Raw genomic sequence first — 47445 nt, 5'->3', positions numbered from 1 at the left:
CTCGCTCCCACAGGGGAATGTATTTCAACTGTGGGAGCGAGCCTGCTCGCGAAGGTGTCGACCCGGGCTCAGAGCTGCCCGCGCAAGCCGAACCGCTTCATCAACGCCGACTCCAGCAAGCCCTTGGGCAACAACCCTGCCATCAACGGCAATGCCCGGCTGCCATTGCCCAATCGAAGCAGGCGCGGTGGCTTGCTCTGCTGCACGGCCTTGAGCAATCCGGCGGCAAACGCACTGGCCGGTGTCGGGTTGTCCTGGGAGGCCTTGGCCCGTGCCCGGATGCCTTCGCGCAACGGGAACCACGGCGATTGTTCGCTGATCAACTGCTCAGCTTCGTGGCCGGCATTCTTGGCGAAACTGGAGGCGATGGCACCGGGCTGGACTTCCATCACCCGCACCCCAAAGGGCGCCAGTTCCATGCGCAAGGCATCGCTCAGGGCATGCACCGCGGCTTTGGACGCGCAGTAAGCACCTGCAAACGGCGTGACCAGAATTCCCGAAACGCTGCCGATGTTCACCACGATGCCTTTGGCCCGTCGCAACACGGGAAACAACGCACGGGTCACGCCAACGATGGCGAACACGTTGGTTTCGAACTGACGTTGCATCGCCTGCACACCGCCATCGAGCAACGGCCCCATGGCGCCGTAGCCGGCGTTGTTGACCAGCACATCGAGGCCGCCATGTTGCTGGTTGATGCGTTCGCTCAACTGTTCGAGTGCCTGGCCATCGTTGACGTCCAGTTGCACGGCGATAAAACCGGCCGCGGTCAGCGCTGCGACATCTTCAGCCTTGCGGGCGCTGGCCCAGACTTCGTAGCCAGCAGCCTTGAACGCATCGGCGAGGGCGCGGCCGATGCCGCTGGAACATCCGGTAATCAACGCAACGGGCATGGCGCGGTCCTTGTGCGGAAAGGTAAGGTGAGGTCAGTCCGAGAAACTACCCTGCAAACGCTCGGCGCGAAACTCCAAAGTTTCCGGGCGATAGCCGGGCCGCAGGGGCGGCAGCGGCAAGCAGTCTTCCCAGTTGCCACCGGCCTGCAATTCGCCAGGTCCGCGGTAGCGTGGGGCGGTGTACTGATTGTCGGCGAGATTGACCGTGTCGCCCGGTGCATAAGCGGCAACACGCCAGCGCAATTCGGTCAGCGGTACATCGTTGCCGTTGTTCAGGGTCAGTTGCAGCGGTCGGTCTGCCGGGCAGTGTTGCGGTGCGTAGCTGATGCGCAATTCCAGGCGCTCCAGTTGCTTGAGCTCGCGGTGGTCCATCCAGATGACCCAGGTAGCGACGATGCCCAGTCCCAAGGCAGCCACCATGGACACCGGCAAGGCCTTGGCCGGATAGCGCAGCAACAGGATCAACCAGGTGATGACCAACAGGACACCGATGAACATGATGCGCAAACCTCGGGGGGATAGAGGGTCATCCTACCTAAGCGTGGGGGAGGTTGGCGATGGGTGAGATTTGCGGTGGATGTGCTGGCCCCTTCGCGAGCAGGCTCGCTCCCACAGTGGACCGGAGTTGACCACAAAGTTTGTGACCGACTCAAAACCCTGTGGGAGCGAGCCTGCTCGCGAAGGGGCCAGGTCTGACAACACAAAACCCCGGAAAAAAAAGCCCCCGCCCAACTCACTGCGGATAGGGGACGCAGTGAACCGGGCGGGGGCTTTTATTTCAGCGCTCGCTTACTGCGCGATGGTCTTTACCGAAACGCCACTCTCGATCGGCGCGGTGCGACCGTAGATATCTTCAAAGCGCTGGATATCGTCTTCGCCCAGATAGCTGCCCGATTGCACTTCGATGATCTCAAGCGGAATCTTGCCCGGGTTGCGCAAACGGTGAACCGAAGCGATCGGAATGTAGGTCGACTGGTTTTCGGTCAACAGGAACACATTCTCATCGCAGGTCACTTCAGCCGTGCCGCTGACAACGATCCAGTGCTCGGCGCGGTGGTGGTGCATCTGCAGCGACAGGCACGCGCCCGGCTTGACCGAGATGTGCTTGACCTGGAAGCGCCCGCCCATGTCCACCGAGTCGTAGGAGCCCCATGGACGATAGACTTCGCAGTGGTTCTGGGTTTCGCTGCGGCCCTGTTCGTTGAGGGTGTTGACCATCTGCTTGACGCCCTGGACCTTGTCCTTGTGGACAATCATCATGGCGTCCTTGGTCTCGACCACGACGATGTTTTCCAGGCCGATCACCGAGACCAGCTTGCCGTTGCCGTGGATCATGCAATTCTTGCTGTCCTGGATCACCACGTCGCCTTTGGTGACGTTGCCATTGGCATCTTTTGCGTTCACTTCCCACAACGACGACCAGCAGCCGACATCACTCCAGCCTGCAGTCAATGGCACGACGCAGGCGCGCTGGGTCTTTTCCATCACCGAATAGTCGATGGAATTGTCCGGGCAGCAGGCGAACGTGGCTTCGTCGATGCTGACGGTGTCGGCGTCTTGAGCGCTGCGCTCCAGGGTCAACAGGCAGGTGTCATAGATATCCGGGTCGTGTTTCTTCAGCTCTTCGAGGAAGCGGCTGGCGCGGAACAGGAACATGCCGCTGTTCCAGAAGTAACCGCCGGACTGGACATATTCGGTGGCGCGTTTGACGTCCGGTTTTTCGACGAAGTGCGAAACGCGGCTGACGCCTTCGGGCAGCAGCGAATCGTTGGTCGACTTGATGTAGCCATAACCGGTTTCCGGTTTGGTGGCCGGTACGCCGAACAGCACCATTTCGCCGTTTTCGGCGGCGACGGTGGCCAACGCCAGGGCGCGTTGCAGGGCTTTCTGGTCTTCCAGCACGTGGTCGGCCGGCAGTACCAGCATCAGCTCGTCGCGACCTTCGTTGACCAGCATCATCGCGGTCAGGGCCACGGCCGGCGCAGTGTTGCGGCCGAACGGTTCCATCAGGATGCGCTGGGTTTCCAGTTTGCGAGCGGCCAGTTGCTCGTTGACGATGAAGCGATGGTCCTTGTTGCAGACCACGATCGGTGTGTCCATACCGTCGAACACCAGGCGTTCCAGGGTTTGCTGGAACAGGGTGTGCTCGCCGGTCAGGGCCAGGAACTGTTTCGGGAATTGCTTACGGGAAAGCGGCCAAAGACGTGAGCCACTACCACCTGACAAGATCACCGGAATCATGTTTGTTACTCCTTGAAAATCGTTTGGTTAGAGCTACGAACGCTGTGTCGTTTCACTCTTGTTCTTGTTCCGTGTCCAAAGGCTGACTGTCCTGGGTAGGAGCTGCCGAAGGCTGCGATCTTTTGATCTTTGACGTTCTTGAAAATCATTGAAGATCAAAAGATCGCAGCCTGCGGCAGCTCCTACAGGGGACTGTGTTTCATCCTCTGGAAAAAATGATTAGCGCGTCGATACCGGGCGTTTTACCCAGACCGGCGACAGGCTGCTGCCGCTGCCGGTGACGTACAGCACCGCGGCTTCACCGCGTTCCAGGGCGACTGGCTTCACGTCGCCAACTTTCGTTGCGCCATCGTATAGCGCCAGGCTGACCTTCACCGGGTTGATTTCACGCTCGCCACGGCCCTTGGCGGCCACGTTCGGGACCACGTCGGTCTTGCCGTCGGCGGTTTTCAGGGTCAGCGCCTTGTCGCTGAGGTTCTGCACGCGTACCAGGGATTTCTGCTTGTTCCGGAACGGCGGCTCTTCGATCAGTTGCGGGGCGCCGCTGGCGTTGTTGACCAGGGTGTAATAGTGGTCGCCGGCCAGTTTCACCGGCAGCGTCTGGCTGCCGACCTTGGCGCTGTAGTCACCGCCCGGCATGAAGCTGAAGTCGCTGCTGGACAGTGGCGCGACATCGCTCAGGTTGGTGCTGCCGACGGTGGCGCTGACTTCGGCGTTACTGGCGTTGTAGATGCGCACGAAGGACGAGCCTTTCGGTGCGGTCGGGCCGTACAGCGCGGCGTCGCCAGCGGCGAACGCTTGCATCGAAAGCACGCTCATACCAGCAACCAGAGCAAAAGTCTTGGCGAGACGGCGAGGAGTAGTCTTGAAAGTCATGGTAGTACCTCTCTCTTTCAGTTTTGCGCCCGGTCGGGCGTCTCGGATTTAGTGTTTGCGGCTACGTTTTGTTGGCGGGCACCGGCTTGTTTAAGCTCTGCGACCCACTGCGGGTCGGCGTCGCCGATTTCGTTGTTCACAGGCAGATAACGTTCAGGAAACTCCCAGATCAGCACTTGTGGCGGGCTGTTCTTGAATGCGTCGCTCTTGAGGTAGCTGAGCATCGGCAGGATCGGGCCGTGGCCGTCTTCGGCGTAACTGACCACGTCGCTGCGCAGGGCTTGTTTCAGCGCGCCGACGAAGTTCCAGTTCGGGTTGGCGCTGTAGCTGGTGCCGATCAGCGCAACCGGTACTTCGGTGTTGGCGAACAGGGCATCGTCACCAGCCGGCTGGTCTTGCGCGGCAACGGTGTTGCGCTTCTGCAAAGGCTCTTGCGCCGGCATCAGGTTTTCGAACAGTGGGTCCAGCGGCAGGAACAGGCGCAGGTCGCCCTTGTGGGTGATTTTCTCCGCGGGTTCAGTGACGAAGTCTTGCGGTTCGCCGCTCAGCGGGTACTTGTCGGCAATGGTCTTGGCCAGGCGATCGGCGGCAACCTCGGCGCCTTCCGGGGTCCAGTGGGTGTCGGTGCGCAGGAACACTTGCTTGCCGTCGTTTTTGGCCGCTTGCAAGGGGCCCAGCAAATCAGGGGCAAGGATGCGGTTAGCGGCCAGGCGCTTGTGGAAGTCCTGGTAAAGGTTGGCGTGGATGCTGGCCGGTTTCGCCTCACCCAGGTGTTCCGGGTACAGGCGCACCTTGGCCGGAACCACCGCCATCACCAGTTTCACGCCTTTGTCCTTCAGGGTTTGACGCACGCCTTCGACCAGCGCGTAGTTGCCTTGCAGGTTCAGCTCTTCGTTGACGACCGGATGGAATTCTTCATCGCTGTACAGCCACTGGTCGCGACCGAGCACAACGCCAGGACGACCTTCGTTGAACAGTTTGAAATCCAGCGCGGCCCAGAGGTTGGTGCCCAGGCGCTTGATCGGGAATTCCTCGTCGTAGTGCGTCTCCACGGCCTTGGTCCAGCGGCCGTTGAGCACTGTCGCATCGGCGTTGGTGCTGAAGCCGAGGAAGCTGCGGACCGACCACAGGCCCAGGGCCAGCAGCGTCACCAGGAACAGGGCGATGTAGAAGATGCGTAATGAGCGGGTCATGGTCAGATCCCTCAGAACTGGAAGTAAAGGAACGGCGAGAAGCTTTGCGCCGAGAGTTTGAGAATCGAGGCGATGAACAGCAGCAGCACCAGGGCACGCATTGCGTAGCGTGACCAGTCAGCAGTCCAGTAGGCCGGTTGCACCTGGGCTTCGACGCCGACGGTGTAGCCAGGCTGGTGGATGCTCGCCGGGTTATCCCCAGGCACGGCTTTGATCGTGCCGGCTGTTGCGGCGGCCGGACCGTCTGCATCGACGTTCACCGCAGGCTTGGTCTTGACCGGTGGCTGATTGCTGTAGAAATCACGCAGGCCGAAGAACGCCAGGGTTACGTAGGCCACGATCAGGGTTGCGATCTGCAAGCCGGTGAGGCTGGCCTGGTTGAGTTCCGACAGCGACCATTCGCCGAAGCTGAACATGGCGCCGTACATGCGACCGGCCACGTGCAGGTTTTCCGCACGGAAGATCACCCAGCCCATCACCACCAGCAGGAAGGTCAGTGCCCAGCGGATCGGGTTGAAGCTGCGCGGCGAAGTGTTCAGGCCGATGGCTTTCTCGATCGCCAGCCACATGCCGTGCCACGCACCCCAGACGATGTAGGTGATGTTCGCACCGTGCCAAAGGCCACCGAGCAGCATGGTCAGGAACAGGTTGCGATAGGTGGTCAGCGTGCCTTTGCGGTTACCGCCCAGGGTGATGTACAGGTAGTCACGCAGCCAGGTCGACAGGCTGATGTGCCAGCGGCGCCAGAACTCGGTGATTGACTGGCTGATGTACGGCTGCTTGAAGTTTTCCATGAAGCGGAAACCCATCATCAAGCCCAGGCCGATGGCCATGTCGCTGTAGCCGGAGAAGTCGAAGTACAACTGCGCGGTGTAGGCGAGGGCGCCGAGCCAGGCATCACCCGTGGTCGGGTTTTGCAGGGCGAAGCAATGGTCAGCCACCACCGCGAGGGTGTCGGCGATGAAGACCTTCTTGATGAAACCCTGCATGAACCGCGTGCAGCCCTCGGAGAACTTGTCGAGGGTATGGGTGCGGTTGTTGAACTGGTCGGCCAGGTCGCGAAAACGCAACACGGGACCGGCGATCAGGTGCGGGAAGATCGCCACGAACGCTGCGAAGTCGATCAGGTTGCGAGTCGCCGGGGTATCACCACGGTAGACGTCGATGATGTAGCTGATGGACTCGAAGATGTAGAACGAGATACCGATCGGCAGCAGCACGTGGGTCAGGATGAATGGCTCAAGACCGACCGAGGTCATCATGGCGTTGATGCTGTCGACGCCGAAGTTGGCGTACTTGAAGTAGCCGAGGATACACAGGTCGACGGCAACGCCCAGCAGCAGCCAGCGCTGCGCCGGTTTGGTCCTGACGCCGGCGGCACCGACTTTCAGGCCGATCCAGTAGTTCCACAGCGTGACCGCCGCGAACAGTGCGAGGAAGTCCACACGCCACCAGGCGTAGAACATATAGCTGGCAATCAGCAGCAGCAAATTGCGATAGCGTTGCCCGCTCAAGTAGTACAAGCCGAGAAAGATCGGCAAGAACAAAAACAGGAACACGTTGGATGAAAACACCATCCCGATCTCTCCTTGTCTGAAACTACATTCAAGGGCCAACGGCCCCCCCAACCCCCCCGCAAAATCCGGAGAGATACATGATCGTTCCCACGCTCTGCGTGGGAATGCCTCAATGGACGCTCTGCGTCCGCTTCGGCATGTGACGCGGAGCGTCACGGGCTGCATTCCCACGCAGAGCGTGGGAACGATCAGCGTTGACTCAACTGCCTTTGTTACCCTTCTCGTTCGCCGGGTCATAGACCTTGGTCAGGTCACCGCCGAGGCGGAAGGTCTTGAACGGTTGCATCTTGTGCTTCTTCTCCAGCACATCCGGCGAGCAGGTGTAGAGCGTGCAGAACGGTTCGAGCCAGGCGAATTTCGAGTCGACCTTCAGGTCGGTCATGTCCTGTTCCTTGCCGTTCTTTTCTTCGAACTCGTCAGGATCTTTCACCCCGGCCAGCACGCGATCACCCAGGCGCTTGAGCGCGCTGTTGTTTTCCTGGCGCAGATCCACGCCATTGACCTGGGCGAAACTGGCGATCATCGCCAGCGGCGGCAGGGCGTAGTTGTGATAGGCCAGCGCCCGTTGCTGGCGCTTGAGTTCGTTGGGCAAGAATCCCTGGGCGTCGACCTGATTGACGCCGACCTTGTATTCCTTGACGGCCCAGTCGAACAGGTCGCGGCGGTTGGTGGCGACGGACGTTGCCATCACCGACCAGGCTGCCCAGTACGAGTGGTTGTTGGTTTTTTCCAGCGGCAGGTTGTCCCAGTCGCTGACCACCTGATCGGCCATCTTGCTGAACCAGGCCTCAATCAGCTGCGACTCCTGCTGATGGTTGGCCAGCGGACGGGAGTCGGAGAATTTCAGGCGGATGTACGAAGACGCCATGCTGCCCAATGCCCATTTGCGCATCGACTTGCCGGTGTGGTTGAAGTCCTTGGACATCAAGGCATCCGCCTTGGCCCATGCAGTCAACCAGTTCAACGTGCATTCCAGCTGTTCCGGACGACCATCGCGCATGAACTGCATGACGCGCTTGCTGGTACCGCGCTCGATCTTGGTGATGTCGGCGGTGCTGTCACGAAAGGCTTTTTCCGATTGCACGTTCAGCGTTGAACGCGCTTTGTCCGAGCCTTCGTACTTGCTGCGAAATTGCAGCGAGCCGGTGTACGGTGTCGGCATCGCATCACAGTCTTCGCTCTTGTCGCCGGCTTTGACTTTCTCGATGGGCGCGAAGTAACCCTGCGGCGGACGCAATGGCGCCGCGGCTTGAGTTGCGCCGGCGAACATCGCCAGGCTCAAAAGCGTCGGCGCCAACAGTTTTTTCAAGTTCGGATTTCGCATAGCAGACCTCATTGCCCGGCTGAAGCGGTACGTTGCCCAGCGTCCGGGAATACGTTGCGTTTGCAGACTTTCGCTTCGACTTTCTGTGGCGCGGCGCCTGCTTTTTCAGGCCCCTGGATTTCGACGGCCAGCAGATTCTGCGAGGCCCAGTCTTCGTCCGTGCGCAACTCGAAGGCGAAACGCCCGTCGGTGTCGGAAGTTTCCGGTTTTTCGATCTTGATGTCCTCGTGGCGCCCGTTCATGTACCAGAGGGTGGCTTGCAGGGTTTTCACCGAGGTGTCGGCGAAGCGGATGTCGACCTGGTGACTGCTGTTTTGCAGATTCAGGTTTTTGCTGTTGACCATCAGTTCGTTCTTGCCAGGTTTCAGGGTGGTGCTGCCGGACAACTGTGCAGCCTTGCCTTCGCAACCGTTGTCCAGCAGCGCCATCATCTGGCGGTAGATGGTTTCCTGGTCCAGGCGATAGAGCGGCGAGAATTCCCAGATGAGAATTTTCGGTGGAGTCTTCTGGAACTCGTCGCTGCCCAGGTACTGCAGCATCGAACCTTCCAGGCCGCCGCCGGGGAAGGCTACGTTGAGCACATCGGCGCCGATGGCCTCTTCGAGGAAACCGGAGAAGTTGTAGTTCTTGCCGCTGTGACTGGTGCCGACCAGGGTGATCTGCGGATTGCCGGATTCACCGAACAGATCGCCATCACCTGCCTCACCCTTGGGTTCGGTGGTGAATTGATCCATGTACTGGACCGCATAGCTGGTGCCACAGAGTTGACCGGCCATGTTATGCAACGTTCCGTTCTTGCCCATGCGACCCGACTTGTGGGTCTCGAATTCACGCTTGGGAATGTCGGCGAAGGCCGGAATCTGCTTGACCTTCTCGGCCACGATTTTCGCCGTGCGCTGCGCGCCATAAGGCGTCCAGTGCTGGTCGCCCCGGAAGTAGAAGTCGTGGGCGGGCAGGGTCTCGGGCAGCTGTTCGTTGGTCAGCGGCGACAGGTCCGGCACCACGTAACCCATCTGCGCGAAGCGGCCGAGCATGGTCTTGTAGTTCTTCAATGCCTTGTCGAAGTCGAAGCTGGCTTTCTCTGCCGGGTTCAACTTGTTGCGGTTCACCAGGCCACGGGTGGGTTGATAAACCACCACGAGTTCCACGCCTTTGCTCTTGAACGCATCGTGCAGTTGCTTCATGCGCTTGTAGCCGGCGGGCGTGGTGTCGAATTCGGTGCGCAAGTCTTCCTGGGTACGAAACAACCAGTCGCCTTGAGCCTGCACCAGGGTGGTGAAGTTCTGCTGGTAGCGCGTGGTGTAGTTCTTCGGATCGTGGGCCGCGGGGCACAGGCTGCAGCACGGTTCGGCGCTGAATTTCGGTGGACTTACGTTACCGGCAGCATCGTCTGCTCGCACACCGCCGCTGGCGGCGAGAATGCCGGCGGTCAGGGCCGACAGGCTGAGTAATTTGATCAAGTGTGGGTGCATAAAATTATCCTCAGTCCTGCATTTCGGTCTGGCGTTCGACAGGGTCGATCAGCACGGCTTTCTGCTGGCGCACCAGCAGGTCGAGAATTTCATCCTGGCGCTCGCCGAGGATCCCCGTGAAGCTGATGCCGCTGGTTTTGGTCGGTGCGAGCATGGACACGCGATACAACTCGACGCTCAACGGCGAGTCGATGGACAGCGGGCCACTGCCGTTGGCCGCCAGTTCACCGCCGACCACGATCAGCGACACCTGGGCGTCGAACGGGTCGAGCTTGATGTCACGGTCGGTGTCGCTCAGGTCCTTGATGTGCCCGTAGACGCCGGTCAGGCCGTTGGCCATGGCGATGTTTTCGTAGAGGCGGATGTTCACGCTGTTACGAACGCGGATGCCATGGCGCCGGTTGCTGATCACCTTGTTGCCCCACAGCAGGTTGTCGCCACTCTCGTAGAGAGTGATGCCGTCGGTGTGGTTCTGGTAGATCTCGTTGTAGGCGATCAGGTTGTTGATGCTGTTACGGTCGATCACGATGCCCGACAACTTGTTGTCGTAGCTGCGGTTGTTGAAGATGAAGCTGTCGTTGACCTCACGGGAAATGATGATCCCGTGCTTCTTCTTCGTGCCATGCACCGTGTTGTCGGCAATGATCAGGCCATGGGAACGGTCATGCGGGTCAATGCCGTAGACGATGTTGTCCTTGTAGGTGTTGCCCTTGACCACGAAATCGCGGGTTTCGTAGCAGTAGAAGCCGTACCACATGTCCGAGAATTCGGAACCGATGATCCAGCCGGTCGGTTCAGGACGCTTGAGCACCTTCGCCATGTTCGGCGTGTACTGGGAAATACTCACACCGTAGGACTTACTGTTGGCGTAGCCGAAACTGGCCATCTTGCTGTTGGCGATGTAGGTCTCGGTGCCACCCCAGGCCAGCAGGAACGGGCGGAATTCCTTGGGCGACTTGAAGGCCGCCGGGCCGTTCGCCTTCTCGCTCCAGCCAGTGACCTTGGTATCACGCACGAACAACTGTCCGTCGTTGACCAGGAACGAACCGGCCTCCTGGGACAGGCGCAGTTCCTGGGTCTGTTGGTCGATTTCCAGGATGCCTTTCTCACCCACGACGATCGGCAATCTGGCCAGGAATACGCCCGGCGAAGTTTCGCTGAAGTACTGCTTGGGTAGCTTCTTGGCCAGGTCCTTGAGGTTCATGTAGCCGTCGTCGACGAAGATCGCCTGTGGGATGCCGTGCTGACGCACCACCCACTCGGCCATCTTGTTGTCGCCACCGATGAAGTCCTTCAGGGCGTTCTCTTGCATCATCCGGCGCACGCTGATCTTGCCGGCCTTTGTGCGCACGATTTTCGCGGCGATCGCCTCGGCGGTGTAGCCCGAGGTGTCCGGCAGTTTCGGCTTGGCCAACTCCAGCGGCGCGACCGGCGCGCTGCTGACGGTGTAGGTCCTGGCGTGTTGCAGTCCCTTGGCCATGGTGACCGGCTTGGTTGCTTGAGGCGCCGCCGACTCCACATTGGCCTGCGCTGCGTTGGCGAAGCTGGCCGCGCTGGCCAGTAGCAACGCGCTGGCCAACAGGCTGATCGAGCCTTTCATGGCTTGATGATTCATCTGGGAGACTCCCTTCGCAATGTGCATCAGAAGCGCCAGACCACGTCGACGAACGCGCGGTGCATGTACGAATCGACTTCTTTGCCATAGGCATCGCCCGGTTTGAACACACCGCCGCGGAAGCGCACCAGGGCCGAAGGTTCATCGATCTTCTGGCTCAACGCCGCCGGCAACAGGCCTTGCTTGAAGTACTTGGTGACTACCAGATCCATTTCCTGGCCGAGGTCTTTGTCGCCATCGTTGAGCGGCAGGGAGGTGCTGGACAGTACGGCGCCGGTAACGTCGTCGGTGTTGTTCTGCACCGCGTCAATGCCGTCGCTGGTGATCGGCTTGTTACCGTCGACACGCCAGAATTTGTGGTAGATCAGGCTGGCGTCGTATTCGTCGTTAAGCATCCATGAACCGAACAGCGTGGCCGATTGCATGTTGTTCATTTCGCCACGGAAGGCTTCGCCGAAACGGTGCACCCGCGAGCGGGTACCGGTGTAGTTCGAGCGGTTGCTTTCCAGGCCGTTCTGTTCGTAATCGGCGCTGGCACGGGCGTAGGCGGCACCGACCTGCCATTGCGGATCCAGGCGCAGGCGTACACCGAGGTCGGTAGCCCAGCCATCGACATTGCCGCTGCTCTTGGGTTGCGCGGGGGCGGTTCCATCGGCGTTCAGCGGGTTGACCGTATCGCGGTCGCCACTCATGCCGGTGATGCTGCCCCAGTAGTTGAAGGTGTTGGTGTTGCGCCAGTTATAGGCGTCGCTGTTGGCCTGCAGGCCCAGCCAACTGATGTCGCCGTTCTGTTTCTTGTCCAGCGAATCACTGGCAACCCCTGGCTGCGCGTAGTCCAGCTTGCCGTCATCGTGGGTGTGATGACCGCGGATGCCGGCCCAATGACCTGGTGTCCACTGGTATTCGGCATCGGCGTAGGCGTGCAGGCGGTCCTTGTCCTTGGGTGCCAGTTCCTTGAGATCGGTGCGGTACTCGCTGAAGCGTTCGGCGATACCGGCGTTGGCGCGCAACAGCGTGGTGTCGAAGGTCCAGTTCAGGGCTTCGATGTTGGTGTCACGCCATTGACCGTCATCGTTGTTCAGACGCTGGCGACCGAGTTTGAGGATCTCGCCGGGGTAGGGCGTGAAGCCGCTGTAGCCGACCCAGAACTCGCGCATCGCCAGGTAGTTCTTCTTGGTTTTGCGGTCGCTGTTGTCGGTATTCTGCGTGCCATCGCTGGCGGATTCCTGCAAGGTGTCGGTCTCGATGATGTCCGTTGACGTCACGGCCTGGCCCATGGCATACGCGCTCCACGCGCCGCTCTCGCCATACACCCAAGGGCGCAAGTCCAGGCCCAGGCCGTTGACGTCGCCGCCACTCTGGGTGCCGAGGTCACGGTCGTCCTCGGACTGGCCGGTGATTTTCACGTCCAGGCCGTAGTTCTTGGTTTCTTCTGTCATCGCCGCCAGTGTCGGGCAGGACCAGATCAGCGCGAACGTCAGGCCGATACCGGCCTTCATGAATGGATTCAACTTCATAGGGATTCCTCGCCGTCTTCTTCTTGCAGGGCGTGCAGTTGCAGCGTGTTCTGGCTCAAGTTGCCGCGAACGGCCTGTTCCTGTTTCAACAGGCGTTGGGCCTGGGCCAGCTGCGCAGGTGGCAGTTGGGCTTCAAGTGTTTGCGCAAGCTCGGTGGCTTGTGGGGTGTTCTGGGCCTTGGCGAGCTGGCTGAACACGTACGCATTGAGTGGGTCAGGCTTGGTGCCTTTGCCTTGGGAAAACAGTTGGGCGATGGCGAAGTCGGCACTGTTCTGGCCATTGCGCGCAGCGGTCAGCAGGTGGTCGAGGGCCTTCTGCGGGTAGACCTTGCCCAGGTAGCCACGGCGATAGATCTGGCCGAGGTAGTAATCGGCGGCGATTTCGCGGCCGACTGCTTTCTGGAAGTGTTCCTCGGCGACCTTGGCGTCGGCCGGGACCATCTTGCCTTCATAGTAGAGCTTGCCCAGCAGCAGCTCGGCGCGCGGTTGGTCAGCGGCGCGGCCGTTGTCCAGGTACTTCATCATCTGGTCGACATCGCCAAGTTCCGGGAAGTCATAGAGCAGTTGCGCCAGGCTGACCCAGGAAGCGGGGTAGCCGGGGGCGATCTCTTCGAGCAGCGACTGCGCGGTTTTTTCGTCGGTCTTGCCCAGGCTCGCATCGCCGAGCACGCGAGCCACACTGTCCACCCGCTGGGCGGAGACGGTGCCGCGACTGTGCGCCGCCTGCATCTGCTTGATCAGCTCGGCCTGTTGTTCCGGTTTACCTTGTTTCTGGTAGACCGTGGCCAGTTCGACGTAGCAGATGTCGGTGGTGTTGAGCGCGGCTTTGCAGACCGTTTCGACTTCATCGAGATGCTGGTCGTAGGTGCCTTGGGTGCGATAGAGCAGCACCTGCGCCAGACCCGCTTCCGGTTTGCCTTCGGCGCGCCATTGGCTGATCTGCTGTTGCGCATTGACGTTGGGGAAGCTGTGCGGATATTGCAGATACAGCATCGCCAACGGGATCAGGGTGTTGCCTTCACCGGCGGCCGAGGCCTTTTTCAACAGGCCTTCGGCTTCGTGCTGTTCAGCTTCGGTTGAACCAGGTTTGGCCACCAGCAGGCGACCCAGGCGTGCCTGGGCACGCGGTGAAACGCTGGCGGCGGCGCGGTAGGTCGCCTCGGCCTGTTTCATCTGCGCCGGGTCGCGGCTGTCGACCTGAATATCGGCCAGGCCGACCTGGGCTTCGCTGTAGCCCAGCTCCGCCAGTTGCTGGTAGTTCGCCGCCGCGGTGGCGGTATCGCCACGCTTGAGCGCTTCGTTGGCCAGGCGTTGGTCGGGCAGGCCGGCGCAACCCGCCAGGCTGACTGCCAATGCTACTGCACACAGAGATCCCATGTGGGAGCGAGCCTGCTCGCGAAGCAGACCACTTGGTGCATCAGACAGACCGCGCTGAGCCCTTCGCGAGCAGGCTCGCTCCCACAGGGCTTTTGGTGTTCTGAGGATTGGTGGAATCGTCACAGGCATGTCCTCCGGTTACAGACCAGCAGCCATGGCTTTATCGATCAGCCAGTTCAGGTTAGGGCCACGGTCGCTGTTAACTTCCACGGGACGGCCGGCCAGGTTGCTGCCCAGGGCTTCGTCAGGCTGGATCAGTACGCGGATGTCGGAGGACAGGTCGGCGCTTTTCAGGCTGGTGCTGCTGACGATTTTGCCGGTGCGGGTCTTGTCTTCGCCGGCGATCTGGAAGCGCACCGGGGTGCCCGGCAATACGTCGCTGAACTGGCGATAGGAGAAGCGCGCCTCGACGTTGGCTTCGGTGTTGCGTGGCACCAGCTGGAAGATCACGTCACCCTTGCTGGCGTATTGACCGTTGGACACCATTTGCTGGGCCACGATGCAATCGCAAGGCGACGTCAGGGTGCCCGTCATTTGCTTGCCGAAGAGCTCTGCAACCTTGGCCGGGGCCAGTTGATCGTCTTCCAGGTGACCTTTGAGCACGTCGAGCATGCTGGTGCTGAAGGTTGCCAGCGGCGCGCCTTTGGCGGCAACGCCATCAGCTTTCACCAGGCTCTGCACGGTGCCGTCGCGGGGCATGGTGATGTTCACACCCGGCACGCTGACAATGCCCGCCTGGGCGTGGCTGACAAAGTACATGCCGTACACCGACTTGAAGATGAAGCCGAACGCCGCCAGGCCGACGACAAAAATCCCCAGGCTGAAGGTCACCGCTTTCATGCGCCCGAAGGCGCTCATGCCGTGACCGCCATCCTTGTTCTTGCGCGCCTTGGTGAAGTTGTCGCGCTGCAGGGTCGCCAGCACTTCGCCGATGGTGACGATGTCGCCGGCCAGGTGCGACGTGATCAGGTGGCGCAAGGTCGAAATGTCTTGCGGCTCCAGGTTCTGGAACTGGCAACCGGTGCGACCGGTCTCGCGATCGCAGGAACGTACCTGCAATTCCACGTCCATGGCCAGGCCAAGGTTGTCGATGACGAATTGCAGTCGGGCCTTGTACTTGTCGCCGACTTTCAGTGGCAGTTGCCCGGCGTTGAAGGCCAGGCCACCGGCGGAAAGGTCGATCACTCGCGCCTCGACCGGGGTCCGGTCAGGGCCGAAGAAACGCAGCTTGGCCGGGATTTTCACGCGGGCGTGTTGGCGCTGGGCTTCGGATTCGTGCACTACGTTGGCGTTGACGGCGGTATTCATAAAGGCGATTTCCTGGTTAATTCAAAAAGGGGGCGGTCAGACCATCATCAGCAGCACGGCGACAAAGATGCTGCCGGCGGAGAAGGTCATGGTCCGAGACGACCAGGTGTTGAACCAACGTTGAAAGCTGGCGAGATCACGGGTCAGGGCAGTGGGCTGGCGAGTCCAGGACTGTTGGTCGAGGCGGAAGAACACGTAGATCTTCACCAGTGCGCCAACGATCTGGTTGTAATAGAGAATCGCTGGGTAGGCTGGACCGATCCGGTGGCCGGAGCACGACAGCAGCAGGGTCAGGATCAGGCGGGTGATGCCGATCCACAGCAGGTACACCAGGATGAACGCGGTGCCGTACTTGAAGCTGGCGATCAACGCCACGGTCAGGCCCAGCAGCGAGGTCCACATCGACACGCGCTGATCGAACAACACCACGGATGTGAACGCACCGAGGCGCTTGACCCCCAGGCCGAGTGCGCGGGAGTTCTGCCGCAGGTTGTTGCCGTACCAGCGGAACATCAGCTTGCGACTGGCCTTGATGAAGCTCTTTTCCGGAGGATGCTCGACGGTGTTGATCGCGGCATCAGGCACGTAGAAGGTGTCGTAGCCCAGGCGCATCAGGCTGAACCAGCTGGACTTGTCGTCGCCGGTGAGGAACTTGAAACGACCCAGGCGCCAGTGTTGCAGCGAGTCGCTTTCCACGTCGGCGATGAATTCCGGGTTGGTGACCACGGTGGCACGGAACACCGACATCCGCCCGGTCATGGTCAGCACGCGCTTGGACAGGGCCATCGAGCACATGTTGATGTGACGCTGGGCGAAACGCAGCTTGTGCCACTCGCTCATGATGTAGCCGCCGCGCACTTCGCAGAATTCGTTGGTGGTCAGGCCACCGACGTTGCCGAACAGCTGGAACCACGGCACGGTCTTGCGCACGACGCCTTCGCCGAGCACGGTATCGCCATCGATCACGGCCACCACGGCGCGGTCGTCCGGCAGGTGACGGGAGATGGCGCGGAAACCGAAAGCCAGGCCATCGCGCTTGCCTGTACCGGGAATGCGCACGAAGTCGAGCTTCACCCGGGCAGGCGGATTCATCCGGCTCCACAGGCTCTTGACCAGCAGTTCATCGGACATTTCGACGATGGAGCAGACCACGGTGGTCGGCAACTCGCAGTCGATCGCTTCGCGGATCACTGAGCTGTAGACCTGCGCGGTGGTCAGGGCGTCGATACGGAAACTGGTGACCATCAAAAATACGTGGGACGGGTCCGCCGCCTTGCCCAGCTTGCGCACTTTGCGCCGCAGGTGCGGATAGACCACGTACAGGAACAGCATGCCGCGCAGGAAGTGCGTGGCACCCATCGAGTAGCGCCAGATACCGACGATACCGATCAGGAAAATGAAGTCCTTCGACTCGGAGTCGAACGTGGACACAGGCAGCGCCATGGCGATGCCCATCAGTAAACTTAGATAAAACAGCCAACCGGCGGCCTGGAGTAGGCCGTTCTTTAGCCTGTGCATAATCGGAATCCTAAAGTCAGTTGCAAGTCTCGCGCCCCTGTAGGAGCCGGCTTGTCGGCGATGGCGATCTCAGGTACGCCATCGCTGGCAAGCCAGCTCCTACAGATTTGCGGTGATCTGTAGGAGCCGGCTTGCTGGCGATCAGCTTGAAGCGCTTACAACCCGCCGGTTACCAGCAAATGCCTTCAGCCCGGCCATCCGTGCTGGTGGCCTTGGACATGAAGCCGACCAGGTCGATCACTTGCTTGCCGTGCGGGACGTTCTGCACCAGGGCGCGGAATTTCTCGTCACGGTTGCCGAGGATGATCACGTCGGAGTTGTTGATCACCGCGTCGAAGTCGGAATTGAGCAAGGACGAGACGTGCGGGATCTTCGACTCGATGTAGTCCTTGTTCGCACCGTGGACACGGGCGTACTCGACGTTGCTGTCGTAGATGCTCAGGTCGTAGCCCTTGCCGATCAGCATTTCTGCCAGGTCAACCAATGGGCTCTCGCGCAGGTCGTCGGTGCCGGCCTTGAAGCTCAGGCCCAGCAGCGCGACTTTGCGTTTGTCGTGGCTGGACACGATGTCGAAGGCGTTCTGCACCTGGGACTCGTTACTGCGCATCAGCGAGTTGAGCAGCGGTGCTTCGACGTCCAGGGAACCGGCGCGGTAGGTCAGGGCGCGCACGTCCTTGGGCAGGCAGGAGCCGCCGAAGGCGAAGCCTGGGCGCATGTAGTACTGGGACAGGTTCAGGGTCTTGTCCTGGCAAACCACGTCCATCACTTCACGACCATCGACGCCGACGGCCTTGGCGATGTTGCCGATCTCGTTGGCGAAGGTCACCTTGGTGGCGTGCCACACGTTGCAGGTGTACTTGATCATTTCGGCAACGGCGATGTCCTTGCGGATGATCGGCGCGTCGAGTTCTTCGTACAGCGATTGCAGGACGTCGCCCGAGGCCTTGTCGAACTCGCCGATGACGGTCATTGGCGGTTGGTCGTAGTCGGCGATCGCGGTGCTTTCACGCAGGAACTCAGGGTTGACCGCGACACCGAAATCGACACCGGCCTTCTTGCCGGAGCAGTCTTCGAGAATCGGGATGACAACGTTTGCCACGGTACCCGGCAGAACGGTGCTGCGGACCACGATAGTGTGACGGGTAGTCTTGTCGCGCAGGACAAAACCGATCTCGCGGCACACGGCCTCGATGTAGTTCAGTTCCAGGTCGCCGTTCTTCTTGCTCGGCGTGCCGACGCAAATCATCGACAGGTCGGTATCGCGAATCGCCTCGGCGAAGTTGGTCGTGCCGCGCAGACGGCCAGTCTCGATTCCCTGCGCCAGAAGTTCGCCCAGGCCCGGTTCAACGATCGGCGATTTGCCGGCGTTGATCATATCGATCTTGTCTTTGGCAACATCGACGCCAACGACGTCATGGCCCCGTGCAGACAGGCAACCGGCACAGACGGCGCCAACGTAACCCAAACCAAATATGCTGATGCGCATCGCAATTACCTCTCTATTATCAAGCCTGTTTTCATCGGGCCATTAGTTGGCCGAAGTTAAGGGTGTTCAGCGGTCATAGTGCACGGGCAACTACGGCTTATAGGCGCCACAGTGTCGCGTGCAGGCATTCAAAGTTTCGAGTGTCTAAACAGTTCACTCAAAGTGTGCGCAACTAGGCCTTATTGTTCTGATGTGCCTTGCCATGCAGCCGGTCTTCCAGTCAGAAGACAATGGGCAAAGGTCTTGCGCGCTCAAAGCCAGGCCGTGAGGCCTGTAAATCAAGCGGTTGGGTGCTCAGGGAAGCACGTTTATAGGGGGCGCAGCCTTGGCCTTGTAAGGGATAGTGATATGCGTATCTCCAGTCCTTAATGTGTTGCCCAAATCAGAGATCAGTCTGCCAAAGTTAATATGACAACTTGGCTGCGTAGATCTCTTCTCTGCGTAAGTTATCTCGTACACGCATTGAGAGATTCGTTACAGGTGGTATGAGCTACGCATTTGGACATAGTTCCAGCCCACCCATCGCGAATTTTGAAATTTCTTGAAATATTGAGAAAGATGGCACTGCTCTCATATTGATAGCACTTGCGATTTGGCCCTTTATATATTGGCTCAATGTCCTGTCTGGTAGTTTTGTGCCACTACTGAGAAAAATTTTCAGTGCCACTACAAAAAAAATCACTGACGTCCAGTGAAACAAAAGTTAGCAAATTGGGTGTTGGTTTTTTGGCGTCAAAGGATCGACGAATGGGGCGGGGGATTGTCGGACGATCAGGCATCGGTGCGCGACAGCTCATGAGTCGCGCACCGATCAGTTGCTTACTCTGAAGTGTGGTCGCGCAGGAACACCAGACTGTCTGGTTTAGACTGTTCGGCACTGTACCGATAGCCTTCAACGTCAAACTTTTTCAAGTCTGCCGGATCGTTGATGCGCTCTTCGATGATGAAGCGGCTCATCATGCCCCGGGCCTTTTTCGCGTAGAAGCTGATGATCTTGTACTGACCGTTCTTCAGGTCCTTGAAGTCGGTGTTGATGATGCGTGCCTTCAAGGCGCTGCGCTTGACCGCCGAGAAATACTCGTTGGAGGCCAGGTTGAGCAGCACGTCATCGCCCTGATCGGCCAGGGCTTCGTTCAACCACTCGCTGATACGTGTGCCCCAGAAGGCATACAGGTCCTTGCCCCGGGCATTGGCCAGCTTGGTGCCCATTTCCAGGCGGTACGGTTGCATCAGGTCCAGGGGGCGTAGCAGGCCATACAGGCCCGAAAGCATGCGTAGATGCTGCTGGGCGTAGTCGAAGTCGGCTTCGTTGAAGGTTTGTGCATTGAGCCCGGTGTAGACGTCGCCCTTGAAGGCTAGCAAAGCCTGCTTGGCGTTGGCCGGGGTAAAGGCGGGTGTCCAGCTACCAAATCGGGCGGCGTTGAGCCCGCCGATCTTGTCGGAAACGTGCATCAACTCGCTGATCTGCGCCGGGGTCAGGTCGCGCAATTGCTGGATCAGTTCCTGGGAGTGGTCGAGGTACTGCGGCTGGGTAAAGCGCTGGGTCGCCGGCGGTGTTTCGTAATCAAGGGTCTTGGCGGGGGAAATCACCATCAGCATGAAGTCGTCTCCTTTAATCGTGGCGGCGATTCTAGGGGGTTGTCATCGTTGACTCCAGCTATGGGTGTGATAGGTGATCGGTGGTGTCATGGGACAAGATCGCAGCCTCGCTTCGCGAGACAGCTCCTACGGGACCGCGTTGGCGTGAAATCGGAACATGCATTCCTGTAGGAGCTGTCGAGCGAAGCGAGGCTGCGATCTTTTGATCTTCCCGCGATATAGTGCCGCCCGGGTTTTGTTATGGAGACATCCCATTGCGTATCGTTTTTCTGCTCAGCGCCTGGCTGCTGGGCTTCGGCGTCATGGCGGCGCCAGGTGAAGTGGCCACGCTGGATCGCAGCACCTGGCCGGAAAAGCTCGACAACCCGACCCTGTTCGATGTCGCGTCGCGTGCCGAAATCCTCATGTTCGCCCGTGTGCTGCTGGCCAGTGAATCCCTGGACGAAGCGGCACTGGCGCAACGCCTGGGCCTGCGCACGATCAACCTGGAGTCGGTCAATCGTGTTCGCCAGCGTCTATGGCAACGCCTGTTGGCCAACTACAACTTCGCCCAACAGAGTTGCGACCAGGATGCCTCCTTCTGTTTCCTGGTCGAGGACATGGCCACCTTGCGCGAGCAGGCTGGCAAGTTCCAGCTCAGCGAAGACAGCTACTACATACGCTGGGCCGAACCAAGTCGCCTGTTCCACACCCAGTACCTGGATGAGCAACTGCGCAAGGCGGCACTGTTTCCGCAAACCAGCAGTGAAGTCGATCATTTTGGAGACTATGAGCGCAATGGCGACGCGATGCATGACCGGCTGTTCCTGTTGACGTTCGACAGCGCCGCCAATGCCGTGCCGGACAATACCGACTGGGTCGCCGAGTACTTGCGCAAGGCCAACCTGAGCGGCACGTTCTTCGTGCTCGGCAAGGACCTCCAGGCGCGCCTGGGCGAGCGCCCGGGGACCAGTCTGCAAGCAACCTGGTCAACCCAGTGCGTCGGTGTGCAGGGCTGGGAGTTTCGCTCCCACAGCCATTGGCAGGATTGGCAGGACTCGGTACGCCGCAGCGTCGAGCCGGCCAAGAACAAACTGCCGGAAAACTTCGTCCCCCTGTTTCGCCCGCCCGACGGCCAGCGTCGCGCCGACGCCGGCGCTTTCTTCAAAGCCCAGGGGTTGCAGGTCGCCTTGTGGGATATCGATGCCCAGGACGGCGCGGGCAAGCTCAAGGGCAGCCAGAGTGCGCAACGGGTGTTGACCCTGATGCTGCTGTGGCGCCATGGGGTAATCAATTTCAATGTGAAACAGGACGGGGTGAAAACGGCGTTGCCCTGGCTGATCACGCAAACGGCGCAAAGCGGGATCGGTTGGGAAGACTGTCAGGAAGGGTTCCGCTGAAAACGGCCAAAGCCCGGAAACATTGGGTAAGTGGCGATTTTTGAGGGGGTTTTGCTGCAGGTTGATCTCCGACTGTAAACAAGTGATGGCAGTCCGCCAAGGGCTTTTCGTCACTCTGCAAAATAAACTTCAAAAAAGCGTCAAAGTGCTTTTTTCTGTCATGGGTTTTGGAGTATTACGAAGACAGACCGCCGAAACCTGCAACACAGGTGGCGTCTTCCAAGACCCCGCATGTATGCAGAACACTTGAGTCCCCGCAGGTGTATTCGGTAGTCACTTCGAGGCGCAGCACCGCCAAGGTATTGCGTCCACTGGCTCTGACAAAGGTGACCGAGTATGGATGATCACGGACGTAGCTCTTCTTCCAACCAGCCAATCCTTTATGTACTCGATACCAACGTATTGATTCACGATCCAAACGCGCTGCTTAACTTCGAAGAACACCACGTCGCGATCCCGATGACCGTGCTTGAGGAACTCGACAAGCTCAAGAGCGGGCATCACAGCGTTGCCGCCGAATGTCGCCAGGCCATCAGGCTGATCGACAAGACCCTGGGTGATGCCTCGCCCGAGGACGTCGAGCAGGGCGTGCCGATCCAGCGGGGCAAGAGCGGGCCCAAGGGATTGCTGTCAATTCTGATGAGCAAGCAGGCTGAACCCCACATCGTTCTGCCTGAGCATCTGAATGACAACAGGATCATCAACCAACTGATCGACCTGCACGCACGCGAGCCGAAGAAGCCCGTGGTGCTGGTCACCAAAGACATCAACATGCGCCTCAAGGCGCGTGCCTGTGGGATCGCGGCCGAGGACTACAGCACCGACCAGTTGGTCGACGACGTGTCGCTGTTGCCTAATGGCTACCACAACATGAGCGGCTCCTTCTGGGACCGGGTAAGCAAGGTCGAGACCCGTCAGGACCACGGTCGCACCTGGCACCAGGTGCAGTTGATCGACAATCTGCCAGCCGTGCATATCAACGAATTCATCATCGATGAGCAGGGTTTCGTCGGCTGGATCAAGGAGATCGAGGAAGACAAACTGCTGATCCTGGACCTGCACCAGGAGCCCCTGCTGCACCAGGAAGCCTGGGGTTTGAAACCGCGTGACATCTATCAGAGCCTGGCGCTGTATGCCTTGCTTGATCCGGACATCCACTTGGTCAACCTGTCCGGTGCCGCAGGTTCCGGTAAAACCATCCTCGCGCTGGCCGCGGCCATCGAGCAGACCATGGTCAGCAAGCGCTACCGCCGCATCATCGCCACCCGCAGCGTGCAAGGCCTGGACCAGGAAATCGGCTTCCTGCCCGGCACCGAAGCGGAAAAAATGGAGCCTTGGCTGGGCGCTATCACCGACAACCTCGAAGCCTTGCACATGGATGACGAAAGCACCCATGGCAGCGTCGACTACATCCTCAGCAAAGTGCCGTTGCAGTTCAAATCCCTCAACTACATCCGTGGCCGCAGCTTCCAGCAGAGCCTGATCCTGATCGACGAATGCCAGAACCTCACACCGCACCAGATGAAAACCATCATCACCCGTGCCGGTGCCGGCTCCAAAGTGGTGTGCCTGGGTAACCTGGCGCAAATCGACACCCCTTACCTGTCCGCGACCAGCTCCGGGCTGACGTACCTGACCGAGCGCTTCAAGGACTTCCCTAACGGCGTGCACATCACCCTGCAAGGGGTGCCTCGTTCGATCCTGGCCGAATACGCCGAATCGCATCTGTAGCCACTTCACCCAGACCGGGCGGCCCCAAAAGCCGCCCGGTTTTTCATGCCCGACACAATTCCCCATTGTCGGAGCGAGCCTGCTCGCGAAGGTGTGTCAGTCGACACAGAGGTGCCTGATACGCCTTCGCGAGCAGGCTCGCTCCCACAGTGTTCTGTGGTGATCCGATAATCTCGCGTGCGGAAATCTGACCCACAGGTTTACAATCGGGACTCCTGATCAGGAGTAACCCCGTGCTGACTCATCTCGATTCCCAAGGTCGCGCCAATATGGTCGACGTCACCGAAAAAGCCGTGACGTTCCGTGAAGCGACGGCCCAAGCGCTGGTGCGCATGCTGCCCGAAACCTTGCAAATGATCGTAAGCGGCGGTCATCCCAAGGGTGATGTGTTCGCCGTGGCCCGCATTGCCGGCATTCAGGCGGCGAAAAAAACCAGTGACCTGATCCCCCTGTGCCATCCGTTGATGCTGACCGGGGTCAAGGTCGAGCTCAGTGCCGAAGGCGAGGACAGCGTACGCATCGTCGCGCGCTGCAAATTGTCCGGGCAGACCGGGGTCGAGATGGAAGCGCTGACGGCTGCCAGTGTCGCCGCCTTGACTATCTATGACATGTGCAAGGCCGTGGATCGTGGCATGACCATTGAAAGTGTACGGCTACTGGAAAAGGTCGGCGGCAAGAGCGGTCATTTTCAGGCGGATCCATCATGAACGTCACCGTGAAGTTTTTTGCTCGATATCGTGAAGCGCTGGGGTTGGACTCGATGAAGGTTCAAGGCGACTTCGCCACCGTCGATGACGTCCGCGCACTGTTGGCCCAGCGTGAGGGTGCCGAGGTATTGAGTGAGCAAAACCTGATGTGCGCCCGCAACGAAGACCTCTGCCAGCTCGATGAGCCGGTGAGCGATGGCGATGAAGTGGCGTTTTTCCCTACCGTGACCGGGGGCTGAGCCATGGCCATTCGCGTGCAATCGACCGCGTTCGATCCCGGTGCCGAAGTCAACGCCATGCACGATGCCAATGTCGGCGTCGGGGCGGTGGTGAGTTTTGTCGGCTATGTGCGCGACTTCAATGATGGCCTGGATGTCGCCGGGATGTTCCTCGAACACTACCCGGGCATGACCGAAAAGGCCCTTGGCAAGATCGCCACCGAGGCCGAGCAGCGCTGGCCCTTGCTCAAGCTGGAAGTGCTGCATCGCATCGGTGCCCTTGAGCCCGGCGAACCGATTGTCTTTGTCGGCACCGCCAGCGCCCACCGCCAGGCGGCATTCGACGCCTGCGCCTTTGTCATGGACTACCTGAAAACCCGCGCACCGTTCTGGAAGAAGGAAAACACCAGCGACGGCCCGCGTTGGGTCGAGGGGCGTGACAGCGATCATGCGGCGGCGGATCGCTGGAAGCAGTGACTCCGACGACTTCTGCAAGTACGCCTTCGCGAGCAGGCTCGCTCCCACAGGGGATTTTTGTCGAACACAGAATGTGTGTTCTTCAAAGTTCAAATGTGGGAGCGAGCCTGCTCGCGAAGGGGCCATCTGCAACATCCGATTTTCTCTTGACTCACCTCCCGACCAGAGGGTGATTTAAGAGCGCGGGCCGGATTGACGCCTAATACATAAAAGTCCAGTATGGATTTATAAGTACAAAAAAGGCTTCTCCCGTTTCTGCTCTTCTTCCATCTTGCCAAACCAACAACAACCCGCGAGAGAACGAACATGAAGAAATTCCCCCTCATCACCGGTCTGGCCCTGAGCTTGTTGGCGTGCAGCAGCGTGTTTGCCGCCGAGAAAACCCTGCGTATCGGCATCGAAGCGGCCTACCCGCCGTTCGCCTCCAAGACCGACAAAGGCGAAATCGTCGGTTTCGACTACGACATCGGCAATGCCCTGTGCGCGCAGATGAAGGTCAAGTGCGTGTGGGTCGAGGGCGAGTTCGACGGTCTGATTCCTTCCTTGAAAGTGAAGAAAATCGACATGGCGCTGTCGTCGATGACCATCAATGAAGACCGCAAGAAGTCGGTGGATTTCACCCACAAGTACTACTTCACCTCGTCGCGCCTGGTCATGAAGGAAGGCGCAGTCGTGGATGATCAATACAACAGCCTCAAGGGCAAGACCGTTGGCGTGCAACGGGCAACCACCACCGACCGCTACGCGACCGAAGTCTTCGAACCCAAGGGCGTCAACGTCAAGCGCTACAGCAACAACGAAGAGATCTACATGGACCTGGCAGCCGGTCGCCTCGATGCCATCTTTGCCGACACCATTCCGCTCAACGACTTCCTGTCGATGCCGCGCGGCAAGGGCTACGCATTTGCCGGCCCGGAGCTCAAGGACCCGAAATACGTGGGTGAGGGCGCGGGGATTGCGGTACGCAAGGGCAACACCGAGCTGGTATCACAGCTGAACGCCGCCATCGACGGCATTCGCGCCAATGGCGAGTACCAGAAGATTTCGCAACAGTACTTCAAGTCCGATATCTACGGCGACTGATCGATCGCTCCCGGGGCTTTCTCACGAAAGCCCCCGGTGCGCTGCAGATTCCCTGGATTTCGATGGTTTCAGGTTGAGGGCAAGTACGCTCGTCAGCACGATGATCATCCCGATGACGACCATGATCGAAGGGCGTTCAGCCAGGGCCACCGAGGCCATCAGCATGGCGGTGGGCGGAATCAGGTAAAGCGAAATGGACGCGCGGCTCACGTTGCTGTGCGCCAGTACATATGCCCAGGCGAGGTAAGCAAGGGCACTGGGGAAAATCCCCAGGATGAGCACCGCCAGATTGACCGATGCCGGGGCTTTCTGCACTTCACTCCACAACCCCGGTGCATACACAAGCAATAGAATGGTGCCCGACCAAAGGGTGTAGCACACCATTGTCAGCCCGTTGTAGCGATGGGAATGGCGTTTTTGCATGGCGAAATAAACACTCCAGGACAATGCCGCCAGCAGAATCAGAAACCCATGGGCATCCAGTTCACCAAGACCACGATCCCCCGTGACCACGACAGTGGCACCGAGCAAACCGCCCAGCACACAGACCCATTGCCAGTGGTTGACGCGCTCCTTGAGCACGAAATGCGCCAGTAACGTGCTGAACAGCGGCGTGGATTGTGCGAGGACACTCGCGGCGCCGGCGCTGACCTCTCGTTGGCCAAAGTTGAGGGCGATGTGGTGCAGACTAACAGCAAAGAATCCCAGGACAGCCAACAGCGGCAGGTCTTTCAGGCGAGGCAGGGAAATACCCATCACCCCTGCGACCCCGGCCATGAATGTCGAGGCGATGAGAAAGCGGATCAGCGCCAGATGACCGGGCTGGTAAGCCTCTAACCCGATGTGGATGCCAATGGGCGAATAGGCCCAGCAAAGGATGACGAAAAAAGCCGCCAGGACGATTCTAGCGCCAGGGCTTTTGGCGAAAGACTGGATCTTGCGCTGGATAAAATCCATAGACTGCCTGATTCCCCAAAGTGTGAAGGTGCGACTGGATGGCTCTCGCTCGAATTATCAAAACCATCCAGATTCACTACAAGTGACTTAAACTGACTCAAGCATTCACTTTGGGTGAGATATGGAGCTGTCCCAGCTGCGCATGTTCAACACGGTTCACCATCTCGGCAGCATCGCGCGTGCGGCTGAGGTGCTGCATTGCGTACCGTCCAATATCACTGCACGCCTCAAGTCCCTGGAGCGTGAACTCGGTACGCCGCTGTTTTCTCGCGATGGCCGAGGATTGCGGATCACGCCGGCCGGTGAAGTGTTTCTCGATTACACGACGAAAATCCTCGGCCTGGCCGAGGAAGCGTGCAGGGCGTTGGCCCCCGACGGTGCGCCAAGCGGTCCTCTGCGCATTGGTGCCATCGAGTCCAGTGCCACGGGACGCTTGCCGCGACTATTGGCCAAGTACCACGCGCTCTACCCAAAGGTGATGCTGGAGCTGAGCACCGGCACTTGGGCTCAATTGCTCGACGACACGCAACATCGTCGGCTGGATGGGGCGTTCGTAGCGGTGAACGTTGAACGCCCGGGACTGCAGCGGGAAGTGATGTACCGCGAAGATCTGATTCTCATCGCGTCCTCCTCCCACGGGCCTTTGCGCCAGGCGGCGGATCTGCAGGGCAAGGCGATTTTCATGTGGCCCCCGGGCTGCCCGTACCGCTTCGCACTGGAACAGTGGCTGCTGCGCCATGACCAGGTGCAACCGATTGTCAGCATCGCCAGCTATGGCACCATCGTTGGCTGTGTCAGTGCCGGTGCGGGCGTCTCGCTGGTACCCCGTGGAATCTACGAGCAGTATTGTCTCGGGGCAGGCTGCCAGGGATATGAATTCCCGGAACTGACGAGCATCGACAACCTTTTTTACTGGCACGAGAACGCAGGTCGGCACCCGGCTCGTGAGGCGTTTGTGAAGTTGCTGCAGGCCGAGTTCTCGGGGCCAGGGTCGTTACAGTTAATGTCTTCTTAACCGACCTGTCGTCTATTCCCACGATACCCGCTTGCACGCGCCAGGCTCTCAAAGGTCAAGGCCAGCGTGTAAACTGGCGGGCAATCGAAAGTCAAAAGGGAAACACGATGAGCGAGGAAACGATGCGTCTGGGCCGTGAGCGGCGCTACCTGGTGCTGTTGGGCATCATCTGCCTGGCGCTGATCGGCGGTGCGTTATACATGCAAGTGGTTTTGGGCGAGGCCCCGTGCCCATTGTGCATCCTGCAGCGTTACGCGCTGCTGTTGATCGCGCTCTTCGCTTTCATCGGTGCGGCCATGCGCACCCGACGCAGCATCACGGTGCTGGAGACCCTGGTGGTCATTTGTGCCCTGGCGGGCGTCGCGGTGGCCGGGCACCACGTCTATACGCAGTTCTATCCGGCCGTCAGTTGCGGCATCGATGTGCTGCAACCGATCGTCGATGGCTTGCCGCTGGCGAAGATCTTCCCGCTGGGTTTCCAGGTAGACGGTTTCTGCTCCACGCCTTACCCGCCGATCCTGGGGTTGTCCCTGGCGCAATGGGCGCTGCTGGCCTTCGTGCTGGTGGTGGTGCTGGTGCCGCTGCTGACGCTACGCAATCGAAAGTCGCTGCGCTGAAGTCATCCGATTGATGCCAAACGCCCCGGTCCTCGATGAGAGGGCCTGGGCGTTTTTGCGTTTCAGGGGGCAGGCAAGGACACCCTGATGCACGGCAATCAGGGGTGCGACAAGTCTGCGACATGTTGTCACATCGCGAGTGTCGCAGCGCGCTTTCGGGTGCCGGATTGGTGCAGTCTCCTGTAATGAAATTGGTGTGTTAGAGTGCCGCCGGTTTTTCGCCGGCCCAAAAGGAAGCAGGCAGTTTTAACAGGTTGTGGCGATTTGCCGAAGCCCTTGTCTCATCGGGGCCAGGGCGGCATTCAGGGTCGTTTCCGCACCTTCGATACTGTCTGAATTGCGGGTGGTAGCCCTACTTTTTTTGGTGTTTTTGTTGAGAATCAATTTCGATAAGATGCGCCACTTTTACAGAATTGGGTCAGGATTGTTGCGGGCTGGGATAAAAATTATTTCGGGATAAGACATGGTTTATAAAACGCTACATATCTACAATCGCCCGCACTGAATTCCCGGCACTGCTCACCCTGGCTCTGGTGCATGAATGGCACGAGGGTGTCGAGAGGCCTTCGGGCTTGATGCGACGCCCAGGTGTCGGTGCCTCCAACTATCCGCACCAAATGGAATTGGGCTGTAACAAGGCCTTTGACCACGAATTCGAATAAGAACTCACTGCTGGCCCAGGATTTGTCGAAACGCCTCTGACGCTCGACGGGCAAGCCCTTATTCAATCCAAGAAAAATGCCAACCCTTGGCAGGGTGAAGTGTTGGCGATCAAAACCCAACTGCATTGCGCAAGCTGCTTTAGAGGTCGTGAGATGAGTAAAAACAGGTACCCCAGACTACTAGGCTTATTGCCGCTGCTCGGCACGTTGTTGCTGGGAGGCTGCAACATGACCTTGCTCAATCCCACGGGCCAGGTTGGCCTGGAACAGCGAAACCTGATCATCACCGCAACGCTGCTGATGCTGTTGGTTGTGATCCCGGTCATCGTGATGACCTTCCTGTTTGCCTGGAAATACCGCGCATCCAACACCAAGGCGACCTACACGCCTAAATGGAACCACTCCACCAAGATCGAGATCGCGGTGTGGACTGTTCCGGTGTTGATCATCATTGCCCTGGGTTACATCACCTACAAGTCGACCCACGAGCTGGACCCGTACCGTCCGATCGAATCCGACGTGAAGCCTGTGACCATCGAAGTGGTCGCGCTGGACTGGAAGTGGCTGTTCATCTACCCGGAACAAGGCATTGCCACGGTCAACAAGATCGTGTTCCCGGCGCACACGCCAATCAACTTCAAGATCACCTCCGACGCCGTGATGAACTCGTTCTTCATCCCGGGCCTGGGCGGCCAGATCTACGCGATGGCGGGCATGCAGACCAGAATGCACCTGATCGCCGACCGCAACGCTGAAATGGACGGCATCTCCGCCAACTACAGCGGTGCCGGTTTCACCGGTATGAAATTCAAAGCGATCGCAACTTCCCAGGAAGATTTCGACGCCTGGGTAAGTGAAGTCAAAAAGGCACCTAAACAGCTTGAACAAGCTGAATACGCAGCCCTTTCCAAGCAGAGCCAGAACAACCCAGTCGAGCTCTACTCCTCGGTGACGCCGAACCTGTTCCAGATCATCGTCGACAAGTACGAAGGCATGAAACCAGGCCCGAAGGTCAAGCACGAGAAGAAAGAGAAAGAAGTGGCCGCTACGGACATGAACTCGCATTCAGCTGCCGGGGCAGAGGAGTAAACGATGTTTGGTAAATTAAGTTGGGAAGCGGTCCCATTCCACGAGCCGATCGTGATGGTGACCATCGCCATGATCGCGCTCGGCGGTCTGGCACTGTTCGCGGGTATCACTTACTTCAAGAAGTGGACCTATCTGTGGACCGAGTGGTTGACCTCGGTCGACCACAAGAAAATCGGCGTGATGTACATCATCGTCGCCATGGTCATGCTGCTGCGCGGCTTTGCCGACGCCATCATGATGCGTACCCAACTGGCCATGGCCACCGAGGGTTCGCCTGGCTACCTGCCACCTGAACACTATGACCAGATCTTCACCGCCCACGGTGTGATCATGATCATCTTCATGGCGATGCCATTCTTCACCGGCCTGATGAACCTTGCAGTGCCGCTGCAGATCGGCGCGCGTGACGTTGCCTTCCCGTTCCTGAACTCCCTGAGCTTCTGGCTGCTGGTTTCCGGCGTGGTGCTGATCAACCTGTCCCTGGGCGTCGGCGAATTCGCCAAGACCGGTTGGGTTGCCTATCCGCCGTTGTCGGGCCTGCAATACAGCCCTGGCGTGGGGATGGACTACTACATCTGGGCGCTACAGCTATCCGGCCTGGGTACGACGCTGACGGGGGTCAACTTCCTGGCCACCGTGCTGAAAATGCGTACCCCTGGCATGAAGCTGATGGACATGCCGATCTTCACCTGGACCTGCACCTGGGCCAACGTCCTGATCGTGGCTTCGTTCCCGATCCTGACCGCTACCCTGGCACTGCTGACCCTCGACCGTTACATGGATTTCCACATTTTCACCAATGAACTTGGTGGCAATCCAATGATGTACGTCAACCTGTTCTGGGCCTGGGGCCACCCTGAGGTTTACATCCTGATCCTGCCGGCATTCGGCATCTTCTCGGAAGTGATCTCTGCCTTCACCGGCAAGAAACTGTTCGGCCACCACTCGATGATCTACGCTTCGGGCGCGATCTCGGTACTGGGCTTCATGGTTTGGCTGCACCACTTCTTCACCATGGGTTCGGGTGCCAGCGTCAACGCCTTCTTCGGCCTGGCGACGATGCTGATTTCCATCCCGACGGGTGTGAAACTGTTCAACTGGCTGTTCACCATCTACCAGGGCCGTCTGCGTTTCACCAGCCAAGTGCTGTGGACCCTGGGCTTCATGGTGACCTTCGCCATCGGCGGCATGACCGGCGTACTGCTGGCCATCCCGGGTGCTGACTTCGTTCTGCACAACAGCCTGTTCGTGATCGCGCACTTCCATAACGTGATCATCGGCGGTGCGGTATTTGGCTACATCGCAGGTTTCGCGTTCTACTTCCCGAAAGCGTTCGGCTTCAAGCTGCACGAAGGCTGGGGTAAAGCAGCGTTCTGGTTCTGGATTTCGGGCTTCTTCGTCGCGTTCATGCCGCTCTATGCACTGGGCTTCATGGGCATGACCCGTCGTCTGAACGCCACCACCAACCCTGAGTGGGTGCCGTACCTGTACGTCGCCATGTTCGGTGCGGTGATGATCGCCTTCGGTATCGCCTGCCAACTGATCCAGCTGTACGTCAGTGTGCGTGACCGCAAGAAGCCAGAGAACATGTGCGAACACGGTGACCCGTGGAATGCCCACACTCTGGAATGGTCGACCTCGTCGCCACCTCCGTTCTACAACTTTGCCGTGCTGCCTAAGGCTGACTGCATCGACCCGTTCACCGAAGCCAAGGAAAACGGCACCGCGTACAAGGCTCCGGCCAAATACGAGCCGATCCACATGCCAAACAACACCGCTACCGGTGTGGTCATGGGGGCTCTGCTGACCGTGTTCGGTTTCGCGATGATCTGGCACATCTGGTGGCTGGCAATCGCGAGCCTGGTAGGCACTGTCGTCTACTTCGCGATCCACGCTGCACGTGACGACCAGGGCTATATGGTCCCGGTTGAAACGATCGAGCGCATCGAAGCCGAGCAGCACAAGCGTCTGGTAGCGGCAGGGAAAATCCCGGCCACCGCCACCCGTGTTGAAACCTCGTTGGAACAGGCTTAAACCATGTCGAACTTAGTGACCAATGTTGGACACGCCCATGGTGACCATGGGCACGATGACCACCACCACGACTCGGGCGAGATGACCGTATACGGTTTCTGGCTCTACCTGATGACCGACTGCATTCTGTTTGCGTCGATCTTCGCGGTGTACGCGGTACTGGTTAACAACGTAGCGGGTGGCCCGTCGGGCCACGACATCTTCGAACTGCCATACGTACTGGGCGAAACCGCTCTGCTGCTGTTCAGTTCGATCACCTACGGCTTCGCCATGCTGGCGTTGTACAAGGGCAACAAGAAGGCGGTGCTGACCTGGCTGGGCATGACCTTCCTGTTGGGCGCAGGCTTTATCGCGATGGAGATCAACGAGTTCCACATCTTGATCTCCGAAGGCTACGGCCCTAGCCGTTCAGGCTTCCTGTCCGCGTTCTTTACCCTTGTCGGTACTCACGGTCTGCACGTGTCCGCCGGTTTGATTTGGATGGCGATCATGATGTATCAGGTGCAGAAAAAGGGCCTGACGTCGACCAACAAGACCCGTCTGAGCTGCCTGAGCCTGTTCTGGCACTTCCTGGACGTGGTGTGGATCTGTGTATTCACCGTTGTTTACCTGATGGGGACTCTGTAATGGCTAATGCACACTCCCATGACAGCCATGATGCTGGCCACGGCAGCGTAAAGTCGTACGCCATCGGCTTCATCCTGTCGGTGATCCTGACCGTCATCCCGTTCGGTCTGGTGATGTACCCGAGCCTGCCGAAGGCCACCACGCTGGCAATCGTTCTGCTGTTCGCAGTGATCCAGGTGATCGTTCACCTGTATTACTTCCTGCACCTGGACCGTTCCATCGCTCAGCGTAACAACGTGATCGCTTTCGTCTTTACGGCCATCGTGATCGTGCTGCTGGTTGGCCTGTCGCTGTGGATCATGTTCAGCATCCACACGTACATGATGGCGAAGTGAGGTAGACCCGATGTCGCTCAAGCACTTTATCCAAATCACCAAACCGGGGATCATTTTCGGTAACGTGCTTTCTGTGGCAGGCGGGTTCTTCCTGGCCTCGAAAGGGCATGTCGATCTGGCCGTGTTTCTGGCAGCCATGATCGGCACTTCCCTGGTCGTCGCCTCCGGTTGCGTGTTCAACAACTGCATCGACCGCGACATCGACATCAAGATGGAACGCACCAAGAACCGAGTGCTGGTCCAGGGCCTCATCTCCCTGAAACTGGCCCTGATCTATGCGACCGTCCTGGGTGTTCTCGGCGTTGCGTTGTTGTACAAAGTAGCCAACCCGTTGGCTGCTTTGTTCGCCGTGATCGGCTTCGTGATCTACGTCGGCTTCTACAGCCTGTACCTCAAGCGCAAGTCGGTTCACGGCACGCTGGTGGGCAGCCTGTCTGGCGCCATGCCGCCGGTGATCGGTTATGTCGCGGTGAGCAACACCTTCGACATGGCCGCACTGACCCTGCTGGTGATGTTCAGCCTGTGGCAGATGCCGCATTCCTACGCCATCGCGATCTTCCGCTTCAACGATTACCTGGCCGCATCGATCCCGGTGCTGCCAGTGAAGCGCGGAATCCAGGTGGCCAAGAAGCACATCCTGATCTACATCCTGGCCTTCCTCGTGGCGACCTTGATGCTGACCTTCAGCGGCTACGCCGGCATGAGCTACCTCGCCGTCGCGGCAGCCATGGGCATGTACTGGTTGTACATGGCCTGGACCGGCTACAAGGCAGTGGATGACACGGTCTGGGCACGTAAGCTGTTCGTGTTCTCGATCTTCACCATTACCGCGTTGAGCGTGATGATGTCCCTGGACTTCAAAGTGCCGACCGAGTTGCTGCTGACGTACGCGCCTTAAGCGTCGGACGCTGTAAAGAAAAGCCCCGCCTTCGAGAGAAGAGCGGGGCTTTTTGTTGGCCGAAATGTCATCTGTGGCGAGGGGATAGCGGTTGTCGGTTATTTGTGTGGCTTGTCCAGTAACCGGAAAAACCGCTCCCGCACCTGCACATGATCACTGTGCGCCACGTTGAAACGCAGAAACCGATTGCCGTCCGCCGCTTTGCTGAGCATGGTCCCCGGCGCCAGCACCAGGTCGATTTCCAGGCCTTTGCGGGCCAGTGCCTCGGCTTCAAAGCCATCGGGAAGCCGCGTCCAGATGTACAAGCCTTCTCCAGGCAACGACGATACCGAACACCCGGCTTCGCCCAGCCACGCCGCCACCCGGCTGTTCGACTCATAGAGCCGGTCCACCGTACGACGCATGTGCTTGGCATAGCTGCCATCGCTGAGCATGGTGCAAATAATCTGCTCGGCCATTTCCGAGGTCATGCCACCGCAGGCCATTTTCAGGGTCACCATCCGCGCCGCGAGTTGTGGGGACAGCACCGCGAAGCTGACGCGGCTGTTGGCGGTCAGGGTCTTGGAGAAACCCGAGACGTAAGACACGTTGTCCAGCCCGCTCGCGGCCAGGCGCGGCGTTCGGCGTTGCTGCATGTCGCAGTACAGATCATCTTCGACGATGTGGAAATTGTAGCGATGGCTCAGTTCCACCAAGCGGTAGACCTGCGCCGAGGTGAACGAGTGCCCGGTCGGGTTGTGCAGTGCATTGTTGGTCAAGTAGAGCACGGGACGGTGGGCGATCAGCAACTGCTCCAGGGCATCAAGGTCCATGCCGTCGCAATCGCGGCGGATGGTGATGACCTTGGCGCCGTGCCAGGCCAGGTTGGTGTGCATCGTGAAGTAACAGGGATCATCGAGCAGCACCGTGTCGCCGGGCTTGACCAGCAGGCGCATCAGCATGTCGATGGCTTGTACGGTGTTGGCGGTGGTAATGATCTGGTCGACTGGCGCTTCGATGCCCAGGGTCGACATCTTGACCCGCAAGGCCTGGCGCAACGGCAGGTAGCCGCTGGCGTTACCGTATTCGCCCATGCGCAGTGACGTTGCGCGAAGTGTGCCGCGCACAGCCTTGAGCAACTCTTCGGCAGGCAACCATGAAGACGGCAGAAAACCGGCACCCGGACGCAGCGCACCGTTGTCCTGCAAGACCGCGCGGCGGACCACGCTGAGTGTGTCCTGGGGCAACAGGTCGGGGCCGGCGTTGGTCTGGGCGGTGGTGCTCGAACGGTGCACGTAATGCCCCGAGCCCTGGCGTGACACCACCAGCCCCTTGGCGCGCAAGCGATCGAGAGCGTCAACCACCGTGGACTTGCCCACGTGCATCAGGTCGGAGAGTTCGCGAATCGGTGGCAGCCTGGAGCCGTGGGGCAGTCCACCCTTGCTGATCGCCACCGTCAACTGATCGACGATCTGCTGCACCAGCGGCACACCCGGCTGGAACTCGATAGCGGCGATCACTGCTCGCTGAGCGTGCATTTTACTGGTCTCTCCGGCAGTAAAGTTCGTTCGATTCTATACGAACTTGCTCTGATCAAGACAAGCATCTCTTTCTACCATCGCTTTACAGACTTTCTGGATGGTCGGCCTATGCCGGTCGATCCATGCCAGGTTCGTGAGGTGTTGCATGAGTGTCGAAACAACGGTCGTCGTGGCGAAACCGGTGATCAACCTGCGGTTGTTCACTATCCGGATCATCACTGCCGTGTCGCTGTTCGCGGTGCTGGGCAAGGCCAACGTCTGGCTCGATACCGCCACCAACAGCATCCTGGCCCTGGGTTATCGGGCCTTGTTGCTACTGTTGCCATTGACGTTGCTGGTCCTCGGTCGCCGCTCCTTGAGCGTCACGCTGCTGTGCGCCGCCCTCGGGCTGATATTACTGGCGGTCACCAGCAACCAGGGAGTGGTCATGTTTGCCGCGGCGTTGTTTGCCTACGGCATTGCAATTGCCGGCTACCTGATTAAGAGCGAGGCGGCCCAGACCAAGGAGGGCGCCGCCTACAACCGCGTCGCCATGAACATGGGCAGCCTGCTGGCAGGGTTGATCCTGTTGTCGCCGTTGCTCACCCCGACCCTGTTTTTCCTCGGCGCCGCCGGGTTCGTCCTGTTGTGCCTACCGATCGCCATGGGCGCGACGTTCACCTGCGACCCCGTGGTTGCCCGTCCCGCCAGCCAGGATGGCAGCGGCTGGCGCAACAAGCTGCCGTGGGTCATCGCCGGCGTCATCATGGGCATCAAGCTGTTCGGCGTGTTCTCGATCCTGCCCCAGGCGATCCTGCTCAAGACCGGCGAGCTGCCGGCCTGGTATGGCCTGATGCTGATCCTCAACAGCGCCGTGGTGGTGTTCGCGCAAGTACCGGTCATGAAACTGATCGAGAGCACCGGGCGCTTCAAGGTGCTGACGGTGATCGCAATCATCGTCGGCGGTTTTGCCGTGCTGTCTTCGCCTGCCGCGTTCCACGTCGAAACCCTGGTCGGCGCACTGATCTGGGTGGCGCTGCTGTCCATCGCCGAGTGCGCCTTCAGTCACCTCGATTACTTCTCGGTCAAGCAGAACAACATGTTCGTCAAGGAAGTGTCCCTGGGCGTCGGCGCGGGGTTGACCGTGTTGATCATGCGGGTCGCGCCACCGCCCTACAACGCATTGGTACTGGCGGCCATCGGCGCTGGCGGGATCCTGGCCTGGTACTGGCTCAACCGTCGATCAATCGCATTGCATGACTGAGTCATCGCTGTTCCGGTTTTAACTTTGCAAGTCGGGGGCATTATGAATACGACTTCATGCGTAGTAGTGGTGGGGTACAACGGCAGTCGGGTTCACGATATCCAGAAGCTGCGTGACCTGTGCAAGTCGCTGTACGACGCCAGGCTGATCCTGCTGGTCGAGCAGGTCCAGCCCCATGACGACCAGGTGGCGGATCACGTTTGCAGCACTTCACTGGCCGAACAAGACGTTGCGTCATCCCTCGAACTGGTGGTGGGGTGCCTGAATGCCGATCGCTGGAAGCTGATCGGCGTGCTGCCGTTTTCCGACCGTGGCGTGCTGCTCGGTTCGGCGCTGGCCAGTCATTTCGGCTTGCCCGGTATTTCTCCCGTCGAGGCCAGGGCCGGGTTGGATAAACAGATTTTCCGCCAGCTCGAAGCGTCGGCCACCACGGCTCCCGAAGATTACCGGCCGGTGGTTTCCAGCCGTATCGAAAGCCTGCCGGAACTGCGTCAGCGAGTGATCGAACTGGGCGGCAAGGCTTTCATCAAGCCAGCCTGCGAAGGTGCCAGTCGAGGCTGCCGGGTCATCCGTCACCCGTCCGAATGCGACGACGCGTGGCAAGCACTCAAGCCCTATCGCGAGGGCGGCATCGTGCTCGAGGAACTGATCCAGAATGCCCGGGAATACAGCTGGGATTCTGTCGCCGGGAGCACCTGGATCACCGAAAAAACCACCACCGACGGTGCCTACCGCGCCGAGATCCAGCAAGTGGTGCCCGCACCGTTGGCGCCTGAGGTGCAGGCTCGACTGAAGGCTGCCGGCCAGCACATGGCGGGGTTGGTTTCCCAGGACAACGGTGCCTGGCACAACGAAGTGTTCTACAGGGCCAATCATCGCACCTCGGCCGTGGAAACCAACATGCGCCCCGGTGGCATGCACATCTGGGACCTGGCGCGCCAGGCGTTCGTCGATTTCGACCCGTGGGAGCGTTGGGTCCGCTGGGCCGTGGAAGGCCAGGTCGATAGCCAGGACCCGGTACCTCGCGGCTACTGCGGCATACGCCTGCTGCGGGCGACCACGGGCGGCATCCTGCGAGATGTACCAGACATCCCGTCCCTGGCCCGCTCGCTGAATATCGATCTGCTGGATTCGGTGGTGAGCAAACGCATCGGCGAACCGGTCAGCGCGCTGGTGAAAGACAACTTCTCGTTTATCGGCCACATCGTGTTGTTCAACGAAGACTACGAGCGGCTCAGCCATGACCTGTTACGCCTGGCCGAAACGATTGAAACGAACATCGGGATCACCAGCCTGGCGTCTTCTGCAAAGGCGGTGTGTTGAGTGTCAGGGATCGATGTTTTTTGCAGTATTGATCAAGAGGTTCGGTAAATGATTGAGCACATGACTTGTGACGAGCGCTTCATCGCGCTGGCGAAGGAATTCGACTACGACATCTACGGTGAAAACAGTGTAGGTGGGCATTACGCTCCGCTGATCCGTCATCACGACGAGTTGTATGTCAGCGGCATGGTGCCGCGGGTGAATGGCAAGATCCAATTCCCTGGGCGCGTCGGCCTGGACCTCGACATGGCGGATGCGCAAGCGGCCGCCAGCCTCTGCGCGATGCGCGGGTTGGCGTTGATCGTCGACGCCATCGGTTCGCTGGACAAGATCAAGTCGTTGATAAGGATCACGGTGTATGTGAAATCCACGGCAGATTTTGTCGACCTCAGCGATGTGGCCAACGGCGCCTCGGATGTTTTCAGTCACGTACTCGGCGATGCCGGGAAACATACGCGCACGACCGTCGGTGTTTATCAATTACCAAAAAATGCGGCAGTAGAAGTGGACATGATCGTAGCGTTACGACCTTCGGCGTTATAAGTAAGGGGTGTTCGGCTTTACAGCGATTAATTGTTCGCCTAAGGTCGAGTGACTCAACGCTGAAGAATAAGTTGGAAGGCGAGCATGAATAACGTTCAAGGTGCGTTCTTTTCCTATAAGGACTTTCGTCAAAGTCTGGTTCGCCAGCCGATCAAGCCACGGGTGTGGAAGGAAGTTGAACTAACGGGAATACGTCAGAGCCTTGAGGACAGCGATGTCGATATTGTCGCGCTGGCCCACGACAACAGCCTCGATGGCTGCTCGCTGACGCCTGGCATGGCCGTGTCCATGCAATGGTTGATACCGGGCGCGCAGCTCCAAGGTCATGATCATTCGTGGTGGCACCTGTTCATCATCCAGAGCGGTAACGGCACCTTGACCCTGGGGGATGCCGAGGCCGTGTGCGTCGGCAGTGGGGACGTGCTGCTGGTGCCGGCCTGGACCCGCCACGGCTTCGTCAACACCAGCACCACCGAGCCGCTGGCCATGCTCAATATCAGCAATATGCCCCAGGCGCTGCTACTCGCCAATTGCACCGACAACGTCGGCCTGATCCCCCGCCAGCTGTAAATCCCCCTTCATTACACACGAGGGAGTCCGCGTTCGCGGACTCCCTTTTTTCGTTTCTGTCGTGCCCTCGATAAGCCCTTGGCGATGCGAATTTTCGAATTTCTGTATCGATGCAAACGGATAATTTCTGTATCTGTTCAGCGTTCGATCAACTTACTACGATCGACTCGAATGCAACGGATTAATGTGCTTAGTGCAAGGGAGCGTTCCATGGAAAATAACAGGATTAAACTTTATGTCGGCGCGGATTTTGTCAGCGCGTTTGCGATGTCAGCGTTTGTAGCGCTCAAGGAGAAGCAACTTTCATTTGAACTTGTCACGCTGGATTTAAAGGCGCGAGAGAACTATCAGGCGAAATATCGAGATATTTCACTTACCTGCAAGATTCCTACATTAGTTCACACAGGTTTTGCGCTTTCAGAGTCTTCCGCCATCGCCGAATACCTCGAGGAACTCGCGCCAGGGCATGCACGGCTTTTCCCCCAGGACCTCCAGCAGCGCGCCCGGGCCCGTCAACTCCAGGCCTGGCTGCGCAGCGATTTGCTGGTGATCCGCAAAGAGCGCCCGTTTGACCTGGTGTACTTCGGCAAGAAGGACGCGCCGCTCTCCGACGATGCCAAGGCCGCGGTCGAACGTCTGTTCTTCGTCGCCGAGCGCTTGTTGGAGGAGGGCGCCGAGCACCTCTTCGGCGACTGGAGCATTGCCGATACCGACCTGGCGATCATGCTCAATCGACTGGTCGCCAATGGTGATCAAGTCCCGGCGCGACTCGCCGCCTATGTCCGTCGCCAGTGGGATCGCGACAGCGTTCGGGCATGGATGGACATAGAGCGCAAAGCGCCGGCCATCGCACCCGCGGTGGTTTAAGGCGACCGTCAGGGCAATCACCAGGAGCGCTGCCATGCAAGGACTGTCGGAGCACGAACGCTACAAACCCTACAACGCTCGCACCATTCGCGACACACCGTATTGGCACAGGCTGACGCCGCAGTTGCAGGAAGCCATGACGGTCGTGGCCCGGGTCATGCCGTTTCGCACCAACGAATACGTGCTGGGAACGCTGATCGACTGGAACAACATCCCGGACGATCCGATCTTCCGCATGACCTTTCCCCACAAAGACATGTTGCTGGTCGATGAATATGACTCGCTCAAACAACTGATCGAGCAGGATGACGCCGCTGCGATCAAACGACGGATCGAGGCGATCTGGCTGCGCATGAACCCCCACCCGGCCGGGCAACTGACGCACAACGGCGCGACCCTCGACGGAAAAGTCTTGCCGGGCATTCAGCACAAATATCGCGAGACCGTGCTGTTTTTCCCCGGTGCCGGTCAAACCTGTCATGCCTATTGCACCTTCTGTTTCCGCTGGGCGCAGTTCATCGGCGAGGAGGAGCTCAAGTTCAACGCGCGGGAATCCCAAGAGCTGCTGAGCTACCTGCGTGTGCACACGGAAGTGACCGACGTACTGGTCACCGGTGGCGATCCCCTGATCATGAACACCCGCTCGCTGGCCGGGTACATCGAGCCGCTGCTGGAGCTGGCGCATCTCAAGAGCATCCGCATCGGCACCAAGTCGGTGGCGTACTGGCCGCAGCGGTTTGTCAGCGACAAGGACGCAGACGAGTTGCTCGAGCTGTTCCGGCGGATCGTCGCGGCGGGTAAAAACCTGTCGATCATGGGGCACTACAACCACCCGGTAGAGATTCGCCAGGACATCGCCCGGCACGCCGTCGAACGTATTCGCTCCACGGGTGCGACCCTGCGCATGCAGGCGCCGGTGATCCGCCATATCAACGAAAACCCCGCCGATTGGGCGGATCTCTGGACCGAAGGCGTACGGCTCGGTGCAGTGCCGTATTACATGTTCGTCGAGCGCGACACCGGCCCCAGCCACTACTTTGCGATGCCGCTGGCCCGTGCGTTCGAAATCTTCCAGGCAGCGTACCGCACGGTCTCGGGCCTGGCGCGAACGGTGCGCGGGCCGTCGATGAGCACCTTCTACGGCAAGGTGTTGATCAATGGCATCGAGACCGTCGCCGGGGAAAAAGTCTTCGTGCTGCAGTTCCTCCAGGCCCGGGACCCGCAATGGGTATTGCGGACCTTCTATGCGCGCTTCGATCCGCAGGCCACCTGGTTCGATGAGCTGCGTCCGGCCTTTGGCGAACGAAGCTTTTTCTTTCAGGCCGAGGCTGAGCTGTTGCTGGCGCCAACGCCTGAGTTGATACCGGTCCTGCTGCAAACGGCCTAGGACGACACTTGATTATTGGGGAGACAAGGACATGAGCGGTATCCCGTTTGATCAGCGCGAAGGATTGATCTGGCTCGATGGCGAATTCGTCGAGTGGTCCCAGGCGCGCCTGCATGTGCTGACTCACGGCTTGCATTATGCAAGCACCGTGTACGAGGGCGAGCGCGTGTATGACGGCAAGATCTTCAAGTTGCGCGAACACACTGAGCGTTTGTATCGCTCGGCGCAGCTGATGGATTTTGCCATCCCCTTCGAACCCGCCGAGCTGGAAGCGGCCAGCCATCAATTGCTGCAACGCAACCAGGTGAACGACGGCTATTTGCGCCCGGTGGCCTGGCGCGGCAGCGAGATGATTTCCACGTCGGCGCGTTTCAATCGCGTGCATGTGGCGATCGCCTGCTGGCAATGGCCGAGCTATTTCGACCCGGCCGCGCGCATGGCCGGCATCCGTCTGAAGACCGCCACCTGGCGTCGTCCGCCTCCCAGCAGCAGTCCCTTCGAAGCCAAGGCGTCCGGGCATTACCAGATCGCCACGCTGAGCAAGCACGACGCCGAAAACACCGGCTACCACGACGCCTTGATGCTCGACTGGCGCGGCCATGTGGCCGAAGCCACCAGCGCTAACGTGTTCTTCGCCAAAGGCCGGACCTTGCACACGCCGGTGCCTGACTGCTTCCTCGACGGCATTACCCGCCAGACCGTCATCGAACTGGCCCGTGCCCTGGATTACCAGGTCATCGAACGCACGATATTGCCCACGGAACTGGGCGACTTCGACGAGTGTTTTCTCACCGGTACCGCCGCTGAAATCACCCCGGTACAGAGCATCGATGAGCAGCGATACCGACCGGGCACCGCCTGCAGTGAATTGATTGCCGCTTACACCTCAACCGTAAACGCCTGATAAACCGCCAGGAAACTCACCATGTCAGACCAAGGGATTGTTGCGTCCACACCTTATGTTTCGCTGGGCCATCGCCATGAAGAATTGTCGAATCGTGGCTGGACCGTGCTGACGCCAGGGGAATTTGCCCACGATGTCGCGGGAACACTGCATGAGTTCGGCCCGATCATTCCGCAGTTCAATGGCCAGATAGCTTTCGCCATCACCCGCAAGCCGGGCTACGAGGACTTGCCGTACTCCCAGAGCATGAACGGCATCGGCCCTCACACCGAAGCGCCGGTGTACGGCCCGCCACCGCGTTACCTGGCGTTGCATTGCCATAAACAGGCGACCTGCGGTGGCGGTCACACCGGGCTGGTGGACGGCTATGCGTTCTTGAGATCGCTTGAGCGATCCGAACCGGAACTGCGCAAGTGGCTCGACGATACGCCGGTGGAATTCGTCGCCACTGCCAAGCCCGGCGAACCGGCGCAAACCCGGGTCAGGGAATACATCCTGACACCGACCGAGGAAGGCGATATTTTCCGCTTCAGCTACAACCAGTTTCACTACGGCGATGTGAATCCGTCCAAGGAAGCCTTGCAGCAATCACAGGTCGCCGACAACGACTCGCCGCTTGCCAGGTTTGCGGTGCTCGGCGAAGCGTACTTCGTCGAAAACAACATCCCGGTGCTGATTCCCGACGGATGCATGCTGATTTGGGACAACTGGCGGATGATTCATGCTCGCAGCCGATACACTGACCCGGCGCGCCACCTGACCCGCTACTGGCTGGCCTGATTTTTCCGTCGCCCTTCTTTTTCAGCGTACCCCCAGGGGTACGCGTTTACAGGTATCGCGTCATGCAAACAGCAATCGAGATCGCCCAGGTCGATCATCAACTGATCGTACGGCTCAATCAGGCCTGGATCAAACGCGCCGCAGTCTGCTCGCCGGACAAGGCCCAGATCAACGAAGTGTTCGACCCGGCACGCCCGGATTACCCGGAGTGCATGGTGCCGTTTTTCCATCATCCGACATTCCAGGCCTTGAGTGATGAGCTCAAGAGCAAGGTGGTGACCTGGGGTTGGATCGGCTACAACCTGCGCACGGTCACCGCCGAAGAGCTCGTGGTGAACCCGGCGCTGAGCGTCATCGCCAATCAATACCTGGGCAAGGACGACTGGCATTTTCGCGAAGCGATGCAGCAGACCCTGATCGACGAGCACTACCACACGCTCATGCACCTGCGGGCCATCGAGCGGACCAAGCGCGATCGCGCACTGGACCAGGACCTGGAGTTGCCGCCGTCGGTGACTTACCTGCGCCTCAAGGCCCTGCGCGAGGAACTGCCCGAGCCATGGCAGCGCGACCTGGCGGCGATCACCTTTGCGGTAGTCGCCGAGATCAGCGTCAATGCCTATCTCGACCTGCTGGCGGACGACCAGACCATCCAGCCGCAAAACCGCCGCGTGGCCGAGCTGCACAACCGCGACGAATACGCCCACAGCAAGGTGCTGGCCGAAGTCGCCAAGGTGATGTACGCCAACATGCAGCCAGTCCAACGGGAATTTTTCGCCCGCAACCTGTCGGTGGCGCTGAGTGCTTTTATCGCCCAGGACTACTCGATGTGGGAGGCGATCCTCACGCAGCTCGGGGTCGAGGACGCGCAGGCAATCATTGCCGACACACGCGAGAGCAACAGGAACGCGACGATCATGCGCGACTACAGTGGCCTGCATAAGCTGGCGCAGGACCTGGGCATCAGCGAGCAGATCGACTTCGATTTTCGTCCGACCCTCAAAGCCACCGCAGCCGCCTGAACCTGGAGGTGCCCATGTCCGTTCCCATGTACGAAGTGTTCGCCCTGCGTGTCGGCGCCAACGCGCAGCGCACTGCCCGGGAGAACTTCCTCTACGACGCCTGCTGCGGCGATCCGAATGCGCCGATGCCGCTGGACTATTACTTCTGGGTGATTCGCAACGAGCACCAGGTGATCGTGGTCGACACCTGTTTTCAACCGGCCACGGCGGACCGGCGCAACCGGCAGATGTATCGCCTGCCGCAAGACTCCCTGCGGCAACTGGACATCGATCCGGCGCAGGTCGAGCACCTGATCCTCACGCACCTGCACTGGGATCACGCTGGCAACCTGGGGCTGTTTCCCAAGGCCACGGTGCATTTGCAGGAAGCGGAACTGCGTTTCTGCACCGGACCGAAGATGACCCATCACACGGTGAACAAGACCTATGAGGTCGAGGATGTGATGTCGGCGCTGCCACCGCTGTTCGAAGGAAGGATGCGTTTGCACAACGGTACTGTCGAGGTGCTGCCGGGAGTGACACTGCACGCGGTGGGCGGTCACACACCCGGCAGCCAGGTGGTGCGGGTGAACACTGAACGGGGCTGGATCGTGTTGGCATCGGACGCGGCGCACTTGTGGGTGAACATTCGCGAGCGCAGTCCGTTTCCGATCATCGATGACCTGGCGCAGTCACTCGAAGCGTTCAGTGAAATCGATCGCCTGGCCGACAGCGAAGACCACGTCATCCCTGGCCACGACCCGCTGATCGCCGAACGTTTCCCGCATTGGAATGACGACCCGCATATCATTTGCCTGCACCAACCGCCACGTTGACCCTGTAGGAGCTGCCGCAGGCTGCGATTTTTGATCTTGTTTTTTTAAGATCAAAAGATCGCAGCCTGCGGCAGCTCCTACAGGGTTCTGGTCAGCTCTGGCTCTTGAGGAGGCGGCCCAGGGTCTGCAGTGCCTCATCGATCCTCGGTGAATACGGCGCTCCACAGCCGATGCGCACAAAATTCGTGAAACGCTTGGCGTTGGAAAAGATATCCCCAGGTGAAATCTGGATGCCGAGGCTCAGCGCATCATGAAACAGCCCCATGGACGAATGCCGAGCCGGCAACTCCACCCATAGCAAGGTGCCGCCCTGAGGGTGGGTCACGCGGGTGCCCTCGGGAAAATAACGCATGATCGCCCCGCTCATTTGCTCGCGCTGCTGGGTCAGGGTTTTTCTCAAGCGACGCAGGTAGCGTTCGTAGGAGGGCGTACCCATGAATGCACTAACGGCCAGTTGCGACAGCTTCTCGCAGCCACGGGTTTGCGTGTGCTTGAGCATTTCCACGCGATCGTGCCATTTGCCAGCGCTGATCCAGCCCAGGCGCAGGCCCGGGGCGAGGGTTTTGTTCAGCGAAGCGCAATAGATCACATTGTCGGTGCGGTCCCAGTGCTTGAGGGTGGACAGCGGTTGCTCGGTGTCCACCAGGTCACCGTAGGTGTCGTCCTCGATCAGCACCGTATCGTGCTCGGCACAGAGCTTCACCAGCCGTGCCTTGTGGGTGTCGGGCATGATGCTGCCCAGCGGATTGTGCAGGTTGGGCATGACGATCAGCGCCTTGATTAGCTCTGGCCCTTGCAGCAGGTGTTCAAGGGCCGGCAGGTGAATCCCGGCATGGGTCGAGGCTGGGACTTCCAGCACCCGCAGGTTCAGGCTTTCGAGAATTTGCAGCAGGCCGTAGAAGGTCGGTGACTCCACGGCCACGGTATCGCCGGGACGGGTCACGGCACGCAATGCCAGGTTGATCGCTTCGGTGGCGCCGTGAGTGATCACAATGCGTTCGGCCGTCAGGTTGGTTTTGACGGTCAGCATCCGGCGGGCAAGGACGTTGCGCAGTGCACTGTTGCCGCAGGTCGAACTCGTGGTATCGAACAGATGCTGGTCCAGGCGCAACGCCTTGATCATGTTGTCCTGCAAGGTCTTGAGCGGATAGAGCTGCGGCGCGCAATAGGCACTGGCGAAATTGACCTTCACCGTGGCGCGCTGGCTGGCCTTCAGGACCGAGGAAACCTTTTCATGAATGCCCACGTACACCCCACTCTCCAGTGCCGGGGGGTGGGCGATCGGCTTGGGTCCGGGCGCAGTGTCGGGCTGGCGAATGTAGTTGCCGGAGCGCGGTCGGGCTTCCAGCACGCCATGGTCTTCGAGCTCCCGACAGACCTGTACGGCGGTGGACAGGCTGACGGCGTGTTTTTCCATCATCAGGCGAATCGAGGGCAGGCGCTCGCCGGTCTTCAGGGTGCCGCTGCGGATTGCGTCCAGGTAGTGGTTGGCCAACTGACGGTACAGGGGTGGCGTGTTCATGATGACCTCAGCAGTCGCACCACTGAGGTCTTGGGCTGGAAAGTGAGTTGACGCTCCCCGCAGGCGGCCCCGTGGTGCAGGTGGGTGAAGGGAAGTGTTTCTCTGGCCTTGATACTGGAACACTAAACGCGGTTTTGCAGGAATCGCGGGCAATAAAAAGCCCCGCACGGGGGCGGGGCTCTGGGGATGCTGGCGGGGCTTACTGGGCGGCGATGCTGTAGCCGTCGAAGGCGGTCTGCTGTTGCAGGGCGGTGATGATGTTCTTGCGGTTCACGGCCTGTTCGGCGCCCTGGTTGTCCAGGAACGTTTCGCTTTGCAGCTCTGCCTCGTCGCCTTCGCCAACGAAGCTGAAACCGAGGAACTCAAGGGCTTCACGGTCGACGTTCAGGCGCGAGCGTGGGGTGCGCAGCGGCAAGGTGACGCTCATGCCGTCCTTGCTGATGGTGAACACTTCGACTTCTTTTTTCGCCTTGGCGGCTTTGCTCTTGCCGCCGCTCGGGCTGCTGATGGCCTGGTGCGTCTGGTTCAGCACCTTGAGGGCCAGGCCGTAGACGATTTCCTGGAAAGCCGGGTCGTCCTTGAAACTGGACAGGATGCGGCTGATCGGGAATTTGCTGCTCAAGTCTTCGAGGGCGGCGATGTCGGCGGCCTCGGCGTCCTTGAGTTGCTTGAGCTCACCCATCAGTTCGTAGGCTTTATCGTCGTCGAAGCTGTCATGGGCCTGGCGGATCGCGGCGCGTAGCTCGCGGATCTGCTCGCTTTCGCGGGTGGACTGGAAAGCGTCCAGGACCATCTCGCTGATGGTCTTGGCCTGGGGCACATGCTGTGAAAGATTGATGGAGTTTTCGTATTCCGCTTTGGACGACAAGGTGACTACGGATTCAGCGGTGTTGGAATCGGACATTGAAATTTCACTACTTCTTTGAACTTGAATAGGGGCGAGAAAGCCCGGGGGCTTTTTCAGGCCGACTAATCTATTGGACCGGGAAGCGGTTGTCACGGTCAACGGGCGGATGAGTTCAAGAGAGAGGCGGGGATACATTTGTGGGGGTGGGCCGGGTTGGCGCGTTTTTTTTTTTTAAAAATTTTTGTTTTATACAATGATTCCTGCCGACAAATAATAAG

Annotated in this window: 42 protein-coding genes; 23 read left to right on the top strand and 19 right to left on the bottom strand. The window is 59.4% G+C overall.

Annotated features, from left to right (window positions below):
- Nucleotides 1–68: 68 nt before the first annotated feature.
- The 15 genes from PG5_RS09415 to yaaA form a co-directional block, all read right to left on the bottom strand.
- The gene (locus PG5_RS09415) at nt 69–893 is read right to left on the bottom strand and encodes an SDR family oxidoreductase (protein ID WP_020796874.1); all 825 of its coding nucleotides are present in this window, start codon (nt 891–893) and stop codon (nt 69–71) included.
- Between the two features lie 33 nt (nt 894–926).
- Nucleotides 927–1391 (bottom strand): hypothetical protein, encoded by a 465-nt coding sequence (locus PG5_RS09410; protein ID WP_020796873.1) that lies wholly within the window; start codon nt 1389–1391, stop codon nt 927–929.
- Between the two features lie 291 nt (nt 1392–1682).
- Nucleotides 1683–3134 (bottom strand): mannose-1-phosphate guanylyltransferase/mannose-6-phosphate isomerase, encoded by a 1452-nt coding sequence (locus PG5_RS09405; RefSeq protein WP_020796872.1) that lies wholly within the window; start codon nt 3132–3134, stop codon nt 1683–1685.
- A 219-nt stretch (nt 3135–3353) separates the two neighbouring features.
- The gene (locus tag PG5_RS09400) at nt 3354–4010 is read right to left on the bottom strand and encodes an alginate O-acetyltransferase AlgF (RefSeq protein WP_042955313.1); all 657 of its coding nucleotides are present in this window, start codon (nt 4008–4010) and stop codon (nt 3354–3356) included.
- Nucleotides 4011–4027: 17 nt separating this feature from the next.
- A complete protein-coding gene (locus PG5_RS09395) occupies nt 4028–5203 on the bottom strand; it encodes an alginate O-acetyltransferase (protein WP_020796870.1) in 1176 nt (391 codons plus the stop codon).
- 11 nt (nt 5204–5214) lie between these two features.
- A complete protein-coding gene (locus PG5_RS09390) occupies nt 5215–6780 on the bottom strand; it encodes an MBOAT family protein (protein ID WP_020796869.1) in 1566 nt (521 codons plus the stop codon).
- Nucleotides 6781–6979: 199 nt separating this feature from the next.
- Complete coding sequence (locus PG5_RS09385) at nt 6980–8104, bottom strand: mannuronate-specific alginate lyase (protein ID WP_020796868.1); 1125 nt, start codon at nt 8102–8104, stop codon at nt 6980–6982.
- An 8-nt stretch (nt 8105–8112) separates the two neighbouring features.
- Nucleotides 8113–9576 carry an alginate O-acetyltransferase gene (locus PG5_RS09380; RefSeq protein ID WP_020796867.1) on the bottom strand — a complete coding sequence of 488 codons (1464 nt, stop codon included), beginning with the start codon at nt 9574–9576 and terminating at the stop codon, nt 8113–8115.
- A gap of 10 nt (nt 9577–9586) precedes the next feature.
- Nucleotides 9587–11191, bottom strand: coding sequence for a mannuronan 5-epimerase AlgG (gene algG, locus PG5_RS09375; protein ID WP_020796866.1), 1605 nt, complete (start codon nt 11189–11191; stop codon nt 9587–9589).
- 26 nt (nt 11192–11217) lie between these two features.
- The gene (locus PG5_RS09370) at nt 11218–12708 is read right to left on the bottom strand and encodes an alginate export family protein (RefSeq protein ID WP_020796865.1); all 1491 of its coding nucleotides are present in this window, start codon (nt 12706–12708) and stop codon (nt 11218–11220) included.
- Complete coding sequence (gene algK, locus PG5_RS09365; protein WP_020796864.1) at nt 12705–14084, bottom strand: alginate biosynthesis TPR repeat lipoprotein AlgK; 1380 nt, start codon at nt 14082–14084, stop codon at nt 12705–12707. The genes PG5_RS09370 and algK overlap by 4 nt, the downstream gene beginning before the upstream one ends.
- A 138-nt stretch (nt 14085–14222) precedes the next feature.
- Nucleotides 14223–15392 (bottom strand): alginate biosynthesis protein Alg44, encoded by a 1170-nt coding sequence (locus PG5_RS09360; RefSeq protein ID WP_020796863.1) that lies wholly within the window; start codon nt 15390–15392, stop codon nt 14223–14225.
- Between the two features lie 36 nt (nt 15393–15428).
- A complete protein-coding gene (gene alg8 / locus PG5_RS09355) occupies nt 15429–16910 on the bottom strand; it encodes a mannuronan synthase (protein ID WP_020796862.1) in 1482 nt (493 codons plus the stop codon).
- A 169-nt stretch (nt 16911–17079) separates the two neighbouring features.
- Nucleotides 17080–18396, bottom strand: coding sequence for a nucleotide sugar dehydrogenase (locus PG5_RS09350; RefSeq protein WP_020796861.1), 1317 nt, complete (start codon nt 18394–18396; stop codon nt 17080–17082).
- An 819-nt stretch (nt 18397–19215) separates the two neighbouring features.
- A complete protein-coding gene (yaaA, locus tag PG5_RS09345; RefSeq protein WP_020796860.1) occupies nt 19216–19995 on the bottom strand; it encodes a peroxide stress protein YaaA in 780 nt (259 codons plus the stop codon).
- A 254-nt stretch (nt 19996–20249) separates the two neighbouring features.
- Between yaaA and PG5_RS09340 the strand changes: the two genes are divergently transcribed.
- The 6 genes from PG5_RS09340 (at nt 20250) to PG5_RS09315 (ending at nt 25590) form a co-directional block, all read left to right on the top strand.
- The gene (locus tag PG5_RS09340; RefSeq protein ID WP_020796859.1) at nt 20250–21374 is read left to right on the top strand and encodes a polysaccharide deacetylase family protein; all 1125 of its coding nucleotides are present in this window, start codon (nt 20250–20252) and stop codon (nt 21372–21374) included.
- Nucleotides 21375–21710: 336 nt separating this feature from the next.
- On the top strand, nt 21711–23105 hold the full coding sequence (locus PG5_RS09335; protein ID WP_020796858.1) for a PhoH family protein: 1395 nt from the start codon (nt 21711–21713) through the stop codon (nt 23103–23105).
- A 233-nt stretch (nt 23106–23338) separates the two neighbouring features.
- Nucleotides 23339–23812: a cyclic pyranopterin monophosphate synthase MoaC gene (gene moaC, locus PG5_RS09330; protein WP_020796857.1), complete on the top strand. Its 474-nt coding sequence runs from the start codon at nt 23339–23341 to the stop codon at nt 23810–23812.
- On the top strand, nt 23809–24051 hold the full coding sequence (gene moaD / locus PG5_RS09325) for a molybdopterin converting factor subunit 1 (protein WP_020796856.1): 243 nt from the start codon (nt 23809–23811) through the stop codon (nt 24049–24051). Before moaC ends, moaD begins: the two co-directional genes overlap by 4 nt.
- Nucleotides 24052–24054: 3 nt before the next feature.
- Nucleotides 24055–24507 (top strand): molybdopterin synthase catalytic subunit MoaE, encoded by a 453-nt coding sequence (gene moaE, locus PG5_RS09320; RefSeq protein ID WP_020796855.1) that lies wholly within the window; start codon nt 24055–24057, stop codon nt 24505–24507.
- A 306-nt stretch (nt 24508–24813) separates the two neighbouring features.
- Nucleotides 24814–25590, top strand: a complete 777-nt coding sequence (locus PG5_RS09315; RefSeq protein WP_020796854.1) for an ABC transporter substrate-binding protein — start codon at nt 24814–24816, stop codon at nt 25588–25590.
- Nucleotides 25591–25611: 21 nt separating this feature from the next.
- Here the strand turns inward: PG5_RS09315 and PG5_RS09310 are convergent, their stop codons facing one another.
- Nucleotides 25612–26547 (bottom strand): DMT family transporter, encoded by a 936-nt coding sequence (locus tag PG5_RS09310; RefSeq protein WP_020796853.1) that lies wholly within the window; start codon nt 26545–26547, stop codon nt 25612–25614.
- A gap of 121 nt (nt 26548–26668) precedes the next feature.
- Between PG5_RS09310 and PG5_RS09305 the strand changes: the two genes are divergently transcribed.
- From PG5_RS09305 to cyoE, 7 genes are all read left to right on the top strand, one after another.
- A complete protein-coding gene (locus tag PG5_RS09305) occupies nt 26669–27562 on the top strand; it encodes a LysR family transcriptional regulator (RefSeq protein WP_020796852.1) in 894 nt (297 codons plus the stop codon).
- Nucleotides 27563–27669: 107 nt separating this feature from the next.
- Nucleotides 27670–28179, top strand: coding sequence for a disulfide bond formation protein B (locus PG5_RS09300; RefSeq protein ID WP_020796851.1), 510 nt, complete (start codon nt 27670–27672; stop codon nt 28177–28179).
- An 815-nt stretch (nt 28180–28994) separates the two neighbouring features.
- Nucleotides 28995–29930, top strand: coding sequence for a ubiquinol oxidase subunit II (cyoA, locus tag PG5_RS09290; protein ID WP_033038503.1), 936 nt, complete (start codon nt 28995–28997; stop codon nt 29928–29930).
- Between the two features lie 3 nt (nt 29931–29933).
- A complete protein-coding gene (gene cyoB / locus PG5_RS09285) occupies nt 29934–31964 on the top strand; it encodes a cytochrome o ubiquinol oxidase subunit I (RefSeq protein WP_020796848.1) in 2031 nt (676 codons plus the stop codon).
- Nucleotides 31965–31967: 3 nt separating this feature from the next.
- Nucleotides 31968–32591: a cytochrome o ubiquinol oxidase subunit III gene (locus PG5_RS09280; RefSeq protein WP_033038499.1), complete on the top strand. Its 624-nt coding sequence runs from the start codon at nt 31968–31970 to the stop codon at nt 32589–32591.
- Nucleotides 32591–32926: a cytochrome o ubiquinol oxidase subunit IV gene (cyoD, locus tag PG5_RS09275; protein ID WP_007916940.1), complete on the top strand. Its 336-nt coding sequence runs from the start codon at nt 32591–32593 to the stop codon at nt 32924–32926. Before PG5_RS09280 ends, cyoD begins: the two co-directional genes overlap by 1 nt.
- A gap of 10 nt (nt 32927–32936) precedes the next feature.
- Nucleotides 32937–33824, top strand: a complete 888-nt coding sequence (gene cyoE, locus PG5_RS09270; protein WP_020796846.1) for a heme o synthase — start codon at nt 32937–32939, stop codon at nt 33822–33824.
- Nucleotides 33825–33922: 98 nt separating this feature from the next.
- On the opposite strand, the gene PG5_RS09265 is transcribed toward cyoE, so the two are convergent.
- Nucleotides 33923–35341, bottom strand: a complete 1419-nt coding sequence (locus PG5_RS09265) for a PLP-dependent aminotransferase family protein (RefSeq protein ID WP_020796845.1) — start codon at nt 35339–35341, stop codon at nt 33923–33925.
- 148 nt (nt 35342–35489) lie between these two features.
- Between PG5_RS09265 and PG5_RS09260 the strand changes: the two genes are divergently transcribed.
- The 10 genes from PG5_RS09260 (at nt 35490) to PG5_RS09215 (ending at nt 44798) form a co-directional block, all read left to right on the top strand.
- The gene (locus tag PG5_RS09260; RefSeq protein WP_020796844.1) at nt 35490–36587 is read left to right on the top strand and encodes a hypothetical protein; all 1098 of its coding nucleotides are present in this window, start codon (nt 35490–35492) and stop codon (nt 36585–36587) included.
- Between the two features lie 42 nt (nt 36588–36629).
- Nucleotides 36630–37910 carry an acetyl-CoA carboxylase biotin carboxylase subunit family protein gene (locus PG5_RS09255; protein ID WP_042955312.1) on the top strand — a complete coding sequence of 427 codons (1281 nt, stop codon included), beginning with the start codon at nt 36630–36632 and terminating at the stop codon, nt 37908–37910.
- Between the two features lie 48 nt (nt 37911–37958).
- Nucleotides 37959–38453, top strand: coding sequence for a RidA family protein (locus tag PG5_RS09250; RefSeq protein ID WP_020796842.1), 495 nt, complete (start codon nt 37959–37961; stop codon nt 38451–38453).
- A gap of 84 nt (nt 38454–38537) precedes the next feature.
- Entirely contained in the window at nt 38538–39023 is a 486-nt protein-coding gene (locus PG5_RS09245; RefSeq protein ID WP_020796841.1) for a cupin domain-containing protein, read from the top strand.
- Between the two features lie 210 nt (nt 39024–39233).
- Nucleotides 39234–39890, top strand: coding sequence for a glutathione transferase (yfcF, locus tag PG5_RS09240; protein WP_020796840.1), 657 nt, complete (start codon nt 39234–39236; stop codon nt 39888–39890).
- A gap of 34 nt (nt 39891–39924) precedes the next feature.
- Nucleotides 39925–41277 carry a KamA family radical SAM protein gene (locus tag PG5_RS09235; RefSeq protein ID WP_020796839.1) on the top strand — a complete coding sequence of 451 codons (1353 nt, stop codon included), beginning with the start codon at nt 39925–39927 and terminating at the stop codon, nt 41275–41277.
- Between the two features lie 31 nt (nt 41278–41308).
- Nucleotides 41309–42181, top strand: a complete 873-nt coding sequence (locus tag PG5_RS09230; protein WP_020796838.1) for a branched-chain amino acid aminotransferase — start codon at nt 41309–41311, stop codon at nt 42179–42181.
- Nucleotides 42182–42202: 21 nt separating this feature from the next.
- The gene (locus tag PG5_RS09225; protein WP_020796837.1) at nt 42203–42961 is read left to right on the top strand and encodes a TauD/TfdA family dioxygenase; all 759 of its coding nucleotides are present in this window, start codon (nt 42203–42205) and stop codon (nt 42959–42961) included.
- A 62-nt stretch (nt 42962–43023) separates the two neighbouring features.
- The gene (locus tag PG5_RS09220; RefSeq protein WP_020796836.1) at nt 43024–43983 is read left to right on the top strand and encodes a diiron oxygenase; all 960 of its coding nucleotides are present in this window, start codon (nt 43024–43026) and stop codon (nt 43981–43983) included.
- Between the two features lie 14 nt (nt 43984–43997).
- Nucleotides 43998–44798, top strand: a complete 801-nt coding sequence (locus tag PG5_RS09215; RefSeq protein ID WP_020796835.1) for an N-acyl homoserine lactonase family protein — start codon at nt 43998–44000, stop codon at nt 44796–44798.
- A gap of 91 nt (nt 44799–44889) precedes the next feature.
- Here the strand turns inward: PG5_RS09215 and PG5_RS09210 are convergent, their stop codons facing one another.
- Together PG5_RS09210 and PG5_RS09205 are read right to left on the bottom strand one after the other, a co-directional pair.
- Nucleotides 44890–46320, bottom strand: coding sequence for a PLP-dependent aminotransferase family protein (locus PG5_RS09210; RefSeq protein ID WP_020796834.1), 1431 nt, complete (start codon nt 46318–46320; stop codon nt 44890–44892).
- Nucleotides 46321–46519: 199 nt separating this feature from the next.
- A complete protein-coding gene (locus PG5_RS09205; RefSeq protein ID WP_020796833.1) occupies nt 46520–47224 on the bottom strand; it encodes a hypothetical protein in 705 nt (234 codons plus the stop codon).
- Nucleotides 47225–47445: the final 221 nt, after the last annotated feature.

This window comes from Pseudomonas sp. G5(2012) (assembly GCF_000408945.1).
Classification (GTDB): domain Bacteria; phylum Pseudomonadota; class Gammaproteobacteria; order Pseudomonadales; family Pseudomonadaceae; genus Aquipseudomonas; species Aquipseudomonas umsongensis.
Note: the sequence above shows the minus strand (reverse complement) of the source record. Positions and strands in the feature narration are given on the sequence as shown.

Coding starts and splice junctions, on each gene's coding strand:
- PG5_RS09415 (WP_020796874.1), bottom strand. CDS start 893: ATGCCCGTTGCGTTGATTACCGGATGTTCCAGCGGCATCGGCCGCGCC.
- PG5_RS09410 (WP_020796873.1), bottom strand. CDS start 1,391: ATGTTCATCGGTGTCCTGTTGGTCATCACCTGGTTGATCCTGTTGCTG.
- PG5_RS09405 (WP_020796872.1), bottom strand. CDS start 3,134: ATGATTCCGGTGATCTTGTCAGGTGGTAGTGGCTCACGTCTTTGGCCG.
- PG5_RS09400 (WP_042955313.1), bottom strand. CDS start 4,010: ATGACTTTCAAGACTACTCCTCGCCGTCTCGCCAAGACTTTTGCTCTG.
- PG5_RS09395 (WP_020796870.1), bottom strand. CDS start 5,203: ATGACCCGCTCATTACGCATCTTCTACATCGCCCTGTTCCTGGTGACG.
- PG5_RS09390 (WP_020796869.1), bottom strand. CDS start 6,780: ATGGTGTTTTCATCCAACGTGTTCCTGTTTTTGTTCTTGCCGATCTTT.
- PG5_RS09385 (WP_020796868.1), bottom strand. CDS start 8,104: ATGCGAAATCCGAACTTGAAAAAACTGTTGGCGCCGACGCTTTTGAGC.
- PG5_RS09380 (WP_020796867.1), bottom strand. CDS start 9,576: ATGCACCCACACTTGATCAAATTACTCAGCCTGTCGGCCCTGACCGCC.
- algG (WP_020796866.1), bottom strand. CDS start 11,191: ATGAATCATCAAGCCATGAAAGGCTCGATCAGCCTGTTGGCCAGCGCG.
- PG5_RS09370 (WP_020796865.1), bottom strand. CDS start 12,708: ATGAAGTTGAATCCATTCATGAAGGCCGGTATCGGCCTGACGTTCGCG.
- algK (WP_020796864.1), bottom strand. CDS start 14,084: ATGGGATCTCTGTGTGCAGTAGCATTGGCAGTCAGCCTGGCGGGTTGC.
- PG5_RS09360 (WP_020796863.1), bottom strand. CDS start 15,392: ATGAATACCGCCGTCAACGCCAACGTAGTGCACGAATCCGAAGCCCAG.
- alg8 (WP_020796862.1), bottom strand. CDS start 16,910: ATGCACAGGCTAAAGAACGGCCTACTCCAGGCCGCCGGTTGGCTGTTT.
- PG5_RS09350 (WP_020796861.1), bottom strand. CDS start 18,396: ATGCGCATCAGCATATTTGGTTTGGGTTACGTTGGCGCCGTCTGTGCC.
- yaaA (WP_020796860.1), bottom strand. CDS start 19,995: ATGCTGATGGTGATTTCCCCCGCCAAGACCCTTGATTACGAAACACCG.
- PG5_RS09335 (WP_020796858.1), top strand. CDS start 21,711: ATGGATGATCACGGACGTAGCTCTTCTTCCAACCAGCCAATCCTTTAT.
- moaD (WP_020796856.1), top strand. CDS start 23,809: ATGAACGTCACCGTGAAGTTTTTTGCTCGATATCGTGAAGCGCTGGGG.
- moaE (WP_020796855.1), top strand. CDS start 24,055: ATGGCCATTCGCGTGCAATCGACCGCGTTCGATCCCGGTGCCGAAGTC.
- PG5_RS09315 (WP_020796854.1), top strand. CDS start 24,814: ATGAAGAAATTCCCCCTCATCACCGGTCTGGCCCTGAGCTTGTTGGCG.
- PG5_RS09310 (WP_020796853.1), bottom strand. CDS start 26,547: ATGGATTTTATCCAGCGCAAGATCCAGTCTTTCGCCAAAAGCCCTGGC.
- PG5_RS09305 (WP_020796852.1), top strand. CDS start 26,669: ATGGAGCTGTCCCAGCTGCGCATGTTCAACACGGTTCACCATCTCGGC.
- PG5_RS09300 (WP_020796851.1), top strand. CDS start 27,670: ATGAGCGAGGAAACGATGCGTCTGGGCCGTGAGCGGCGCTACCTGGTG.
- cyoA (WP_033038503.1), top strand. CDS start 28,995: ATGAGTAAAAACAGGTACCCCAGACTACTAGGCTTATTGCCGCTGCTC.
- cyoB (WP_020796848.1), top strand. CDS start 29,934: ATGTTTGGTAAATTAAGTTGGGAAGCGGTCCCATTCCACGAGCCGATC.
- PG5_RS09280 (WP_033038499.1), top strand. CDS start 31,968: ATGTCGAACTTAGTGACCAATGTTGGACACGCCCATGGTGACCATGGG.
- cyoD (WP_007916940.1), top strand. CDS start 32,591: ATGGCTAATGCACACTCCCATGACAGCCATGATGCTGGCCACGGCAGC.
- cyoE (WP_020796846.1), top strand. CDS start 32,937: ATGTCGCTCAAGCACTTTATCCAAATCACCAAACCGGGGATCATTTTC.
- PG5_RS09265 (WP_020796845.1), bottom strand. CDS start 35,341: ATGCACGCTCAGCGAGCAGTGATCGCCGCTATCGAGTTCCAGCCGGGT.
- PG5_RS09260 (WP_020796844.1), top strand. CDS start 35,490: ATGAGTGTCGAAACAACGGTCGTCGTGGCGAAACCGGTGATCAACCTG.
- PG5_RS09255 (WP_042955312.1), top strand. CDS start 36,630: ATGAATACGACTTCATGCGTAGTAGTGGTGGGGTACAACGGCAGTCGG.
- PG5_RS09250 (WP_020796842.1), top strand. CDS start 37,959: ATGATTGAGCACATGACTTGTGACGAGCGCTTCATCGCGCTGGCGAAG.
- PG5_RS09245 (WP_020796841.1), top strand. CDS start 38,538: ATGAATAACGTTCAAGGTGCGTTCTTTTCCTATAAGGACTTTCGTCAA.
- yfcF (WP_020796840.1), top strand. CDS start 39,234: ATGGAAAATAACAGGATTAAACTTTATGTCGGCGCGGATTTTGTCAGC.
- PG5_RS09235 (WP_020796839.1), top strand. CDS start 39,925: ATGCAAGGACTGTCGGAGCACGAACGCTACAAACCCTACAACGCTCGC.
- PG5_RS09230 (WP_020796838.1), top strand. CDS start 41,309: ATGAGCGGTATCCCGTTTGATCAGCGCGAAGGATTGATCTGGCTCGAT.
- PG5_RS09225 (WP_020796837.1), top strand. CDS start 42,203: ATGTCAGACCAAGGGATTGTTGCGTCCACACCTTATGTTTCGCTGGGC.
- PG5_RS09220 (WP_020796836.1), top strand. CDS start 43,024: ATGCAAACAGCAATCGAGATCGCCCAGGTCGATCATCAACTGATCGTA.
- PG5_RS09215 (WP_020796835.1), top strand. CDS start 43,998: ATGTCCGTTCCCATGTACGAAGTGTTCGCCCTGCGTGTCGGCGCCAAC.
- PG5_RS09210 (WP_020796834.1), bottom strand. CDS start 46,320: ATGAACACGCCACCCCTGTACCGTCAGTTGGCCAACCACTACCTGGAC.
- PG5_RS09205 (WP_020796833.1), bottom strand. CDS start 47,224: ATGTCCGATTCCAACACCGCTGAATCCGTAGTCACCTTGTCGTCCAAA.